This is a genomic window from Pseudomonas sp. H2_D02, assembly GCF_054677635.1.
Genome location: NZ_CP162816.1, coordinates 3,394,080 through 3,451,750, shown reverse-complemented (window position 1 = coordinate 3,451,750; position 57,671 = coordinate 3,394,080). Strand labels below are relative to the sequence as shown.

48 protein-coding genes and 4 pseudogenes (2 of these 52 cut by a window edge) are annotated in these 57,671 nt (G+C 63.0%); 22 read left to right on the top strand and 30 right to left on the bottom strand.

What is annotated here, in order from left to right; all coding sequences use genetic code 11:
* The 4 genes from AB4N42_RS16055 to AB4N42_RS16040 all read left to right on the top strand — a co-directional run.
* Positions 1 to 834, top strand: partial view of a carbohydrate ABC transporter permease gene (locus AB4N42_RS16055; RefSeq protein WP_217859676.1) — the 3' portion only. It extends 9 nt beyond the left edge of the window; 834 of the gene's 843 nt are visible here — the last part of the coding sequence; the start codon falls outside the window, past its left edge; it ends in the stop codon at positions 832 to 834.
* Between the two features lie 31 nt (positions 835 to 865).
* On the top strand, positions 866 to 2,005 hold the full coding sequence (locus AB4N42_RS16050) for an ABC transporter ATP-binding protein (RefSeq protein ID WP_460114959.1): 1,140 nt from the start codon (positions 866 to 868) through the stop codon (positions 2,003 to 2,005).
* Positions 2,002 to 3,504: a glycoside hydrolase family 32 protein gene (locus tag AB4N42_RS16045; RefSeq protein WP_258647469.1), complete on the top strand. Its 1,503-nt coding sequence runs from the start codon at positions 2,002 to 2,004 to the stop codon at positions 3,502 to 3,504. Before AB4N42_RS16050 ends, AB4N42_RS16045 begins: the two co-directional genes overlap by 4 nt.
* A gap of 75 nt (positions 3,505 to 3,579) precedes the next feature.
* Entirely contained in the window at positions 3,580 to 4,572 is a 993-nt protein-coding gene (locus tag AB4N42_RS16040) for a LacI family DNA-binding transcriptional regulator (protein ID WP_198795900.1), read from the top strand.
* A 70-nt stretch (positions 4,573 to 4,642) separates the two neighbouring features.
* Here the strand turns inward: AB4N42_RS16040 and AB4N42_RS16035 are convergent, their stop codons facing one another.
* Positions 4,643 to 5,068, bottom strand: coding sequence for a VOC family protein (locus tag AB4N42_RS16035; RefSeq protein ID WP_217859678.1), 426 nt, complete (start codon positions 5,066 to 5,068; stop codon positions 4,643 to 4,645).
* Positions 5,069 to 5,190: 122 nt separating this feature from the next.
* Between AB4N42_RS16035 and AB4N42_RS16030 the strand changes: the two genes are divergently transcribed.
* Entirely contained in the window at positions 5,191 to 6,066 is an 876-nt protein-coding gene (locus tag AB4N42_RS16030) for a LysR family transcriptional regulator (protein WP_431145355.1), read from the top strand.
* 99 nt (positions 6,067 to 6,165) lie between these two features.
* On the opposite strand, the gene AB4N42_RS16025 is transcribed toward AB4N42_RS16030, so the two are convergent.
* From AB4N42_RS16025 to AB4N42_RS15980, 10 genes and pseudogenes are all read right to left on the bottom strand, one after another.
* Positions 6,166 to 7,107: a helix-turn-helix domain-containing protein gene (locus AB4N42_RS16025; protein ID WP_460114958.1), complete on the bottom strand. Its 942-nt coding sequence runs from the start codon at positions 7,105 to 7,107 to the stop codon at positions 6,166 to 6,168.
* 187 nt (positions 7,108 to 7,294) lie between these two features.
* Positions 7,295 to 8,059 carry a 2-keto-4-pentenoate hydratase gene (locus tag AB4N42_RS16020; RefSeq protein WP_258647474.1) on the bottom strand — a complete coding sequence of 255 codons (765 nt, stop codon included), beginning with the start codon at positions 8,057 to 8,059 and terminating at the stop codon, positions 7,295 to 7,297.
* Complete coding sequence (locus tag AB4N42_RS16015) at positions 8,056 to 9,663, bottom strand: bifunctional 3-(3-hydroxy-phenyl)propionate/3-hydroxycinnamic acid hydroxylase (RefSeq protein WP_431145352.1); 1,608 nt, start codon at positions 9,661 to 9,663, stop codon at positions 8,056 to 8,058. Before AB4N42_RS16015 ends, AB4N42_RS16020 begins: the two co-directional genes overlap by 4 nt.
* 14 nt (positions 9,664 to 9,677) lie before the next feature.
* Positions 9,678 to 10,529 carry an alpha/beta fold hydrolase gene (locus tag AB4N42_RS16010; protein WP_030141604.1) on the bottom strand — a complete coding sequence of 284 codons (852 nt, stop codon included), beginning with the start codon at positions 10,527 to 10,529 and terminating at the stop codon, positions 9,678 to 9,680.
* 26 nt (positions 10,530 to 10,555) lie between these two features.
* Positions 10,556 to 11,158 (bottom strand): amino acid synthesis family protein, encoded by a 603-nt coding sequence (locus AB4N42_RS16005; RefSeq protein WP_198795894.1) that lies wholly within the window; start codon positions 11,156 to 11,158, stop codon positions 10,556 to 10,558.
* A gap of 14 nt (positions 11,159 to 11,172) precedes the next feature.
* Entirely contained in the window at positions 11,173 to 11,622 is a 450-nt protein-coding gene (locus AB4N42_RS16000; protein WP_030141606.1) for a VOC family protein, read from the bottom strand.
* A gap of 11 nt (positions 11,623 to 11,633) precedes the next feature.
* A pseudogene (locus AB4N42_RS15995) lies at positions 11,634 to 12,675 on the bottom strand (VPS10 domain-containing protein).
* 13 nt (positions 12,676 to 12,688) lie between these two features.
* Positions 12,689 to 13,484: pseudogene (locus AB4N42_RS15990) on the bottom strand (SDR family NAD(P)-dependent oxidoreductase).
* A 26-nt stretch (positions 13,485 to 13,510) separates the two neighbouring features.
* On the bottom strand, positions 13,511 to 15,001 hold the full coding sequence (locus tag AB4N42_RS15985; protein ID WP_030141609.1) for an aldehyde dehydrogenase family protein: 1,491 nt from the start codon (positions 14,999 to 15,001) through the stop codon (positions 13,511 to 13,513).
* Between the two features lie 10 nt (positions 15,002 to 15,011).
* On the bottom strand, positions 15,012 to 16,553 hold the full coding sequence (locus tag AB4N42_RS15980; RefSeq protein ID WP_198795891.1) for an acetolactate synthase large subunit: 1,542 nt from the start codon (positions 16,551 to 16,553) through the stop codon (positions 15,012 to 15,014).
* Between the two features lie 275 nt (positions 16,554 to 16,828).
* Here AB4N42_RS15980 and AB4N42_RS15975 point away from each other — a divergent pair, with 275 nt between their 5' ends.
* Positions 16,829 to 17,581 carry an IclR family transcriptional regulator gene (locus AB4N42_RS15975; protein WP_460114957.1) on the top strand — a complete coding sequence of 251 codons (753 nt, stop codon included), beginning with the start codon at positions 16,829 to 16,831 and terminating at the stop codon, positions 17,579 to 17,581.
* Between the two features lie 196 nt (positions 17,582 to 17,777).
* Here the strand turns inward: AB4N42_RS15975 and AB4N42_RS15970 are convergent, their stop codons facing one another.
* From AB4N42_RS15970 to AB4N42_RS15955, 4 genes are all read right to left on the bottom strand, one after another.
* Positions 17,778 to 19,103, bottom strand: coding sequence for an alginate export family protein (locus AB4N42_RS15970; protein ID WP_460114956.1), 1,326 nt, complete (start codon positions 19,101 to 19,103; stop codon positions 17,778 to 17,780).
* 82 nt (positions 19,104 to 19,185) lie between these two features.
* Entirely contained in the window at positions 19,186 to 20,535 is a 1,350-nt protein-coding gene (locus AB4N42_RS15965) for an aminotransferase class III-fold pyridoxal phosphate-dependent enzyme (RefSeq protein WP_431145348.1), read from the bottom strand.
* Positions 20,536 to 20,546: 11 nt separating this feature from the next.
* Complete coding sequence (locus AB4N42_RS15960) at positions 20,547 to 21,968, bottom strand: aldehyde dehydrogenase family protein (RefSeq protein WP_460114955.1); 1,422 nt, start codon at positions 21,966 to 21,968, stop codon at positions 20,547 to 20,549.
* A gap of 83 nt (positions 21,969 to 22,051) precedes the next feature.
* A complete protein-coding gene (locus tag AB4N42_RS15955; protein WP_030141615.1) occupies positions 22,052 to 23,500 on the bottom strand; it encodes an APC family permease in 1,449 nt (482 codons plus the stop codon).
* A gap of 493 nt (positions 23,501 to 23,993) precedes the next feature.
* On the opposite strand from AB4N42_RS15955, the pseudogene AB4N42_RS15950 reads away from it, so the two are divergent.
* The 4 genes and pseudogenes from AB4N42_RS15950 to AB4N42_RS15935 all read left to right on the top strand — a co-directional run.
* Positions 23,994 to 25,187 (top strand): annotated as a pseudogene (locus AB4N42_RS15950) (PDC sensor domain-containing protein); the annotation flags it as partial.
* A gap of 102 nt (positions 25,188 to 25,289) precedes the next feature.
* A complete protein-coding gene (locus AB4N42_RS15945; RefSeq protein ID WP_460116398.1) occupies positions 25,290 to 26,045 on the top strand; it encodes a methyl-accepting chemotaxis protein in 756 nt (251 codons plus the stop codon).
* 100 nt (positions 26,046 to 26,145) lie between these two features.
* Positions 26,146 to 27,315, top strand: a complete 1,170-nt coding sequence (locus AB4N42_RS15940) for an efflux RND transporter periplasmic adaptor subunit (RefSeq protein ID WP_460114954.1) — start codon at positions 26,146 to 26,148, stop codon at positions 27,313 to 27,315.
* A gap of 3 nt (positions 27,316 to 27,318) precedes the next feature.
* Positions 27,319 to 30,414: an efflux RND transporter permease subunit gene (locus AB4N42_RS15935; protein WP_030141618.1), complete on the top strand. Its 3,096-nt coding sequence runs from the start codon at positions 27,319 to 27,321 to the stop codon at positions 30,412 to 30,414.
* Between the two features lie 12 nt (positions 30,415 to 30,426).
* On the opposite strand, the gene AB4N42_RS15930 is transcribed toward AB4N42_RS15935, so the two are convergent.
* Positions 30,427 to 30,918: a winged helix-turn-helix transcriptional regulator gene (locus tag AB4N42_RS15930; RefSeq protein WP_460114953.1), complete on the bottom strand. Its 492-nt coding sequence runs from the start codon at positions 30,916 to 30,918 to the stop codon at positions 30,427 to 30,429.
* A gap of 144 nt (positions 30,919 to 31,062) precedes the next feature.
* Here AB4N42_RS15930 and AB4N42_RS15925 point away from each other — a divergent pair, with 144 nt between their 5' ends.
* Both AB4N42_RS15925 and AB4N42_RS15920 read left to right on the top strand, forming a co-directional pair.
* Positions 31,063 to 31,689, top strand: a complete 627-nt coding sequence (locus tag AB4N42_RS15925) for a cysteine hydrolase family protein (protein ID WP_258647498.1) — start codon at positions 31,063 to 31,065, stop codon at positions 31,687 to 31,689.
* Between the two features lie 11 nt (positions 31,690 to 31,700).
* Positions 31,701 to 32,981: an MFS transporter gene (locus tag AB4N42_RS15920; RefSeq protein WP_460114952.1), complete on the top strand. Its 1,281-nt coding sequence runs from the start codon at positions 31,701 to 31,703 to the stop codon at positions 32,979 to 32,981.
* On the opposite strand, the gene AB4N42_RS15915 is transcribed toward AB4N42_RS15920, so the two are convergent.
* From AB4N42_RS15915 to AB4N42_RS15890, 6 genes are all read right to left on the bottom strand, one after another.
* Positions 32,872 to 33,795 carry a hypothetical protein gene (locus tag AB4N42_RS15915; protein WP_460114951.1) on the bottom strand — a complete coding sequence of 308 codons (924 nt, stop codon included), beginning with the start codon at positions 33,793 to 33,795 and terminating at the stop codon, positions 32,872 to 32,874. The genes AB4N42_RS15920 and AB4N42_RS15915 overlap by 110 nt on opposite strands.
* Positions 33,788 to 34,678, bottom strand: coding sequence for a hypothetical protein (locus AB4N42_RS15910; protein WP_460114950.1), 891 nt, complete (start codon positions 34,676 to 34,678; stop codon positions 33,788 to 33,790). Before AB4N42_RS15910 ends, AB4N42_RS15915 begins: the two co-directional genes overlap by 8 nt.
* 186 nt (positions 34,679 to 34,864) lie before the next feature.
* The gene (locus tag AB4N42_RS15905; RefSeq protein WP_460114949.1) at positions 34,865 to 35,713 is read right to left on the bottom strand and encodes an ureidoglycolate lyase; all 849 of its coding nucleotides are present in this window, start codon (positions 35,711 to 35,713) and stop codon (positions 34,865 to 34,867) included.
* A 25-nt stretch (positions 35,714 to 35,738) separates the two neighbouring features.
* Positions 35,739 to 36,479: an SDR family oxidoreductase gene (locus tag AB4N42_RS15900; protein ID WP_460114948.1), complete on the bottom strand. Its 741-nt coding sequence runs from the start codon at positions 36,477 to 36,479 to the stop codon at positions 35,739 to 35,741.
* On the bottom strand, positions 36,476 to 37,858 hold the full coding sequence (locus AB4N42_RS15895) for an MFS transporter (protein ID WP_030141626.1): 1,383 nt from the start codon (positions 37,856 to 37,858) through the stop codon (positions 36,476 to 36,478). The genes AB4N42_RS15900 and AB4N42_RS15895 overlap by 4 nt, the downstream gene beginning before the upstream one ends.
* Positions 37,859 to 38,156: 298 nt before the next feature.
* A complete protein-coding gene (locus AB4N42_RS15890; protein ID WP_258647508.1) occupies positions 38,157 to 39,095 on the bottom strand; it encodes a LysR family transcriptional regulator in 939 nt (312 codons plus the stop codon).
* Between the two features lie 114 nt (positions 39,096 to 39,209).
* Between AB4N42_RS15890 and AB4N42_RS15885 the strand changes: the two genes are divergently transcribed.
* From AB4N42_RS15885 to AB4N42_RS15870, 4 genes are all read left to right on the top strand, one after another.
* Complete coding sequence (locus AB4N42_RS15885; RefSeq protein ID WP_460114947.1) at positions 39,210 to 40,391, top strand: fumarylacetoacetate hydrolase family protein; 1,182 nt, start codon at positions 39,210 to 39,212, stop codon at positions 40,389 to 40,391.
* Between the two features lie 46 nt (positions 40,392 to 40,437).
* A complete protein-coding gene (locus tag AB4N42_RS15880; RefSeq protein ID WP_198795874.1) occupies positions 40,438 to 42,222 on the top strand; it encodes an IlvD/Edd family dehydratase in 1,785 nt (594 codons plus the stop codon).
* 143 nt (positions 42,223 to 42,365) lie between these two features.
* Positions 42,366 to 42,866, top strand: coding sequence for a type VI secretion system amidase effector protein Tae4 (locus AB4N42_RS15875; RefSeq protein ID WP_030141629.1), 501 nt, complete (start codon positions 42,366 to 42,368; stop codon positions 42,864 to 42,866).
* Positions 42,866 to 43,321 (top strand): type VI secretion system amidase immunity protein Tai4, encoded by a 456-nt coding sequence (locus tag AB4N42_RS15870; RefSeq protein ID WP_030141630.1) that lies wholly within the window; start codon positions 42,866 to 42,868, stop codon positions 43,319 to 43,321. The genes AB4N42_RS15875 and AB4N42_RS15870 overlap by 1 nt, the downstream gene beginning before the upstream one ends.
* A 10-nt stretch (positions 43,322 to 43,331) precedes the next feature.
* Here the strand turns inward: AB4N42_RS15870 and mug are convergent, their stop codons facing one another.
* The 5 genes from mug to AB4N42_RS15845 form a co-directional block, all read right to left on the bottom strand.
* On the bottom strand, positions 43,332 to 43,850 hold the full coding sequence (gene mug / locus AB4N42_RS15865; protein WP_030141631.1) for a G/U mismatch-specific DNA glycosylase: 519 nt from the start codon (positions 43,848 to 43,850) through the stop codon (positions 43,332 to 43,334).
* A gap of 229 nt (positions 43,851 to 44,079) precedes the next feature.
* Positions 44,080 to 45,816 (bottom strand): OPT family oligopeptide transporter, encoded by a 1,737-nt coding sequence (locus AB4N42_RS15860; protein WP_407683165.1) that lies wholly within the window; start codon positions 45,814 to 45,816, stop codon positions 44,080 to 44,082.
* A gap of 248 nt (positions 45,817 to 46,064) precedes the next feature.
* Positions 46,065 to 46,550, bottom strand: a complete 486-nt coding sequence (locus AB4N42_RS15855; RefSeq protein ID WP_033864606.1) for an ester cyclase — start codon at positions 46,548 to 46,550, stop codon at positions 46,065 to 46,067.
* A 62-nt stretch (positions 46,551 to 46,612) separates the two neighbouring features.
* Positions 46,613 to 48,091, bottom strand: coding sequence for an APC family permease (locus tag AB4N42_RS15850; protein ID WP_030141634.1), 1,479 nt, complete (start codon positions 48,089 to 48,091; stop codon positions 46,613 to 46,615).
* 61 nt (positions 48,092 to 48,152) lie between these two features.
* The gene (locus AB4N42_RS15845) at positions 48,153 to 49,646 is read right to left on the bottom strand and encodes an aldehyde dehydrogenase (RefSeq protein WP_198795872.1); all 1,494 of its coding nucleotides are present in this window, start codon (positions 49,644 to 49,646) and stop codon (positions 48,153 to 48,155) included.
* Positions 49,647 to 49,923: 277 nt separating this feature from the next.
* On the opposite strand from AB4N42_RS15845, the gene AB4N42_RS15840 reads away from it, so the two are divergent.
* The 6 genes from AB4N42_RS15840 to AB4N42_RS15815 all read left to right on the top strand — a co-directional run bounded on the left by AB4N42_RS15840 (position 49,924) and on the right by AB4N42_RS15815 (position 55,199).
* Positions 49,924 to 50,658, top strand: a complete 735-nt coding sequence (locus AB4N42_RS15840; RefSeq protein WP_198795871.1) for a FadR/GntR family transcriptional regulator — start codon at positions 49,924 to 49,926, stop codon at positions 50,656 to 50,658.
* A gap of 102 nt (positions 50,659 to 50,760) precedes the next feature.
* The gene (locus AB4N42_RS15835) at positions 50,761 to 51,504 is read left to right on the top strand and encodes a PDC sensor domain-containing protein (protein ID WP_030141637.1); all 744 of its coding nucleotides are present in this window, start codon (positions 50,761 to 50,763) and stop codon (positions 51,502 to 51,504) included.
* Positions 51,505 to 51,601: 97 nt separating this feature from the next.
* Positions 51,602 to 52,372: a substrate-binding periplasmic protein gene (locus tag AB4N42_RS15830; protein ID WP_217859701.1), complete on the top strand. Its 771-nt coding sequence runs from the start codon at positions 51,602 to 51,604 to the stop codon at positions 52,370 to 52,372.
* Position 52,373: 1 nt separating this feature from the next.
* Entirely contained in the window at positions 52,374 to 53,720 is a 1,347-nt protein-coding gene (locus tag AB4N42_RS15825; protein WP_258647526.1) for a diguanylate cyclase, read from the top strand.
* Between the two features lie 25 nt (positions 53,721 to 53,745).
* Entirely contained in the window at positions 53,746 to 54,480 is a 735-nt protein-coding gene (locus tag AB4N42_RS15820; protein ID WP_198795869.1) for a substrate-binding periplasmic protein, read from the top strand.
* Between the two features lie 188 nt (positions 54,481 to 54,668).
* Positions 54,669 to 55,199, top strand: coding sequence for a cupin (locus AB4N42_RS15815; RefSeq protein WP_460114946.1), 531 nt, complete (start codon positions 54,669 to 54,671; stop codon positions 55,197 to 55,199).
* A gap of 3 nt (positions 55,200 to 55,202) precedes the next feature.
* Here the strand turns inward: AB4N42_RS15815 and AB4N42_RS15810 are convergent, their stop codons facing one another.
* The 3 genes and pseudogenes from AB4N42_RS15810 to treS all read right to left on the bottom strand — a co-directional run.
* Positions 55,203 to 56,111: a hypothetical protein gene (locus AB4N42_RS15810; RefSeq protein WP_460114945.1), complete on the bottom strand. Its 909-nt coding sequence runs from the start codon at positions 56,109 to 56,111 to the stop codon at positions 55,203 to 55,205.
* Positions 56,108 to 56,803 carry a hypothetical protein gene (locus tag AB4N42_RS15805; RefSeq protein ID WP_460114944.1) on the bottom strand — a complete coding sequence of 232 codons (696 nt, stop codon included), beginning with the start codon at positions 56,801 to 56,803 and terminating at the stop codon, positions 56,108 to 56,110. Before AB4N42_RS15805 ends, AB4N42_RS15810 begins: the two co-directional genes overlap by 4 nt.
* Positions 56,804 to 56,927: 124 nt before the next feature.
* Positions 56,928 to 57,671, bottom strand: a pseudogene (treS, locus tag AB4N42_RS15800) (maltose alpha-D-glucosyltransferase); it runs 1,324 nt beyond the window's last position.

The following is a 57,671-nucleotide window of genomic DNA, read 5'->3' as shown; positions in this document are numbered from 1 at the left end:
CGCCTGCTGAAAAAAGCCCTGTTGCGCGCCGGCTTCTGGTGCCTGATCGGGATCCTGCTGGTGTATGCGGTCTTTCCGTTCTACTACGCCATCGTGACGTCGCTGAAGCCGTCCAGTGCCCTGTTCCAGGTGAGCTACTGGATCGATAACCCGGACTTCTCCAACTATGTCGCCGTGCTCAACCAGGCCTCGTTCCTGCGGGCCATCGGCAACTCGCTGGTGGTTTCGCTGTGCGTGGTCGCCCTGGCCTTGTTCCTCAGCCTGACCGCCGCCTATGCCTTGGGCCGGGTGAAGTTTCGCGGGCGCGGCCCGGTGTTGATGATGGTCCTCGGTGTCTCGATGTTTCCCCAAGTCGCGGTGCTGTCGGGATTGTTCGAAGTGATCCGTGCCCTGGGCCTGTACAACACGTCCTGGGCATTGATCCTGAGCTATACGATTTTCACCCTGCCCTTCACCGTCTGGGTGCTGACCACCTTCATGGGGCAACTGCCCCATGAGTTGGAAGAGGCCGCGATCATGGACGGTGCGTCACCCTGGGTCACGCTGACCCGCGTGCTGCTGCCGCTGCTCTGGCCGGCACTGGTCACCACGGGGCTCTTGGCCTTCATCGCCGCATGGAACGAGTTCCTCTTCGCCCTGACCTTCACCCTCACCGACTCGCAACGCACGGTCCCGGTCGCCATCGCGCTGATTTCCGGCGGCAGCCCCCATGAGCTGCCTTGGGGCTTGCTGATGGCGGCGTCGGTGCTGGTCACGGTGCCCTTGGTGATTCTGGTGCTGATCTTCCAGCGCCGCATCGTTTCCGGCCTCACTGCCGGGGCGTTAAAGGGTTGAGGCCCAACACAGACAAGAAAGGAACAGCATCGTGATCAAGTTGAAGCTGGATAAAGTGAACAAACAATTGGGCGGCGCACGCATTCTTCGTGACGTCAGCCTGGAAATCCCGGCAGGCGAGTTCGTGGTTTTCGTCGGCCCTTCGGGCTGCGGAAAGTCCACCCTGCTGCGGCTGATCGCCGGGCTGGACTCGATCTGTGGCGGCGACCTGCTGATCGACGGACGCCGGGTCAACGACCTGGAGCCCCGCGAGCGTGGCGTCGGCATGGTGTTCCAGTCCTATGCGCTGTACCCGCACATGAGCGTCTACGACAACATCAGTTTTGGCCTCAAGCTGGCCAAGACCGAAAAGACCAGCCTGCGCGAGCGCGTGCTGAAAACCGCGCAGATCCTGCAATTGGACAAACTGCTGCAACGCAAGCCAAGGGAACTGTCGGGCGGCCAGCGTCAGCGCGTGGCGATGGGCCGGGCCATGGCGCGGGAGCCGGACATCCTGTTGTTCGACGAACCACTCTCCAACCTCGACGCCTCCCTGCGCGTGCAGATGCGCAACGAAATCGCCCGCCTGCATGGGCGACTGGGCTCGACCATGATCTACGTGACCCACGATCAAGTCGAAGCGATGACCCTGGCCGACAAGATTGTCGTGCTCAACGGTGGACGCATCGAGCAGGTCGGCTCGCCGCGGGAACTCTACGAGCGTCCGGCCAGCCGTTTTGTCGCCGGTTTCCTCGGCTCGCCCAAGATGAATTTCCTGCCGGCAAGCCTGCATCACCCAGGCGAAACCAGCCTGATCGACAGCCCCTTGTTGGGGATGACGCGCCTCCCCATCGACAGCACCCACCTGGCGACGAACAGCCCGCTGAGCCTGGGGATTCGTCCGGAGCACGTCTCGCTCAAATCGACCCAGGGAAACGCCGGAATCGTCGTGGCCGGGGTCGAATACCTGGGCAGCGAAACCTACGTCCACCTGGAAACAGGCGACGACGAACCGCTGATCTGTCGCTGCGAAGTCAACGCTGGATGGCGGGTGGGTGATCGGGTCGAGCTGCAACTGGATATCGACCACCTCCACGTATTCGACGCGCACGGCACGGCGTTGAAGCGCCGCACCATTGAAAACCTGCCCGACGGCCTCGCCTCGCGCTCGGCCCATGCGGGCGCCCTATGACCTTGTCGTTGAATACCATGAGCAATCCAACACCCGCTTCTCTCGAAATGGCCCAGCAGGCTCTGGAAGATGGCCTGCCGCGCCTGATCCACGACTATCGACCCGACTATCACCTGGCCCCGCCAACCGGTTGGATGAACGACCCGAACGGGGTGGTGTTCTTTCGTGGCGAGTACCACGTGTTCTACCAGCACCATCCCTTCGACGCCCAATGGGGCCCGATGTATTGGGGCCACGCCAAGAGCGCCGACCTGGTTCATTGGCAGCACCTGCCCATTGCCCTGGCGCCGGGCGATGACTTCGACCGCGACGGTTGTTTTTCAGGGAGTGCGGTGGTGTGTGGCGACACCCTGGCGCTGATCTACACCGGGCATACCTGGTTGGGCGACATCGGTGACGAACGCTTCATCCGCCAGGTCCAGTGCCTGGCCACCAGTGTCGACGGCGAGCGGTTCGTCAAGCATGGCGCCGTCATCGAGCACGCGCCGCAAGCGGGAATCATGCACTTTCGCGACCCCAAGGCCTGGCACGCGGATGGCTACTGGTACCTGATCGTCGGGGCGCGCCTGGCCGATACACCACTGCTGCCGCTGTACCGCTCCACCGACCTGCGCGCCTGGGAATTCCTCGACTACGCGTCCAGGGGCACTGACGGCGATGGCTACATGTGGGAATGTCCTGACCTGTTTCGCCTGGACGGACGCGACGTATTGTTGTACTCGCCGCAAGGCATGCAACCGGCGGGATACGAACGGCTCAACAAGTACCAGACCGGTTATCGCATTGGCCGCCTCGACAGCGACTGGCACTTCACCGGCGGGCCGTTCATCGAACTGGATAACGGTCACGATTTCTATGCTGCGCAAACATTGGCAACCGTCGATGGCCGGCGCCTGGTGTGGGCCTGGCTGGACATGTGGGAAAGCCCGATGCCGAGCCAGGCCCATCACTGGTGCGGCATGCTCGGCTTGCCGCGCGAGCTGGAACTGCAAGGCGATCGCCTTGGCACGTTCCCGGCACGGGAACTGGTCGCGCTGCGCCAGGCGCCATTGCCGAGCGTCGCGCCGTGGGGCGAATCTGGCTACTGTTCGGTGCCGCAAGTGACGGGCGACAGGCTCGAAATCCATGTGCACCTGGACCTGCTCGGCTGCACCGAAGGCCAATTGGGCGTCGCCTTGCGCTGCAGTGCCGATGGGCAGGAACAGACCTTGCTCTATTACGATGCGGCACTGCGACGCCTGGTGCTAGACCGCGGCCGCTCGGGTGCGCAAGTGAGTGGCCAGCGCAGCGTCTCGATAGCGCCCGAGGAAACGCAACTGCACCTGCGGGTGTTCCTCGATCGTTCGTCCATCGAGGTGTTTGAGGACAACGGCCGCTTCAGCCTCAGCAGCCGCATCTACCCACGGCCCGACAGCCTCGGGGTGACGCTATTGGCAAACGGGACGGGTGGGCGTGTCGCCATTCCCAAGGCGTGGCCGCTGGGGTCGGGATGGCTGTGAGTCGGGTCATTCGAGTCGCGAGAAACCAGGGGCCTGTGTCATGATTCCACGTCAACCTGACTGGCCACACTTCGCATGACTTCCGTGAAAGACGTTGCACAGCTGGCCGGCGTATCCCTGATGACGGTTTCGCGCGCGCTCAACACGCCGGAAAAACTGAGCCCCGAAACCCTTCAACGGGTACGTCGCGCCATCGATGAATTGCAGTTCGTACCGAGCCTGTCGGCGCGCCGGATGCGCGGCGACAACTTGCAGGCGCGCACCATCGGTGTGTTCGCACTGGACACCGCGACTACGCCGTTCGCCGTCGAGTTGCTGCTGTCCATCGAACAGACCGCGCAGCAGGCTGGCTGGAATGTCTTCATCCTCAACCTGCTGAGCAGCCCGCCCACCGACCAGAACATCGACTTGATGCTGTCGCACCGCCCCGACGGCTTGATCTTCAGCGCCATGGGGTTGCGCCAGGTGAGCATTCCCGAGCGACTCAAGAGCAAGCCCCTGGTGCTCGCCAATTGCCTGGCCGATGACAGCCAACTGGTCAGCTATGTGCCGGACGATGAAGCTGGACAGTATCGCGCCGTGCATCACGCGCTGAGCCAAGGCTACCGGCGTCCGCTGTGCATCAATCTGCCCAGGAAGAGCGTCGCCTGGAGCCTGCGTCAACAGGGCTTGCAACGCGCCTGCCAGGCATTCGGGCTGGCGCCTGGCGCACTGTTGCAATACGACCTTTCCGACCACGATGCCTATGGTGAAACCGCCGCCATTCTCGAACGGCATATCGTGGATGGTCGTCCGCAATTTGACATCCTGGTCTGCGGCAACGACCGCATTGCCTTTTGCGCCTATCAATGGTTGTTGGGCCGTGGCCTGAAAATTCCCGATGATGTGGCTGTGCTCGGCTATGACAACATGATCGGCATCGCCGAATTGTTCATGCCGCCACTGACCACAGTCCAACTGCCGTACTACGAGATTGGTCGCCAGGCGGCCACGCACCTGATCGAGACCCTCGACGTCTCGGGCACCCGGCCCGTGGATTGTCCACTGGTGCTCAGGGCATCGTTGTAATCCCACAGGGATAGTGAGTGTTCATGAGCTTTGCATTCAGCCTGCTCCCACAGTCTTGAACGCCCAATCGTTATTTCGCGAATAACTGGCTCATGTCCTTGAACGCCTTGAACTCCAGCGCATTGCCGCACGGATCGAACAGGAACATCGTCGCCTGCTCGCCGACCTGGCCCTTGAAGCGCACGTAGGGTTCGATCACGAATTGCGTGCCGAAGGACTTCAACCGCTCGGCCAGCGCTTCCCATTCAGCCCACGCCAACACCACGCCAAAATGCGGCACCGGCACATCGTGGCCATCCACCGCGTTGCTGTGCACGCTTTCCTGGGACGCGGTCTTGGGATGTTCATGAATCACCAGTTGATGCCCGTAGAAGTTGAAGTCGACCCACTGCTCGCTGGAGCGGCCCTCCTCCAGTCCAAAGACTTGGCCATAAAAAGTGCGGGCTGCCGCCAGGTCATAAACCGGAATCGCAAGGTGGAAAGGTGAGAGGCTCATCGGGACTCCAGGAACGTTTTTTGTTTATCGGGTACGCAACGGCGCGTGCATTCCATCGTAGGCGAGCAGGCACAACAAAAAAATCAATATAAATTTCTTAGAAACACAACTAATGTTGATCAATGATCAAAGAACTCAAGACCCTCATCGCCGTGGCGCGCGAAGGCACCTTCGCCGCCGCCGGGCACAAGATCGGCCTCACCCAGGCGGCGGTCAGTGCGCAGATCCAGCGCCTGGAAACCGAGCTGGGCTTCGACCTGTTCGACCGCAAAGGCCGCTCGGCCCACCTCAACAAGCGGGGCCAGCAGATACTCCTGCAAGCCCAGGAGCTGCTTCGCCTTTACGAGAATCTCGGTTCCACGACGCCCGGGCTTCCACCCAGCGTATTGGTGAATATCGGTGCGATCGCCTCAGTCCAGCGCGCCTACCTGCCGGACGCCCTCGCCAGGTTTCACCAGCAATGTCCCCAATGCCGCACGCGTGTCGTGCCCGGCCTCTCGGTCGAGTTGATCAACCTGGTGGACGCCGGCGAGATCGACATGGCGGTGATGATCCGTCCGCCGTTTTCGCTGCAAAGCGATCTGCGCTGGACGACGCTGGCGCTTGAGCCTTATCGGCTGATCGTTCCCCGTGGGATGCCGGGCGAGGATTGGTCGGCGCTGCTGTCCAGCCAACCCTTCATCCGCTACGACCGCTCTTCCTTCGGCGGCAGGCAAGTCGATCGCTTCCTGCGGCAGATGCATTTCACACTGCGTGAGGTGTGCGAGCTGGATGAACTGGACGCGATCATCAAGCTCGTCGAGAAAGGCGTCGGTGTCGCCCTGGTGCCGCAGACCTCAGCCCATCAACCATGGCCCAAGGGCGTGCGGGCACTCGACCTCGGGGCGCACACGTTTCATCGTGATATCGGCCTGATCCACCGGTCGCGACAGAGCCTGGCCGACCCCGTCGCGATCCTGGCCGAACTGGTCATCGAGCAGGCCGGCGGCGGGATCTAATAACCCACGGCGAAGCTGACCAACCCCTTGCCCGGCAAATCCGCCACCGCCACACGCAGATGCCGGGGCCAACGGGAGGGTTCGTAACACCGCGCCCCATCAAGCTGGTGCCCGAGGCGTATCGGACGGCGACTCACCAAACAGTGCCCGGTAATGGGCGGCGAAGTGACTCAGGTGGAAAAAACCCATCGCCACGGCGATCTCGCTGACATTCAGTGCGGCCGCACGGGTGCTGATCAACCGTCGACGCACGGCGTTGAGCCGCAGGTTGCGCAGGTACTCCACCGGACGCATACCGGTGACGGCCTGGAAGCTGTTCTGCAGGGTCCGGCGGCTCACGCGCAGTTGCTCGCACAGGTCCAGGATGCTCAACGGTACTTCGGTGCTGGCCATGACCATTTCCTGGCAGCGCTTGACCAGGTAGGCATTGACGGCAACGTTGCCGCGACGTCCACGCGCCTCGTCCGAGGCGTGGCAGAACAGATCGAGGAACGCATTGAGCAGCACGTCTTCGAGGATTTTTTCCATGACCGGATTGACCGCGTCCGCTTGTTCCAAAAGGTGACGAAACAGTGGTTGGATCTGTTGCTGGACCCTCGACAGCACGGCTTCATCCACGCTGATTTGCGAAACGTTCTTCAAGCGCTTGAGCTGCTGATCCGGCAACTCATAGGCCGCCAGCTTGGCAAAACGCACCGTGTCGACGTTGGCCGCGAAGAAGTGCGTGCCTTCCGGGGCGTGCAAGACAAAATCCTCACCATCGCGCAACAGCACGACGCTGTGGGCGCCGACCTGGTGCCCCTGGACCACCGGCGCGTTGCCCAGCGACAGGGCAATGCACAAGCGCCCTTTCGGCGCGCTGCCGCGTTGCACCACGCGCTTGTCCAGCACCTCCTGGAAGATCTGGAAGCGCTCGGCGCACACCTGCCGCAATTCGCTGGACAGGCAGCCACGGCCCAGTTGGTCGTAGACCTGCTGCCAGCCCAGGATCGAACCGGCGTGCTGCTGGGGATCATGGAAAGTACGGACTTCGGCAAACATGATCGTTGTTCCTCGGTGGAGCTGTGCTTATTGTCCGATGCTGATATCCAAAGAAATCGATTAACCCGTGGCGAGGGAGCTTGCTCCCGCTGGGCTGCGAAACAGATCCCTTTCTGTGAGCGCTTCGCACTCAAGCGGGAGCGAGCTCCCTCGCCACGGGCTCATCGCGTCCTTGAGAGAATTGTTCTTATCGCTGGAAAAACAAAGCCAGTTCCATGCCAAGCATGTGCAAGCGGTATTCAGCGGTCTTGATGTCCAACGGTGCCAATAACGACCCGGAAAGCACCACCTGCCCCGCCTCAACGCATTGCCCGTCCGCCAGCAATCGCCGGACCAACCAACACAGGTTCGCCACCGGCGTGTCCTCGCGCGCCAGGACGTTTCCTTCGCCGCACGCCGCCCCGTCGCATTCCAACCGATAATTCACCTGGGACAATTGATCAGGAGTGAACCTCACCCGTGGCCCCAGGCAATAAAGCCCCGCGGCGGCATTGTCGGCGAGAAACGCCCCGACGCCGAAACGCCAGCCCTGCCACCGGCAATCGGCAATTTCGAATGCCGGCGCGATCTCGGAGATGGCGGCGAGAATATCCTCATCGCTATAGAAACCCGGCACCAGCGCGCGCCCCAGGACAAACGCCAGTTCGATTTCCAGCTTCGGCTGGATCAACCGTGCAAGCGGCACCGTACCGCCGGGCTGCAAGGCCATGGCGTCGGTCAACGCGCCCAACACTGGTTCGTCAATGCCAAAACGCTCCTGCGCCGCGCGGCCGGCAAAGGCGACTTTCCACCCCGTCAACCGGTCGCCAACGGCCTGGCGTCGGCGCAATGCCTCGCGCTGCAAGGCATAACCCGCCGACACGTCGTAAGCCTCTGGCGCCAACGACGGTAACGGGTGTGCGGTCCGCCCGGCGTCATGAAGCCGCACCAATAGATCGTCTTCGCGCCTCATGACAATTGCTCCGCCAACTTGCGCAAGACACCGTCGAGCCTCTCCGGCGTGGTGATCGCCGCGACAAACCGATCCGGCCGCACTACCACGATGCAATCACGCACCTTGGTAAACCACTCGCCCAGGCGATTGTCGACGTCTTCGATGCAGATGGCGCCGCTGGCCGACAAGGGTTGGTTGCGCCCCACACCGCTGCGCGAGCGATTGATCTGGATGAAGCGCGTACCCCAGCGCGCCCAGTAGGCGGCGGTGTCTTCACCCAGGTGCGCCGCGGGATTGACCCGATAACCGAGCACCGCGTACGAGTGTCCCAGCACGTCGTCCAGATGCCGGCGCTGTCCCTGGGCGTCTTCCACGGCCGGCTGGATGAACAGTTGCCCGACCAGATCATCCTCGTGCAGCTCGGCACGCTCGTGATAGACCAGACCCTTGGTGATGGTCGCCTTGGGTTTGAATTTGAATTCGAGCAAGTGCGAGCGAAGGTTGTCGACGCTGTTCACGGCCTGGAACAGCCAGTCCCGCACGCCGGCCATCAGCGGGTTGGTCAGCCCCAACACCGCGCCCATGTTGTCGGCCAGCGCAATGAGATCCGTGGCATGGCCGCGACGCTCCTGGTCGTAGCTGCCGAGGATCGACGGCGACGCCCGGCGCTGGAGAATCGCCGCCAGCTTCCACGCCACGTTGACCACGTCCCGCAGCCCCGAATTGAGCCCCTGCCCGGCCCACGGCGGGGAGATGTGCGCCGCGTCGCCCACCAAGGCCACGCGACCTTCGACGAAACGCGCCGCCACCCGGGAATTGTGGGTGTAGGCGCGGATCCGAATGATTTCCAATTGATCGACCGCATCGCCGATGTGGCCCCGGATCAACGTGCGGATCGTCGTCTCTTCGCACATGAGGGCCTCGTCCTCGCCTTCCAGCAGCATGAACTCCCAGCGCCGCTGCTGGTACGGCAAATAGATGCAGACGAAAGGCCGCTGGGGATCGGCGTGCAAGGCCGTATAAGGCGCATCCAGGGTGTCGTTGGCGGTGTCGACCACCACCCATTTGCGCGGATGGGTCAGCCCCAGCAGCTCGATGCCGAGTTTCTTGCGCACGCTGGAACGCCCGCCGTCGGCGCCGATCACATACTGCGCCTGCAGCTGATACAGCTCACCCTGGGCATCGCGCACCTGCAAGGTCACGCCCTGCTCGTCCTGTTCCAGCTCAAGCATTTCATGGCCTTGGCGCAACTCGACACCCGAATGCCTGCCCAACTGCTCGCGCAAAGTCCCTTCAAGCAACTGCTGCATGAAGATGTTGCGCATCGGCCAGCCGTAGTGGGCCGTGCTCGGCTTGACCTCGGCAAAGCACACACCGCGTGCGTTGTAGTAACGCAGCGGCACGTTGCAGATCATGTCCCGCGCAGCCAGCTCCGCGATGCCGATGCCTTGCAGCACGCGCAGCGCTTCGTCGTCCATGCCCACCGCCCGGGGATACGGCAGGATGCCCTCGGCCAATTCGAGGACGATGCAGTCGATGCCGTACAGCCCCATGTAATGCGCCGCCGTGATCCCGTTCGGGCCGCCGCCCACGATGACGACCTGGGTTTTGTCCTGCTTCATCGCTATCCACCGCTTTATTGTTGTAATTGCAAGAGTTGGCCGCGCAGGTAATCCGCGACGACCTGGTTGAACACTTCGCTCTGGTCGTCATGAACATAATGGCTGGCGTCGGCGATTTCCGCTGTCTGCACCTGCGCATTGGCCTCCCGCATCGCCTCCAGGGTTGCCGATGGGAGAAAATCCGAACGCGTGCCACGAATGAACAGCGTCGGGCAATCCAGCGCCCGCACCGCTGGCCACAAGTCAGTCGGCGTAATGCTCAGGCGCGCCTCGGCGATGCCTTTCTGGTCGTGACGCCATACGATGCCTTCCGGCGTTTGCTTCATGGAATAGGTCAACCGCGACGCCAGGCCGTCGTCCGACAAGCCCGGTCGCGATTGCCGCCAGAATTGCGCGGCGCTGTTCCAGTCTGGAAAGACCAGCGGCGTCTGGCGCATCTCCCGGCGGATGCGCTCGGCGCCCTCGCCGCGGATCGACGAGCCGGGGCCGATGTCCTCGATCACCAACGCATGCAGCCGTCCGGGATTGAGTCGGGCGTATTCCAGGGCGTTGGTGCCGCCGAGGGAATGCCCCACCAGGACAAAACGCTCCAGCCCCAGGTGCGCGACCCAGTCTTCCAGATCGCTCACATAGGCGTCGGTGCGATAGCTGGAAGCCTCGGCCCAATCGCTCTGGCCACGGCCGCGCTGGTCCAGGGCATGGCAGCAATAGTGCTCGCCCAGCGCATCGGCCAGGGGCGCCCAGGTCTGGGCATAGGAACGCAGCCCGTGCAGCAGCAAGACCGGAACGCCGGATGGGTTGCCCCAGCGCAGGTAATGCAGGCGCATCCCCGATCGGTTGGTGAAAAACTGGCTGTTTTCGGACATTGGTCATTCCCCTCGATCAGCGCGCCTCAGTACAGGCCGTCATTGCCCTTGACGTCCGCCGCCTGCAAGCCGCCCAGGCGCGCGTGCAATCGCCCACGCGTGGCGAAGGCCCAGATGATGACCAATTCGTCCGCCGCCGGACCGTCGCCGAACGACAACGAAATGCTGTCGTAGTGGGAACGGACATACAGCGCGTCCTTGTGGGCCAGCGGCACGTCGATGGTCACGCCAGGCCCGCCACGCTTGCCGGTGGACGGCACCCAGGACTTGCCGCCGCCCAGCGCAACCCGGATCGGATCCGCCGCCGGGTTGGTCAGCAACGCATTGCCATGCTCGTATTCGCCCTGGCTACCCACCAGGCACGCTTTGCCGTAGCTGACGATCTCGCGCTGCCCAGCCATTACCCGAATGCGTCGGCCAAACTCCTGGCCCAACAACGGCGAAGGCTCGACCAGCTCCGCCAGGCTTTCGCTGAAGCGTCCGGCATACGGGTTGGCGATCACCGCACCAATGGCGTACTTGAACAGCGGCTCGCCATCGGCCAACTGGCCGGTTTCGTTGGCCAGGGTTTCCTCGACGAAGCTGTACCATTTGCGGATGTGATAGCTGGCGAAATTCGCGGTTTTCATAACAGAAGCCTCATTCAAAGTGGATCGAGATCGAAATGCCGGCTGGGGGCGCCAGCGGCCTTGAAGCGAGCCTTGCCGCGCGCGTCGTCGTGTTCGGACTCGAGGAAGAATTCCATGCGGTTGCCATCGGGGTCGTTGAAATACACCCCGTTGCCGATCTCGTGATCGGTGATCTTCACCACCTCGACGCCCTTGCTCAGCAACATGCCGTAGAGCTTGCGCAAGGTGGTCATATCCCCGGCGATCTCCAGCCCGTAGTGCTGCAACCCCAGGCCGCCCTGATGCGCGCCGGGCGCTGCCTGGATCAGCGCGATGTCGTGGTGCTTGGCACCGAACGCCATCATGATCCAGCTTTCACCCCGGGCGCTTTCATGCATGCCCAGCACGTCGGCGTACCAACGTGCCGACACTTCAGGGTCGCTGACGAACAGCGACAGATGAGTACGAACGACTTCGACTTTCATCGCGCGGTACCTCAGTTCTTCTTGACGATGGATTGATGCCCGGACTTGATCTGCGCCACGGCGGGCGTCCAGAGCACATCAGCGATTTCGCTGAACTCACGCCACTGCTTCTGCCAGCCGTCGCCACCGTTCTCGGAAGTGAACAGGTGGCCGTACTTGGTGCCAGCGACAATCTGCCGAGGATTGGCCGGGTTCAAGGCAATCGCCCAGACGCAGGAATTGGGCTGCTGCGGCAGCGGCAGCACTTCCCAACTGACGGCAGCGTCCCTTGAAACGAGGACTTTGCTGGTGGTGCCCGGGGTGCCGTCGGAGATGCTCAGGTAGAGGGTGTCTTCGCTGCCCAACGGCGCGTTCATGGCCCGTACGTAATACAGGCCGAAGGTTTCCCGGGCGATGATGCCGGTCCAGGTCTGCCCTTCGTCGAGGCTGCGGTAGACGGCGTTGACGCAGACCACCACGATGACTTTTTGCCCGTGGTTGGGCAGCACCAGGATGTTGTGCACGTCCGAATTGAAATCCCACAGCAGGCGGTCATCGACACGGGTCCAGCTATCGCCTCCGTCGCGACTGTGGAACAACCCACCCTCTTCCAGGCCGAACCAGAGCTGGTTGCGATCCGTCGGGTCGTAGGCGAAGGCCAGCAAGCGCGGCCGGCTGACGCCGTCGCAGAATTCCGGGATCTCCACCGGGGCACGGTCCCAGCTTTCGCCGCCGTCGAGGGTGCGCCACAGCACGGCGCGGGAAGGCGCGCCGGTGCCGACAAAAATGCGCTGGGCATCCTGGGGATCCACCGCGACTTTCCAGACGGTCTGCCCGTTGAATGGCGCATCCACCTGCTGCCAATGGCCGCCGGTATCGCGGCTGACGCACAGGCCGATATCGGTGCCGAGCATAGATCACTTCAGGCGTATCGGGATGGACACTCAGGGACCGGGTGATCGCATCGAATTCCAGGTCCTGGCCCAGACCCAGGCGATGCCAGGTGCGGCCATCGTCGGCACTGCGGATGATCGCCTGCCCCACGGTGGCGACCAAAAGGGTTCCGTTACTCATCACGGGTTGCTCCTCAAATGAAGATGCCGCGGGTCAATCCGCCATCGATGCCAATGGACTCCCCGGTCACGGCGCCGGCCTTGGGGGATGCGAGGAAGCCGATCAGCCAACCCATTTCGATGGGCGCCAGGGTGCGCCGGATCGGCGTCGCGTCGATGTAGCCCTGCTCCACCTGCGCGGGCGTCTTGCCCTGCTTGACGCCTTCGCGTTCATACAACTCCTGGATGTGCGGGGTGTCGACCACGCCGGGGTGGATCAGGTTGACGGTGATGCTCGGCGGGGCCGAGTTGATCGGAGAGGGTCTTGGTCATGTGGGCGATGGCCAGGTTGCGCATGCCCGAGAGGACCTTGCTGCCGCGCCCGGTCAGGCCACCGATGTTGATGATCCGTCCGAAGCCACCAGCCTTCATGTGCGGGGTCACGGCCTTGGCGCAGCGGAAATAGCCGATCACTTTGGTGTTGAGGTCCGAGAGCAATTCATCATCGCCGGCATGTTCGATGTCGTTGCGCACCACACCGGACGGGGCGGCGGCGCCGTTGACCAGGATGTCGATGCGACCGAAGTGCTGGTGAGCGGCCTCGACCATGTCGGACACCGCCGTCATCTGGTTGGTGTCACAGAACAGCGGCAATACCTCGTTGCCGGTTTGCGCAGTGATTTCCTCGGCGGCCTGCTGGAGGTATTCCATGCGCCGCGCGCAGATCACCACCTTGCAGCCTTCCTGGGACAGGAAGCGCGCGACTTCCTTGCCGATGCCCATGCCACCGCCGGTGACGATCGCGACGCGGCCCTTCAATTCCAGATCCATAGCAGTTCCTCTTGTGATTATTCGGTTCAGGCCAGATCGACGAAGACACTTTTGGTTTCGGTGTAGGCATCGATCACGTTCTTGCTCATTTCCCGCCCCCAGCCGGATTGCTTGTAGCCACCGAAGGGCGAAGCCGGGTCGACGACGTTCCAGCAGTTGATCCACACCGAGCCGGCCTTCAACTGCGCGGCCACGCGATGGGCGGAACGCAAGTCACGGGTCCACAGGCCGGCGGCCAGGCCGTAAGGCGAGTCGTTGGCGCGCAGCACCAGTTCGTCGATGTCGGTCCAGCTCATGACGGTCAGCACCGGGCCGAAGATTTCTTCCCGGGCGACACAGGCGCGCTCGGCGCGGTCGAGAAATACGCTGGGGCGAATGAAGTGGCCGCGTTCAAGGTGGGCCGGTCGGTCGCCGCCGCAAATCAGCTCCGCGCCTTCCTCCTGGCCCCGCTGCAAGTAGCCACGCACCGTGCCCAGTTGCCGGGCCGAGACCAGCGGGCCCATGCTGCTGGCTTGATCCAGGCCGGGCCCGAGCACATGGGCGGCCGCATGGCGCTGGAGTTCTTCAAGTACCTGGTCGAGAACGCTGGCATGCACATACAGGCGCGATCCGGCGGTGCAGACCTGGCCCTGGTTGTAGAAGATGCCATCGGCGGCACCCTTGGCGGCGCGGACGATGTCGGCGTCCGGCAGGATGATGTTGGGGGACTTGCCGCCCAACTCCAGCGAGACCTTCTTCATGTTGCCAGTGGCCGCCTGGGCGATCAGCCGGCCCACCTGGGTCGAACCGGTGAAGGCGATCTTGTCCACGTCCGGATGCTGGGCCAGCGGTGCGCCGGTCTGGGCGCCGAGGCCGGTGAGCAGGTTGACTACCCCGGCCGGGTAACCGGCAGCCTCGATCAATTGCACCAGGCGAATCGCGACGAGCGGCGTCTGTTCGGCGGGCTTGAGCACCGCGACACAACCGGTCGCCAGCGCCGGGCCGAGCTTCCACACGCACATGGTCAGCGGGAAGTTCCACGGCACGATCAACGCGCAGACACCCACCGGCTCGCGCAAGGTGTAGTTGAGCATCGGTGCGCCGCTGGCGGGCGATACGGGCAACGTGCTGCCTTCGATCTTGGTCGGCCAACCGGCGAAGTAGCGAATGATGTTGGCGGCGCTGGCGGCTTCGCCCCGGGCTGTCGCGATCGGCTTGCCGTTTTCCAGGGTGATCAGTTGCGCCAGTTCTTCGCGATGCTGGTCGAGCAGTTCCGCCAGGCGAAACAACAGCACCCCACGCTGGGCCGGCGAATGCTGCGCCCAGGCACCGGTGAAGGCCACACGGGCGGCGGCGACAGCGGCATCCACGTCACGCTCGCCGCCGGCGGCCACCTCGGTCAGGGTGTCTTCAGTGGCCGGGTTTTCCACGGCAAACCGGCGACCATCTGCCGCGTCCTGCCACGTGCCGCCGATAAACAGGCGTCCGGGTTGCGACAGGAACTGCTCGACCGCAGGCAACAGTTGAATCTGACTCATATCCTCTTCCTCACAGCGCCATTTCAATCAGGCAAGGACCACCGTCGGCCTTGGCGTTGGCCAGGGCGCGCTGCAACTCGCCGTTGGTGTGCACGGTGCTGGCCGGCAAGCCGTAGCCTCTCGCCAGGGCCTTCCAATCGATGCGTGGGCGATCCAGCACCGTCAGGCTCAGGGCTTCGGGGCCCAACTCGGTCATGCCGAAGCGGCGCAGTTCGTTCTGCAAGATGGCGTAGCGGTGGTTGGCCGCGATCAGGATCACCACCGGCAATTGCTCCCGGGCGATGCTCCACAAAGTCTGGATGGTGTATTGCGCACTGCCGTCCGATTGCAGGCAGAACACCTTGTTGCCGCGCTCGGCCATCGCGGCGCCAAAGCCCACCGGGATGCCCTGGCCGATGGCCCCGCCGGTGTTGGTCAAGACCCGATGGCGCGCGGCATGGGCCGAGGCGGTGAAGAATGGATAGCCGCACGTCCCGCCTTCCACCGAAACGATGCTGTCGTCCGGCAACGAGGCGGCCAGTACCTGCCCTACCGACTGCGGCGTCAGTTCAGCCTCGGCGGCAGGCAATTCAATGCCCATCGACGTGGGCACATGGGCCGGCGCCTCAAGCGCATCGGCCAACGCGGTGAGCGCCCCGGCCACGTCGTCTCCCACCTCGGCCAAACACAGCAGGCGATCACGCTCGGCCAGCCGGGAGGCAATGCCTTCGTAGCCGAAATAGCTGATGGGTTCGGGGACGCCGGCGCACACCACCGCGTCGTATTGGTCGAGGATCTCGATGGCCACTTCGGGGAAGTACGGCAGGCGATCCAGGTCCGGCAGGCCGCCACCGCGATAACTCATGCGCGGGAAGGTCTCGGCGAACATCCGCACGCCCGCCAACTGGGCCAGGCGCCCCGCCGCTTCCAGGCCTGCGACGGACAAGCCTTGGTCGCCGACGATAAATACCAGGCGCCGGCCATCACGCAGGGCCTGGGCGACCGCCTCGATCCGGTCACCGGCAAAGCGCCGGATCGGCGCCTGCAACGCTGTGAACGCGCTTTCGTTTTGCACGGCATTGGCTTGCAGGTCCATGGGCAGGATCAGGCTGGCGATCTGGCCCTTGGCTTGCCAGGCCGCACGCACCGCCTCTTGCAAATCCTCCCCGACGCCAGAGGCCGTGCGCGACGTGCGCACCCACCCGGATACGCTCCCGGCCAACGCCTGGATGTCACTGGCCAGCGGCGGATCGTAGTTGACGTGCCAGGACGCGTGGTCGCCGATGACGTTGACGATCGGCGTGTTGGCGCGGCGGGCGTTGTGCAGGTTGGCAATGCCATTGGCAAAGCCTGGCCCCAGGTGCGTCAGGGTCATCGCCGGCTTGCCGGCAATGCGCCCGTAGCCGTCGGCGGCGCCGGTGCAGACCCCCTCGAACAACGACAACACCGGCTTGAGGGCTGGCGCGCTGGCCATGGCCGCCACCAGGGGAATTTCGGTCGTCCCGGGGTTGGCGAAGCAGTATTCGATACCGCTCGCCACCGCCGCCTTCACTATCAGTTGCGCACCATTCATTTCCAGCCCTCTTCATCGAGCGTTTGCAATGGCTGAGATTTATCACACAGCGAAATCGACAAAACAAGCTATTTTTTACACATAAACTCGTATTTTGAGATTTATGCGTATTTCAGATGGATTTATTCCAGCCGATCAACTTGCATTTCTCAGATCTTCAGTTACCGTGACAGCGCGCTACAGACCGACCCTGCGGGCTTTTCATCATCGATGGGTCTACCTATAGTGCTCACCCAAACGGCCACCCACGCGCCACTCCACCCTTTAGGAGCGAAATGAGCAGCCTGAGCAAGATGCTGAGCGTCCTGGACCTCTTCGGCCCGGATCGACTGAAGATCGACCCCGACACCATTGCCGAGCGCATGGGTCTGTCGCGGGCGACCGTGTACCGCTACGTGAAGGACTTGTGTGACGCTGGCCTGCTGGTGCGAGTGGATGCCGGCAGCTATGGCCTGGGGCCGCGGATCATCGAGCTCGACTGGATGATGCGGCAGTACGATCCGATCCTCGTCGCCGGTCGCGAGCTGATACACGAGCTGTCCGAACGAACCGGCCTGGCGGTGTTCGCCAGCGTTTTTTATGACGGCCACATCATCAACACCTACATCGCCGAGCCCGACGACACCTACCAGTTCTCGTTCGGCCGCGGCCATCCGTTGCCATTCTTTCGCGGCGCGCAGTCCAAGGTGTTGATCGCGTTCCAGAAAGGTCGGCGCTTGCAGCGCCTGTTCGAAGAGCACCTGGCCAACGAGCCCGACAATCCCTATGACTGGCCGAGTTTTTCCAAGGCGACAAAAAAGATCCGCAAGGACGGTTATTGCCTGACCCACGACGAACTCAACCAAGGGCTGACCGGTATCGCGGCACCGATCATCAACCCCGAACTCGACGAAGTGGTGGGCAGCCTTTCCGCCGTGGGCAGCACTGACAGCTTCAAATTGCTGCGTCAGGAGACCGTGATTGAAATGGTCGTTGAGACTACTCGGCGGATAGCGGAGCGGATGCAGCATCCGCCTGCCATGAGCTAGAAAGCAGGGACGCAGCTCATTCAAGAGAAACGATCCCCCTGTGGCGAGGGGATTTATCCCCGTTGGGCTGCGCAGCAGCCCCATACAGGCAACTCAATCTACCTGACACACCGAGTTGTTTGGCTTTTAGGGCCGCTTCGCAGCCCAGCGGGGATAAATCCCCTCGCCACAGGAGTTTGCCGTCCAGCCCTCTGCCTCAAAACGGCACGGCCACCGTCACCTGGCTGTACACGTTGGTGCCATTGCCCGCCACTTGATTACCCCCTGTCGTTGCATCCCGGTCCGGCTTGTAGAGGCCGATCAGCGGCGTGACGATCAAGTGCTGGTTCACGGCCCACTCGGCATAGAAATCCAGCTCACGGGCATCCAGGTTCAAGGCATTGTCCTTGCGCACCGTGTTGAAATCGAAGTACAGCGCACCGAGGGTCAGGTTCTCCAATGGCGTGGCCTTCAAGCCGACATGGTGAATGCCGGTGTTGCTGTTGAAGGGCCCGGCATAGTTGCCCGCGACCTCGCCCTGGAACCAGGTGCCGTAACCGGTGCTCTGGCCGGTGAACAGCGAGTCCCACTTCTGCGAATAACGGGTGTAGCGATAGGTCAGTTTCGGCGCCCAGGCGATGTCCGCGAAGGTGTAGCCAGCCTCGGCGTACCAGGCGTTCTGCGGGCCGGCGTCCTTGTCCTGCCAGGCGTATTCGAAGGCCAGGCTGGCGTTCTCGATACCGGCGTCGCCTTCACCGCGAATGCTATAGACGTCCATGCCCTTGCGTTGCCGCTGGAAATCGCTAGCCCAGCGGTCGTTCACGTCAAGGCCATGGATCCAGGTCAACCCCAGTGTCCCGGCCTTGGCGGTGTAGTCCAGCGTGCCGGCAGCGAGTTCGGTTTCGGCCTGGGCGCGGTTGTCCGATTTAAGCCACACCACGCTGCCATGCAGGCCATCCTGCCCACCCAGGCGCAACACGGCGGTTTGATCGAACGCGTGCCGTGCAGCGAGGTAATAGGCGCCGCCACGATTCAAGCGCCCGTCGGCCGGGCCTTTGCCCAGGTTCGGCCCATCATCGTTGATCAAGAACCCCCTGCCCAACTTGACGATTTGGCGTCCGCCGGAAATATCGACACCATCCTGCCCCAGCAGCGGGAACAGATCGGCGGAGCGCCAGCCCAGGTAGGCGTCCTCGATTTTTGTCGTGCGCTCGCTGCCCAGCGTGTTGCCGGCCGCGTCGCCATCGCCCCAGGTGGCGGAGCTGACCAGGCTGAAGGCGCCATAGGCGGTGCCCTGGCCGGCGAGGCCCTGGTCGCCGCTCACACCATATTTGATGAAGCCTTCGCGCCAGGTCGAACCGCCCGTCCTGCCGTCGTAGTTCTTGCGGCTGTTGAAATGGCCGAACACCGCCAGCAGGTCGGCGTTGAGGTGAGTGTCGTCATCGGCATACAACTCGTAAGCCTGGACCTGATTGGCGGCATAGAACGCCAACGTGCAGGCCAGGCCACTGCCGAAAAATCCCATACGCGATAGAGACCGCATGGCTTGAACTCCTTGAGGTGCGCCTTGACAGGCTGTTTTTATATTTGGAAGCCGGCACCGCAAACGGCGCCGGCTGGCCGGGCTAGCGGCAGTTGGCGAGCGCGTCGTCCAGCGCGCCGACCATCACGCCGGCCTCGTCGGATGTGAGGGTCAACGGTGGCGACAGGACGATCTTGTTGCCGATCGGGCGCACCAATACCCCGGCGCGGCGCGCATGCTCGGCAATCCGCGACGCCAGGCCGTTGGCGGGATCCAGCGGTTCGCGGGTGACCTTGTTCGCCACCAGATCGAGGGCAATCATCAGGCCCTTGCCACGCGCTTCGCCGACCAGCGCATGGCGTTCGGCCAACGGCTGCAGTTGCTCCAGCAACTGGGCGCCAACCTTGCCGGCGTTGCCTGGCAAATCCTCGGCCTCGACGATGTCCAGCACCGCCAGCGCTGCGGCGCACGCCGTCGGGTGTCCGCTGTAGGTGTAGCCATGCATGATCACACTGGTGAAACCCGGGCCGTTCTCGATGGCATCGACCATGCGCTGGTTGAACACCGTGGCGCCCATGGGGATGTAACCGGCGGTGATGCCCTTGGCCAGGCACAACACGTCCGGCGCGACGCCCCAGCCGCGACTGCCGAGCATGCAACCGGTGCGGCCGAAGCCGGTGACGACTTCATCGGCGATCAGCAGGATGCCGTGGCGATCGCAGACTTCGCGCAGTTTTTTCCAATAATCGGCGGGGGGCACGATCACGCCGCCGGCGCCCTGCACGGGCTCGGCGATCAGCGCCGCGATGGTCTGGGCGCCGAGCAAGGCGATCTGGTCTTCCAACTGGCGAATGCAGTGGGCGGTCAGTTCCTGCGGGTCACGGCAGTCCCAGGGATTGCGGTACAGCCACGGCGTGTCGAGCAAATGGCAGCCGGCCAACAGCGGCCCATGGTTGTAGTGATAGACGCCGTTGCCGCCCACGGAGGTGCCGCCCATGTGCACACCATGGTAGCCATTGCGCAATGACAGGAACCGCGTGCGCCCTGGCTCACCACTGGCGATCCAGTATTGCCGAGCCATTTTCAGGGCCGTCTCGACCGCGTCCGAACCGCCGGAACTGAACAACACCCGCGCCATGTCTTCCTGGGCGAACATCGACATGAGTCGTTCGGCCAGATCGAACACCCGAGGGTGGGCGATACCGTCGAAAGTCTGGTAATACGCCAACTCGTCCATTTGCGCGGCAATGGCCGCCTTCACTGAAGCGCGGTTGTGCCCCACGTTCACGTTCCACAAGCCGCCTACTCCATCGAGCATGCGGTGGCCGTCGATATCGGTGATGTAGTTGCCGTCGCCACGGGCGATGACCAAGGTCTTGGAGCGGTTGGCCGGCGCCGACGAACTCATCGGGTGCCAGAATTTCTTTTGCGCTGTCTTGTAGTGCTCGTACATGGTTGCAGTCCTCACTGTGTTTCACGCTTGCGTACGTACAGCAATTGCTGGCCGGTGAATTCCAGCAACCCTTCAAGGCCGAACTCGACGCCGAACCCGGACATCTTGCTGCCACCAAATGGCGTGTTCGGTTGGATCTGCGCATGGCAGTTGACCCAGGCCACGCCGCTTTCAAGGCGACTTGCCAACGCCTGGGCCTGGTCCACATCGCTGCCCCAGACCGAACCGCCCAGGCCCATGTCGCCAGCGTTGGCGCGGCGCAGGACATCCTCGACGTCCTGGTAGGCAATCAACGGCAACACCGGGCCGAACTGCTCTTCGTCCACCAGGCGCTGGCCGTCGCTGACGTCGGCGACGAGGGTCGGCGGATAAAAGAAACCCGCTCGGTCCAGGCGTGCGCCGCCACACAGCACCCGCGCGCCCTGGTCCCGGGCATCCGCCACCAGTGCTTCCACCAGCGCCAATTGTTCAGCGTTTTGTACCGGACCGAAGGTGACCTCCGGCTCCAGGCCGTCGCCAACGACCTGGCGCGCGGCGATGAGTGTCAGTGCGTCGGCGAACGCCTCGTATTGGGATTGGTGCACGTACAAGCGCTTGAGGGCGGCGCAGGTCTGCCCCATGTTGAGAAAGGCCGCCTGGAAAATCTCTTCGGCCACCACCTCGACCGACGTGCCGGGCAGGACGATGGCAGCATCGTTGCCGCCCAGCTCCAGCGTCAGGCGCTTGAGATTCGCCGCAGCACCGCGCATCACGCTCTGGCCGGTGGCTGTCGAGCCGGTGAAGACAATTTTCTGGATACCGGCGTGGGCCGTGATCGCGCTGCCGAAACCCTGTTCACCCGTCACGACATTGATCACGCCCCGGGGCACGTGACTGGCGATGATTTCCACCAGGCGCAGAGTGCTCAAGGGCGTCAGGCTCGACGGCTTGCTGATCACGCAATTACCGGCTCGCAGCGCCGGCATGATGTGCCAGACGGCAATCATGAACGGCCAGTTCCAGGGTGTGATCGAGGCGACGACGCCCAAGGGCTTGCGGTGCAGCTCGATGCGCTGGGTCGGGGTTTCTTCCACCAGCTCCACCGGGATCTGTTGTTCGGCGGCATAACGCGTCCAGGCCACCGCGCCCATGACTTCAGAAAACGCCAGCGCCAGCGGCTTGCCTTGTTCGAGGACGATGAGCCGGGCCAGCGCGTCGGCGTCCTGCTCGATGTCCGCCGCAATATTCAGCAGACGCTGGCGGCGATCTTCATGGGTGCTGTGCCGCCACTCGACAAAGGCCGATTGCGCCGCCTCGACCGCGCGGTCCAGTTGGCCCAGGGAACCGGCCGGGCATCGGGCGAACGCAGCGCCCGTCGCCGGGTTGACCACATCGAAATGGCCGTTTTCCCCGTCGACCCGCACCCCGTTGATGAGCATTTGATAATCGTGCATGGAACCTTCCTTTCACGCGCCGCCGGACCGTCCCGAACGACAGCGCAGTTGTTTTTGTTTGGTGTGAAGGGCTCGCGTGGCGGCTAGAGCTTGTGGCTACCCAGCGCCGCGAATCGCTCCGGCGAGACCTTGCGCAGGCGCACGGCGAGGAACACGCCGACCACCAGCGCGACAGGAATGACGGCGCAGAGACCGTAGGACAGGCGCTGGCTGGCGCCCGTGAGCACATCGAAATGAATCACCGCAAGGGCCAGCACCGCGAGCAAGGCCAGGCACGCAAAGCCTGGAAGAATCCGACCGCGCCAAAGCCCCAGCTTCAATTCCGGGTGGCGCCGGAAGTAGACGAACACCGCCGCCGACGTCAGCGCCATCAGCAGGATCACGCAGAGGGTGGCCAGGTTGGAAAACCAGGCGAACAATTGCAGGATCGGGTCGGCGTCCAGCGCGGCGAAGATCAGCACCACCACGGCGGCGATCAGGCTTTGCAGGACCGAGCCCATGTGCGGGCTCTGGTGCACGCGGTGGGTGGTGCCCAAGCGGCTATGCAGCAAGCCGTCCCGGCCGATGGCATAGAAATAACGCGCCGCGGCATTGTGGAACGCCAGCAGTCCGGCGTAGATGCTGACCATGAACAGCAGCCGGATGATCTGGGTCAGGTGCGGGCCGACAAAGTGATCGGACAGGCCGTAGATGAACGTGGTCGGATCCTGCAGGGCTTGCAGCGTCGGTACGATCTTGTCGGCCCCGACACCCACGATCATCGACCAGACCGACAGCGCATAAAAACCACCGATCAACAGCACGGAGCTGTAGGTGGCGATGGGAATCGTGCGGTGCGGATTCCTCGCCTCTTCTCCATAGATCGTCGTGGCTTCGAAGCCGATGAACGCCGCGAAACAGAACAGCAGGCCGATGGATGGCGTGCCGCTGAAGACGTGGCTGCGGTCGAACGAATCGAGATTGATGCCGCTGTCGCCACCGGTCTTGAGGATGGCGAAATCCAGCGTCAGGATCGCCAGGTACTCGGCGATCACCACCACAGAGAGCACACGAGCCGATAAGTCGATCTTGCGATAACCGAGGATCGCAACGCTCGCCATCGCCAGCAGCGAGTACGTCCACCACGGCAATTCCAGGCCGAAGACACTGGCCATCGTGCCGCTGACCACGCCGCCGAACATGCCGTACAGGCCGACCTGGAGAATGTTGTAGGCAAACATCGCCAACACCCCTGCCGCGCCACCGGCCAAGCCACCCAGGCCGCGAGAGGTGAAGGCGTAGAAGCCACCGGCGTTGGTCATGTGCCGGGACATGGCGGTGTAACCCGCCGAAAAGGCCAGCAACACCAACAGCGCCAGCAGCAACAGCGCAGGTGTGCCGGCGCCATTGCCAAGCATGATGCCGATGGGAAAGCCGCCGGCGATGACACTCAAGGGACTCGCCGCCGATATCACGAAGAAGATGATGAAGCCGACACCCAGTGCGCCGCGCTTCAGCTCCGTCGAGCTGCTGATCGGGAAAGATACGCTCATTGTTCTTGACCTTATTGTATGAGGCAGTGGCTGCTGGATCGGAGTCGGCCAGCTTCACCGGCTTCCAGAATCTTGTTGTTCTGCTTGCACGCTGGTTTCGATGCTATGCCCTTGCCAAAACCCTTCGCTATCCCAAAACGGCAGCATCAAAAACAGTGCCCCAAAACAGGCCAGCCCCATCAGGGAAGGACATTCCTGTGGCGAGGGGATTTATCCCCGCTGGGGCGCGAAGCGGCCCTAAATGCAGGCAACGCGGAGTATCAGAATACTGAGTTGACTGTTAGGGGGCTGCTGCGCAGCCCAGCGGGGATAAATCCCCTCGCCACAAGGACGTCGGCGCCTTAAGTGAACCGCATGCGCTCAATCTCGGCGCACAACCGCTGCCGATTCGGGATAACGGGGAGGCGCTTCCTGCCGCAAGATAACCTTGCCCACCGTTCAGACAGTGCTGGGCTCAAAACAATAAAAACCCCTAAGCCCAGGAAACCTCAGCATGTTTTTCGCTCGTCTCTCTATCCAATGGCGGATCACCCTTCTGAGCGGCCTGAGCCTGCTGGCGGTCGTCGGGGCACTGACCGGTGCCTCGCTGTATCAGAACCAGCAAGGCGCCACGCTGCTGAAACGGCAAAGCAGCCAGCTACTTGGACAATCGGCGTTGGAGGGCCTGCAAGCACAGGCCTTGGCCCACGGTCAGCGGGTTGAGCGCTTTTTCAGCGAAACGGCGATTTATGGCGAAGGTTTTGCCCAGCAGGTGCTGCAACTGCGCGCCCAGGCGCAGAACGGACGATTGACGGCCGCGCAACTGCGCCACGACCTGATTGGCCTGACTCGCGAGGCGCTGCTCAAGCGTGAGAAAGTCCTCGGTTTCTATGTCGTGCTGGTGCCCGACGCCCTGGCGACCGAGGATGCCAGCTTTGCCGGACAGCGCGACCTCGCCAGCAACGAAAAAGGCCGCTTTGCCCTGTACTGGTCGCAAAGCCAGCCCGGGCACCTGGTGCAGGAAGTGCTCAGCGAAGCCCAGATCAGCGCCAACACCGCGCCACCGGGCAGCGAGCCGGAAAACGCCTGGTACGTCTGCCCGCAAAACCAGGGGCATACCTGCGTGACGGAGCCCTACGCGATTGAAGTCGAAGGCAAGCAGACCTTGATGAGCAGCATCTCCATACCACTGCTGGACCAAGGCAAAGTCATCGGCGTGGTAGGCATGGACATCAGCCTCGATACCCTCCAGCAACTCGCTGCCAGCCTGGCGAACGAGCTGTATCCCGGCCACAGCGAGGTCAGCATCCTCTCCCCGTCGGGGCAAGTGGCCGGCCACAGCGGCGCCGTGACGGAGGCCTCCATCGACGTGCGCCAAGCCGTGCAGACCGCCGTGGCAAGCCCCCCCTGGCAACTGCAGATCCGCGTGCCGGAAGCGCTCGTGCAAGCGCCCGCCTTGCACATGCAGGCGCAGCTCGACGACAAGCATCGCCAGTCGAACTGGTTCAACCTCAGCCTGGGATTGCTGGCAGCCGGCCTCGGGCTGCTGCTCATCTGGCTCACCGCCTACGGCGTGACACGGCCATTGTTGCGGGTGGCTCATATGCTCGACGCCATTGTCGAAGGTGACGGCGACCTCACCCAGCGCCTGCCCGACGAACGCCACGATGAACTCGGTCAGTTGGCGCACGGCTTCAACCGTTTCCTCGACAAGCTCCAGCCAATCATCCGGGATATCCAGCAAGCGTCCCGGGACACTCGGGACACCGCCGACACGTCTGCGCGGGTCGCCGGAGAAGTCAGCGCAGGCATGCAACAGCAGTACCGGGAAGTCGAATTGGCGGCGACCGCCTTGCACGAGATGAGCGCCAGCGCCCAGGAAGTGGCGCGCCACTCCCACCAGGCTGCCGATGCCGCAACGGTGGCGGAAAATGCCAGCCGATCGGGACAGGAAATGTTCGCCAACGCCGTCAGCAGCATCGACGCCCTCGACCGGCGCCTGGAGGCAACGCTTGGTCAGGTCAAGGCACTGGCGGACAACAGCCAGCAGATCAGCCAGGTGCTGGACGTGATTTGCGCCATTGCCCAGCAGACCAACCTCCTGGCCCTGAACGCCGCCATCGAAGCAGCCCGGGCCGGCGAACAGGGACGTGGCTTCGCGGTGGTGGCCGATGAAGTCCGGCATTTGGCTAGCAACACCCAGAATTCCGTCGAGCAGATCCGCACGGTGATCGAAGCCTTGCAGCAGTTGAGCCAGGACGTGGTACTCAGCACCCAGTCGAGCCGGGAGCTGGCCAGGGGCAGCGTCGTTCACGTCGAACACACTCATGGCGCGCTGCAGCACATCACCCAGGCCGTGGAAGTGATCGAACAGATGAACCAACAGATCGCCAGCGCAGCCCTGGAGCAAAGCTCAGTGGTGGAAGACATCAGCCTCCGCGTCAGCGGCATTCGTGGCATCAGCGAAACCCTGGCCGGCCGGATGCAGGAAGCTTCCCAGGCGAGTCACACGCTGCACGCCATGGCCAACCACCAGCAGGAGTTGGTGGGGCATTTTCAGATTTGATTCCACGGGCGTTACACAATTTCACAGAGCCGCTACAAAGCTTAACTCCTGTCATCGGCCCGGTTCCCTACCATGGGCGGTTCAATAGTGGGGAAGCACCATGTCCAAGAAACCTGCCGTCACGCTGGGCCTGTTGATCGGTGCGCTGTTGCTCAGCGGCTGTGATGACACTTCGACCTCGGAAGAATCTGCGCCGCCGGCCAGCGTGCGTATCGAGACCGTCCAGGCTCGACCGCTGTCCATCAGCAACGAGCTGAGCGGCCGGATTGCCGCACCGCGAGTGGCCGAAGTCCGCGCCCGGGTCGCCGGCGTGGTTCTGCAGCGGGTCTACCGCGAAGGCAGCGACGTCAAGCAGGGGCAGGTGCTGTTTCGCATCGATCCGGCACCGTTCAAGGCCGACCTGGACAGTGCCGAGGCAGCGTTGCGCAAGGCCGAGGCCAATGCGTTCCAGGCCCGGTTGCAGGCGCAGCGCTATGCCCAACTGATCGATGACCAGGCCATCAGCGGCCAGGACTACGACAATGCCCGGGCCTACGTGCGCCAGACCGCAGCCGATGTCGCCGCCAACAAGGCCGCCGTGGAACGGGCCAAGCTGAACCTCGGCTACGCCACGGTGACCGCGCCGATTTCCGGGCGCATCGGGCGCGCCCTGGTGACCGAAGGCGCACTGGTGGGGCAGAACGAAACCACGCCATTGGCACTCATCCAGCAACTGGACCCGATCCACGCCGACCTTACCCAATCGACTCGTGAACTCAATGACCTGCGCCGCGCCTTTCGCGCCGGCCAGTTGCAAGCGGTCGGCCGGGGCCAGGCCAAGGCCACCCTGATCCAGGACGACGGCAGCCCCTATCCGCTGCCCGGCAAGTTGCTCTTCACCGACCTCAGCGTCGACCCTGGCACTGGCCAGATCAGCCTGCGCAGCGAGTTCCCCAACCCGGACCTGGACTTGCTGCCGGGCAGTTTCATCCGGGTGCGCCTGGAGCAGGCAGTGAACAGCCAAGGCATCACCGTGTCGCAACGGGCGATCCTGCGCGACAGCGCCGGCATCGCCCAGGTTTTGCTGCTGGACGCCGAGCAGAAGGTCAGCCAGCAACCGGTGCAATTGGGCGCCGCTCAGAATGATCGCTGGATCGTCACCGAAGGCTTGAAGCCGGGCGATCGCATCGTCGTCGAAGGTGTCCAGCACGCACGCCCCGGTGAAAAAGTCCGGATCGATGATTCCCCTCTTCCTCTCGCCCAGGCTTCCGGGCCACAGGCAGGACACTAAGCCATGCCGCAATTCTTCATCGACCGCCCGGTGTTTGCCTGGGTCGTCGCGCTGTTCATCCTCCTGGCCGGGATCCTGGCCATTCCACAACTGCCGGTGGCGCAATACCCGGTCGTGGCGCCGCCGCAAATCGAGATCTACGCGGTGTACCCGGGCGCGTCGGCGCAGACCATCGACGAGAGCGTGGTCAGCCTGATCGAGGAAGAACTCAACGGCGCCGACAACCTGCTGTATTTCGAATCCCAGAGCAGCCTCGGCAGCGCCACAATCACCGCGACCTTCCAACCCGGGACCAACCCCGAACTGGCCCAGGTCGACGTGCAGAACCGCCTCAAGGCGGTGGAGTCGCGCCTGCCGCAAGCGGTAACCCAGCAGGGCTTGCAGGTGGACAAGGTTTCCGCCGGTTTCCTGTTGCTGATCACCCTCACCTCCAGCGACGGCAAGCTCGATGACGTGGCGCTCAGCGATTATCTGGCGCGCAACGTGATGAACGAGATCAAGCGCCTGGACGGCGTCGGCAAGGCCCAGTTGTACGGCGCCGAGCGGGCCATGCGGATCTGGATCGATCCGCGCAAGCTGGTGGGTTTCAACCTGACCCCGGCGGACGTCAATGCCGCCATCGTCGCGCAGAACGCCCAGGTCTCGGCCGGCAGCCTCGGCGACCTGCCGAGCCGCAGCACCCAGGAAATCACCGCGACCATCGTCGTCAAGGGCCAGCTCTCGACGCCGCAGGAATTCGCCGACATTGTGCTCAAGGCCAACCCCGACGGTTCGACGGTGCGCATCGCCGATGTCGCGCGGGTGGAAATCGGCAGCCAGGAATACCAGTTCTCCACGCGCCTGAACGGCAAGCCGTCGACTGCCGTGGCGGTGCAGTTGTCGCCGGGCGCCAACGCGTTGAACACCGCCACCCTCGTACGGGCGAAGATGGATGAGCTGGCGCGCTACTTCCCGGCCGGCGTGGAATACAAGATTCCCTACGACACGTCGCCGTTCGTCAAAGTCTCGATCACCAAGGTGGTCTATACCCTCGGCGAGGCGATGTTGCTGGTGTTCGCGGTGATGTACCTGTTCCTGCAGAACATCCGCTACACGCTGATCCCGACGCTGGTAGTGCCGGTGGCGCTGATGGGCACCTTCGCGACGATGCTCGCCCTGGGTTTCTCGATCAACGTATTGACCATGTTCGGCATGGTGCTGGCCATCGGCATCCTGGTGGACGATGCCATCGTGGTGGTGGAGAACGTCGAGCGGATCATGGCCCAGGAAAGCCTCTCTCCCAAGGACGCGACGCGCAAGGCCATGGGCCAGATCACCGGGGCGATCATCGGCATCACCCTGGTGCTGGTGGCGGTGTTCATTCCGATGGCGTTCATGCAGGGTTCTGTGGGGGTGATCTACCAGCAGTTCTCGCTATCGATGGCGACGTCGATCCTGTTTTCGGCGTTTCTCGCCCTGACCTTGACCCCAGCCCTGTGCGCGACCCTGCTCAAGCCGATCGCGCCAGGCGATCACCACGCCAAACGCGGGTTCTTCGGTGCGTTCAACCGCGGCTTCGATCGATTCGGCGACCGCTACCACGGTTGGGTGGCCTACGCAGTGAGACGCAGCGGCCGTTATCTGTTGATCTACGGCGTGCTGCTGGTGGGCATGGGCCTGCTGTTCAGTCGCCTGCCCTCCTCGTTCCTGCCGGTGGAAGACCAGGGCTACACCATCACCGACATCCAGTTGCCGCCGGGCGCGAGCAAGAACCGCACGGTACAGGTCGTCGAACAGATCGAGGCGCACAATGCCGGCGAGCCTGGCGTTGGCGACAGCACGGTGATCCTCGGTTTCAGCTTCTCCGGCAGCGGGCAGAACGCCGCCCTGGCGTTCACCACGCTGAAGGATTGGTCGCAGCGCGGCGGCGATGATTCGGCGGCGTCCATCGCCGATCGCGCCAACCAGGCCTTCGGCGCGATCAAGGACGCCATGGTGTTCTCGGTGCTGCCGCCGCCGGTGGACGGCCTCGGTACTTCCAGCGGTTTCGAGTTTCGCTTGCAGGACCGCGGCGGCCTCGGCCATGCCACGCTGATGCAGGCCCGCAGCGAACTGCTCGCCGCCGCCGAAAAAAGCCCGGTGCTGATGAACGTGCGCGAAAGTGCCCTGGCGGAAGCGCCGCAGGTGCAACTGGAGGTCGATCGCAAGCAGGCGAATGCGTTGGGGATTTCCTTTGCCGATGTCGGCGGCGTGCTGTCCACGGCGGTGGGCTCGGCCTACATCAACGACTTCCCGAACCAGGGGCGCATGCAGCGCGTGGTGGTCCAGGCCGAAGGCGACCAGCGCAGCCAGGTCGAGGACCTGCTGAAGATCCACGTGCGCAACAGCAATGGACAAATGGTGCCGCTGTCGGCGTTCGTCCAGGCCCGCTGGACCCAGGGGCCGGCGCAACTGACCCGCTACAACGGCTACCCGGCGGTGAGCATTTCCGGCGAACCGGCACCGGGCTACAGCACCGGGCAAGCCATGGCCGAAATCGAACGGTTGGTCGCCCAGGGTCCCAAGGGCATGGGCCAGGAATGGACCGGCCTGTCGTTGCAGGAACGCTTGTCCGGCAGCCAGGCGCCCATCCTGCTGGGCCTGTCGCTGCTGGTGGTGTTCCTGTGCCTGGCGGCGCTGTACGAGAGTTGGTCGATCCCGACCTCGGTGTTGCTGGTGGTTCCGCTGGGCGTGCTTGGTGCGGTATTGGCGGTGTCGTTGCGCGGCATGCCCAACGACGTGTTCTTCAAGATCGGGCTGATCACCATCATCGGCCTGTCGGCAAAAAACGCGATCCTGATCATCGAGTTCGCCAAAAGCCTGTACGACGAAGGCCACGACCTGGTCGACGCCACGCTCCAGGCCGCGCGCCTGCGCTTGCGGCCGATCATCATGACCTCGTTGGCGTTCATCCTCGGCGTGGTCCCGCTGGCGATCGCCACGGGGGCCAGCTCGGCGAGCCAGCAGGCCATTGGCACCGGCGTGATCGGCGGGATGATCAGCGCCACCCTGGCGGTGGTGTTTGTCCCGGTGTTCTTCGTGGTGGTGATGAAGCGCGTCACACGCCGCAAAGCCGATTGAGGGTTGGCGGCGCTATTTACCCTTGAACGCCTCCCGACGGGCCGTGCGCTCGGCGAGGAAGCGTTCGCTGATCGACGGCTGCAAGTCCTTGCGTTCCACCGGTACTCCGCAATTGGGGCAAACACTCGCTACCCCCACGTCGTGTCCACAGGCGCGATGCACAAAGTGCATCGCCAACCCTTCATCCTCGCCCTTGCACCACGTTTCGCCCCAGGCGCGCAACGCGTAGATCACCGGATAGAAATCCCATCCCTTGGCGGTCAGCTGGTACTCGTAGCGCAGGGGTTTTTCGTTGTAGGGACGACGCTCCACCAGGCCGTCGGCTTCCAATGCCTTGAGGCGCGAGGTGAGCATTTGCGGCGTGGCGCCGGTCTGGATCTGGATCTCCTCGAAGCGTGTCGTGCCCATGTACAACTCACGCAACACCAGGATCGTCCACTTATCACCGACCACCCCCACCGAACGCGCCACCGGGCACACCGTTTCGCTCGTTTCATCTTGCATATGTGTTTTTCTCAAAATCACTATTTTTTTCATAGTAACACGACAGCCCAACACTTAAATCGGCTCGAAAACGGCGTAACCATTGACTATATGATTTTCATAGTTAGTATTGAGGACACCCATCCCTGAACTGGAGCCTCAAAAATGACCCAGCCTGTGTACTCCCCGTCGCGAACCGGCCTGTTGCTGGTCGACCCCTATAACGACTTCCTGTCCGAGGGCGGCAAGCTCTTTCCCTTGCTGGAAAAGGTTGCCCAGGACGTTCACCTCCTCGACAACCTGCGCGCCGCTGTGGCGACCGCTCGGCAACAAGGCATCCAGGTGTTCTACGTGCCCCATCGCCGCTGGCAACCCGGCGACTACGACAACTGGAACCACCCCAATCCGACCCAACGCCTGATCCAGCAACGCCATACGTTCGCAAAAGGCACCTGGGGCGGCGAATGGCACCCGGACTTCGTGCCACAGGACGGCGACATCATCGTCCAGGAGCATTGGGGCCAGAGCGGTTTTGCCAATACCGACCTCGATTTCCAGCTCAAGCAACAAGGCATCACCCATGTGATTGTGATGGGTTTGCTGGCGAACACCTGCATCGAGTCCACCGCACGTTTCGCCATGGAGCTCGGTTACCACGTGACGCTGGTGCGCGACGCAACCGCCGCGTTCAGCCCGGAAATGATGCACGCGGCGCACGAGTTGAACGGTCCGACATTCGCCCACAGCATCGTCGATACCGGCACGCTGATCTCGACCTTGCAACCGCGCTGAAGGACCGCGCCATGCCCGTGTCGAACGTGATCCCCGCTCGCCTGGTCGGCGTGATGGCCGTGTGTTGCGCCCTGGCCGTGTCGACCCTTTACTACCATCAACCGTTGCTGCCGATGATGGCCGCGTCGTTCGGCCTGACCTCGACCCAAGCCGGGCTGATCGCCACGCTGACGCAACTCGGTTATGGGACGGGCCTGCTGCTCATCGTGCCCCTCGCCGATTGCCGACAACCCCGCCGCGTGGCATTGCGGGCCATCGGGGCAAATGCCGTCGCGCTGCTCGCCTGCGCCGCGGCGCCGAGTTTCGCGCTGCTGTGCGTCGGCAGTTTCCTGGTTGGGGTGACGGCGGTTACCGCACAGCTGATCATCCCCGCCCTGTCGGGTCTGGCCGCGCCCGCGGAACGCGGCCGGGTGGTCGGGACGTTGCTGAGCGGACTGTCCGCCGGATTACTGTTGGCGCGGACCTTCGGTGGCCTGCTCGGCGAGCACTGCGGTTGGCGATCGGTGTTCTGGGTGGCCTCCCTCATCGATGGAATGCTGTTGTTGATCGTTGCTGGAAATCTACCCGCTCTGACGAGCCTTTCTCCCATGCGCTATGGCGCGCTGATGCGTTCCCTCGGCAGCCTGTTGCGCGAGGAGCCGGTACTGCGCTTCTGCGCCGCGAGCGGCTTCCTGATTTTCGCCGCCTTCAGTGCCTTATGGGCCACGCTGGCCGCGCTGCTGACCCAGCCGCCGTACACGTTCGGCTCGACCACCATTGGCCTGTTCGGCCTGGTGACAGTGTTGGGCATCGTCGCATCGCCCCGCATCGGCACGTTAGTCGATCGCCTGGGCGCCCGGACGCTGACCGTCGCGGGTACGACGGTGCTGGTCGTCGGTTTCGTCTTCATCGGGGCCGGCGGACAGCACCTGGGCTGGCTGATTGTCGGCATGGTGCTGTTGGACTTCGGCAACCGGGTCGGGCTGGTGGCCAATCAGGCACGCGTCCAGACCCTGCGCGCCGAGGCCCGCAGCCGATTGAACACGGTGTTCATGGGTTCGTATTTCCTGGGCGGTGCACTCGGCGCGGCCTTGGGTAACTACGGGGTCCACCGGAGCGGCTGGATCGGGCTCGCCACCGTCGGTGCACTGCTCGCCCTCGCGGCGACCGCCACCAGCGCCCTCGCGCCCCGAGATACCCGCGTCACGTTGGCGGACGCTCAGCCGCGACAGCCGTTCGCTGGGGCTGTGGACCAGTGTTGCCGCGCGCCTTGTCCACCAGTCGCTGCACCCAACCGGCGTCCCGGTCGTTGACCACGGCGTAACGGTCCGGCGGGAAAAAGCCCCAGCGATGGGATGCTTCGGCGAGGCGGCTGAACTCATCGGCGGACAGCCAGTACGAGGATTCCGTCAGCGGCAAAGGCGCACCGTCAAAGCGCTGGCCCAGCATCAACTGGGTCCCAGGGGCAAAGGCAATCGCCAATTGCTGCTGGGGCTTCATCCGCAGGTCGGACGCAGGCATTCGCCTGGCCTGTCCATGGCGGAAGACGCCGGGAATTTCCTCCGTGAGCACCAGCCAGTGCCCGGCCGAGGTCATGGCCAGGATCCATTGCGACACGCCGCAGCTTTGCACGCGCACCAGCTTGTCGTCTTGCCAGAGCGTGAGGCTGAGGGCCTCGGGATTATCATCGCAGGACCACAGGCTGATGCCCGAGACCAGCGTATGACGCTCAAGCTCGACCACCCCTTCATCCGGCATCGAGCGCCAGTAGCGCTTGGTCGGGTCGCGTGAATCGCGCCGGTAATTGGACGAGGCCCAACCGGCGATGAAAAGCACAGTCGCCAGCACCTGCCAGCCCCAGGATCCATCGATGATCCGGTCGACATCCAGGCCGGGGACGAACCATTTCTCGACGAGGCCCAGGCCAATCACGAACGCCAGGCTTGGCAGCATCAGGCCAACGCTCACCGGCGCCGCCAGCACCATGACCCAGCTGAAGCGGTGCATGGATGCACGCTCGCGCGCCCTGGCTGACTCCTCTGGGAGCATGGGTGATTGCTCGCGAGGGCCGATGGTTGGATCAGGCGTCTCGAAGCTGATCATTTGCTTGTAGAGTTCGTCACTCATGCTGAGGCCCGACACTGGCTTGTGCCCTGTCCACCAATCGTTGCACCCAGCGGGCGTCCTCGGTATTGACCACGGCGTAACGGTCCGGCGGGAAGAAAATCCAGTGATGGGCGGCTTCAGTGAGGCGCTTGATCTCATCGGCGGACATCCAGTAGGGCGTTTCCACCAAGGGCACAGGCGCACCCTCAAAGCGCTGGCCCAGCATCAGCTGGGTTCCGGGTGCGAAGGCAATCGCCAAGTGCTGGCGGGGTTGCAGCTGCTTGCCCTTCTCGGGCATCCGCCCTTCTCGCCCATAGCAGAAGTCACCGGGGAACTCGTCCTTGAGCACCAGCCAGTGGCCGGCCGCGGTCATGGCGAGGATCCACTGCGACACGCCGGAGCTTTGCACGCTCACCAGCTTGTCGTTCTTCCACAGGGTAAGGCTGTTGCAGTCCGGGTCAAAGTCGTTGACCCAAAGGCTGATGCCCCTGATCAGCGTATGACGCTCAAGCTCGACCAATCCTTGGTCCGGCAACGATTGCCAGTAGCGCTTGGTCGGGTCCCGTGAGTCGCGCAGGTAATTGGACACTGCCCAAGCGGCAACGAAAAGCACGGTCGCCAGCGCCAGCCAGCCCAGGGAATCACCGACGATCCGGTCGACATCCAGCTCCGGGGCGAATAGCTTCTGGGTCAGGCCCAGGATCGTCAAGTACGCCAAGCCTGGCAGCACGAGGCCCATGCTCAACGGCGGAAGCAGCACCACGAACCAACTGAAGCGGTGCATGAAGGCACGCTCGCGCGCCCAGGCCAACTCCTGCGGGAGCATCGGTGATTGCTCGCGCGGAGGGATGCTGGGATCCGGGGTTTGAAAACGGGAAAACCGTGCGTGGGAGTCGTCGCTCATGGGTCGAATCGTTCTCTCGAATCAGGCGCGCATCTTCGAGGATTTTTCGTGGCGAGGACAGTGCCTATATCTTCGGCAACAGGACTACCGCCTTCGCGAGCAGGCTCGCTCCCACAAGGGATCTTTGGTGTGCAAAGGACCGTGTGGGAGCGAGCCTGCTCGCGAAGGCAGTAGCGAAACCGGTGATCAATCCGCCTGCACGGTCACCTGACGCTGCTCACCCAAGCCTGCAATCCCGAGGCGGATGGTTTGCCCCGGGCGCAGGAACACCGGGTTGGGGTTGATGCCCAGGCCGACGCCGGGTGGCGTGCCAGTGGAAATGACGTCGCCGGGTTGCAGGCTCATGCATCGGCTCAGGTAGGCGATCAGTTGTGGCACGCTGAAGATCAGCGTCCGGGTGTTACCGTCCTGATAGCGGTGCCCGTCGACTTCCAGCCACAGGTCCAGCGCATGCGGGTCGGGGATTTCATCCTTGGTCACCAGCCAGGGTCCAAGGGGGCCGAAGGTGTCGAAGCCCTTGCCTTTATCCCAAGTGCCGCCGCGTTCGAGCTGCCACTCGCGCTCCGACACATCGTTGATCACGCAATAACCGGCGACATGTTCCAGGGCGTTCGCTTCGTCAATGTAGCGCCCGCCCTTGCCGATGACCACGCCCAGCTCGACTTCCCAATCGGTCTTGAGCGAGCCGCGGGGAATCTGGATATCGTCATTCGGCCCGCAGATGGCACTGGTCCATTTATTGAAAATGATCGGTTCCTTCGGCACCTCCATGTTCGACTCGGCGGCATGGTCGGCGTAGTTCAGGCCGATGCAGATGAACTTGCCGACCTGCCCGACGCACGGACCGATCCGCGGCTGGCCGGCCACGACCGGCAGGCTGCGCGGGTCGATGGCGGCGAGTTTTGCCAGGCCTTCCGGCCCAATGACATTTCCGGCGATGTCCGGCACATGGCCCGACAGGTCGCGGATCTGATGGTCGTCATCCAGCAGCCCGGGTTTTTCCGAGCCTTTTTCGCCGTAACGCAACAGTTTCATGAAGTGCTCCTGTTCAAGTGAAAACTCAAAGGCTCATGCCGCCATCGATCACGTGCACGGCGCCCGTGGTATAGCCGGACGCGTCACTGCCCAGGTAGAGCGCCAGTTGCGCGATTTCTTCGGTATTGCCAATTCGTCCCATGGGCTGGCGGTCGAGAAACTGCCGGTAGACCTGTTGCTCCTCGACACCCTGCTGCGCGGCCTGGTCGGCAATGCGCTGGTGCAGCGATGGAGAATCCACGGTGCCGGGACAGATCGCGTTGCAACGGATGCCCTGGCTGACGAAGTCGATGGCGACGGATTTGGTCAGCCCCACCACCGCGGCCTTGCTGGCAGCATAGGCGAAACGATTGGGCACGCCTTTGACGCTGGACGCCACCGACGACATGTTGATGATCGAGCCGCCGCCACGGGCCAGCATGCCCGGCAGGAAGGCGCGGATCATCCGGTACATGGCCGTGACGTTCAGATCCATCGAGCGCGCCCAGGCCGCTTCGTCACAGTCGAGGATGGTGCCGCTGTGCACGACGCCTGCGCAGTTGAACAACACGTCCAATCCGCCGATTCGCTCGCGGGCCGCGTCGATGGCGCTGGCCGAGGTGACGTCTAGCGTAATGGCAGTCACCCCATCGATACCTGCCAGCGCGCGAATATCAATGTCACTGGCGAACACCTCGGCGCCGGCCTGGGCGAAGGCAACCGCGCTGGCCAGGCCGATGCCCTGTCCGGCCGCCGTCACCAGCACCCGTTTGTTCTGCAGGCTCATGCTGTCTCCAATTGCGCCGCCGGGGCCGCGCTTTTCGGTGTCCGGCCGAGCATCGAGGCCGGGATGGCCAGGATCAACCCGCCACTGACCAACAGGCACAGCGCCAGGACATAGGTACCGTTGTTGATATTGCCCGTGAGCGTCTCGGCCACGGCGGTGATCATCGATCCGGTGAACCCCGACAGGTTGCCGATGGCGTTGATCATGCCAATCCCCGCTGCGGCAGCGACGCCTGACAGTACGGTGCCGGGCAAGGTCCAGAAGATCGGCATCAGGCTGAGGATCCCCGAGGCGGAGACGCTGAGGAACAGCACTGACAGCACCAGGTTATCGGCGAAGTAAGCACTGAGGATCAGCCCCGCGCCACCGATGAAGGCGGGAATCGCCGCGTGCAGTCGGCGCTCGCCGGTGCGGTTGGAGTGCCGGGCGTTGAGCAGCATCGCCACCACGGCCACCGAGTACGGAATGGCGGTGAGCAAGCCGATGTGCAGGCTGTTGGTGATGCCGGTGCTCTTGATGATCGACGGCATCCAGAACGCCAGGCCGTAGAAGCCGGTGTTGAACGTCAGCAGGATCAGCACCAGCAACCACACCCTAGGGTTGAAGAACACCTCGCTCAAGCGTGTGGCCTTGCCGTGGTTATCGGTTTGAAGATTGGCCTTGAGCATGGCTTTTTCCGCCGCCGAAAGCCACTTGGCCTTGTCGATGTTGTCCGCCAGGCAGACCACCACCACGACCGCCATGATGATCGAAGGAACCCCCTCGATCAGCAACATCCACTGCCAGCCGGACAGGCCGTGCACACCCTGCATGCTGTTCATCAGCCAGCCGGACAGGATTCCACCCAGCGTCAGGCTGACCGGCAATGCCAGCAGGAACCCGGACATCACCCGGCTCTGCCGATGGGTCGGGAACCAGTAGTTGAGGTAGAGGATCACGCCAGGAAAAAAGCCCGCTTCGCAGATCCCCAGCAGGAAACGCAGCACGTAGAACATCGTGCTCGATTCGATGTGGAAGAACGCTGCCAGCGGCACGGTGTAGGCCACCGCCATGGAAATCACCGCCCAACTGAGCATGATCCGGGCGATCCAGAACCGCGCGCCAAAGCGATGCAGCAACAGGTTGCTGGGCACTTCGAACAGGAAATAGCCCCAGAAAAACATACTGGCGCCCAGCGCGTACACGGTGTTGCTGAATTGCAGCTCGTTGAGCATGTCGAGCTTGGCAAAACCGATGTTCACCCGGTCGAGGTAGGCCGCCATGTAGCACAACAGCAGGACCGGCAGGATTCGCCAGATCACCTTGCGGTAGGTCCGGTCCTCGAAATCGAGTTCGCCGGCTTGCGCCTGGGCGGGCAAATGCTCGGAGATGGTTTGCATGAGGTAACCCCTGATTGTTTTTATTGGGTCACGTCGAATGAGCGAGTCATCCGGCGATTGAACGAGGACTCTACTGTCGGGAAGCGATTCTTTCCCAATGGCATTTTTGGATTAGTTGATAACGGGGTGTTATCACAGTTCTGAAAATCCGAACGAGACCTGTGGCGAGGGGATTTATCCCCGCTGGGCTGCGCAGCAGCCCTAAGAAACTCACCGCAATCAACCTGACGGAACGCAGAGGCTGGGTTTAGGACTGCTTCGCAGCCCAGCGGGGATAAATCCCCTCGCCACAGGATATTCAGCTATCCAATCGGGCGTTGTCCTTGAGGATCTCGGCAAACTCCAGCGCCGCGCCCACCAGCGGCTCGTCCTTGCGGGTGAGGATGCCGTAGTCCTGCGGCACCAGGTGCAGCGGTGTGTCGAGGGTCTTGAGCTGGCCGCTTTCGAGCAGTGGGTCGACCATCGCATTGGGCAACATGCCGATCATGGGCCCGCGTTGCAGCACCTGGAGGAAGGTCTGCATGGAAATCGTGTCGATGGTGTTGCGCGGCATGCCCACCCCGGCTTCGGCGAAGGCCAGTTCCATGCGCGCGCGAATCGGCGTGCCGACCGGGTAGAGAATCCACGGCAGATCCACCAGTTGCTGCAACGACGTCGGCCCGGCATCGGCGAGCGGATGGCGATCATTGACCACGATGCAGAACGGTTCGGGGGCCAGGGGTTGGAAGTCATAGCGCTGCTGCTGGCTCTGATCGGTAAACCGCGCAACGGCAAGGTCGAGCTTCTTTTCTTCAAGCATCTTCATCAGGTGATTGCTGGTCTGCTCCACCACCTCGATGGACAGCAGGGGCCAGCGCTGCTTGATCTGCAGGATCGCCTCGGGCAGCGCCACCGCCGTCGCGGCGAAAATACCGCCGACCTTGAGGTAACCGTGGCCGCCCTCGCGCAGGCTGCTGATCTGTTCGACGAACGAACGGGCGTCATTCAGGGCGATTTGCGCATAGCGCAGCACGTGCTCACCCAGGGCGGTGGGCGGCATGCTGCGCGGTCGGCGCTCGAACAGGGCGAAGCCGAGCAGGTTTTCGATTTCCTTGAGCATCTTGCTCACGGCCGGCTGGCTGAGGTTCATCTGCTCGGCCGCCAGATGCATGTTGCAGGTACGTCCGAGGGTGTCGATGAGCAGCAGATGGCGGAATTTGAGCCAGCCGCAAAAGCTGGAGAAGGACAGATCGGACATGGGCATTCCTCGGCGGCGCAATAACCAGGCGTTATCGGATACTGAATATATCTCATTGGAGTTCATCGACAACGCGCCCTAGCGTGAAGGCTTTACGAACCAGGAAGCCTGTCCATGTCGCTATTGCTTACTCCCGAGAACACTCTGCCGGTCGATGGCGTGGCCGGTACCCTGATCGGTCGCGCCTGGGTCCCGGGGCGGATCGCCGGGCCTTCGCCGATCATGCTGCGCAGTGACGGCGCGTTCGACCTCTCGGAGCATTTCGCGACCTTGAGCGATCTGCTGGAAACGCCCTCGCCCCTCACAGCGGCGCGACAGACGCCGGGCACCTTCCTCGCCAGCGTCGAAGACCTGTTGGCCAACACCGGCCCACACGCCGATCCGGCCAAGCCGTTCCTGTTGCCGCCGCTGGATCTGCAAGTGATCAAGGCCGCCGGCGTGACCTTCGCGGCGAGCATGATCGAACGGGTGATCGAGGAACAGGCCGGCGGCGACTCGGCCCGGGCCGAAGCCGTGCGCGCCACGGTCCACGGCGTGATCGGCGACAACCTGCGCTCGATCGTGCCGGGTTCCGAGCAAGCCATGCGCCTCAAGGCGTACCTCATCGAGCAAGGCATGTGGTCGCAATACCTGGAAGTCGGCATCGGCCCGGACGCGGAAATCTTCACCAAGGCGCCGGTCCTCGCCGCCGTGGGCAGCGGCAGCCAGATCGGCATTCATCCGGCCTCGCAATGGAACAACCCGGAGCCCGAAGTGGTGCTGGCGGTGGACAGCCGGGGCCGGATCCACGGCGCGACCCTGGGCAACGACGTCAACCTGAGGGACATCGAGGGCCGCAGTGCGCTGTTGCTGAGCAAGGCCAAGGACAACAACGCCTCGTGCGCCATCGGGCCGTTCATTCGCCTGTTCGACGAGCAGTTCAGCCTGGACGACGTGCGCGCTTGCGAAGTCGACCTGCAAGTACACGGCGAAGACGGCTACCGCCTGCACGGCTGCAGCTCCATGAGCCAGATAAGCCGCGATCCGCAGGACTTGGCCGGCCAGACACTCAACGCCAACCATCAATACCCGGATGGCTTCCTGCTGTTTCTCGGTACCCTTTTCGCCCCCACCGAGGACCGTGATCATGCCGGCAGCGGGTTCACCCATAAACTCGGTGACCGGGTCAGCATCAGCAGTCCGTTGCTGGGCGGCCTGCATAACCAGGTGACCCACAGCTGCAACGCCGCGCCGTGGACCTTCGGTGTCGGCGCGCTGTTGCGTAATCTTGCCGCACGGGGACTGCTCGACCGCTGAGCCCGACCGATCGTCGATTCATCCAATTACAAGAGAGAAATGAATCATGAGTGACACGCCAAAACGCCGCCTGCGCAGCGAGCAATGGTTCAACGACCCGGCCCACGCGGACATGACCGCGCTGTATGTCGAACGCTACATGAACTATGGGATGACCCGCGAGGAGCTGCAATCGGGACGGCCAATCATCGGCATCGCCCAGACCGGCAGCGACCTGACGCCCTGTAACCGCCATCACCTGGAACTGGCGCAACGGGTCAAGGCCGGTATCCGCGACGCCGGCGGCATTCCGATGGAATTCCCGGTTCACCCCATCGCCGAACAGTCGCGTCGCCCCACGGCGGCGCTGGACCGTAACCTGGCTTATCTGGGCCTGGTGGAAATCCTCCACGGTTATCCGCTGGACGGCGTGGTGCTCACCACCGGTTGCGACAAGACCACCCCCGCCTGCCTGATGGCGGCGGCGACCACCGACCTGCCGTCGATCGTGCTGTCCGGCGGGCCGATGCTCGACGGCCGCCACAAGGGCGAGCTGATCGGCTCCGGCACAGTGCTCTGGCACGCACGCAACCTGATGGCCGCTGGCGAGATCAACTACGAAGGCTTCATGGAAATGACCACGGCGGCCTCACCCTCCGTTGGCCACTGCAACACCATGGGCACCGCCCTGTCGATGAACGCACTGGCCGAAGCCCTGGGCATGTCGTTGCCAGGTTGCGCAAGCATCCCGGCGCCTTACCGCGAGCGCGGACAGATGGCCTACGCCACCGGCAAGCGCATCTGTGAACTGGTGCGCCAGGACGTGCGCCCCTCGCAGATCATGACCCGCGAAGCGTTCGAGAACGCCATCGCTGTCGCTTCGGCATTGGGCGCATCGAGCAACTGCCCGCCGCACCTGATCGCCATCGCCCGGCACATGGGCGTCGAATTGAGCCTGGACGACTGGCAACAAATCGGCGAGGACGTGCCGCTGTTGGTCAACTGCATGCCCGCCGGCAAATACCTGGGCGAAGGTTTCCACCGTGCCGGCGGCGTCCCGGCGGTCATGCATGAACTGCAAAAGGCCGGACGCCTGCACGAACACTGCGCCACCGTCAGCGGCAAGACCATCGGTGAGATCGTCACCGGCAGCCTGACCTGCGACGCCGATGTCATCCACCCCTTCGAGACCCCGCTCAAACACCGCGCCGGCTTCATCGTGCTCAGCGGCAATTTCTTCGACAGCGCGATCATGAAAATGTCGGTGGTGGGCGAAGCGTTCCGCAAGACCTACCTGTCCGAACCCGGCGCCGAGAACAGCTTCGAAGCGCGGGCCATCGTCTTCGAAGGGCCGGAGGACTACCACGCGCGCATCGACGACCCGGCACTGGACATCGACGAGCGCTGCATCCTGGTGATTCGTGGCGCCGGCACCGTGGGCTATCCCGGCAGCGCCGAAGTGGTGAACATGGCCCCGCCAGCGGCGCTGATCAAGCGCGGCATCGACTCCCTGCCCTGCCTGGGCGATGGCCGCCAGAGCGGCACCTCGGCGAGCCCGTCGATCCTCAACATGTCCCCGGAAGCCGCCGTCGGCGGTGGCCTGGCGCTGCTACAGACCAACGACCGGCTGAGAGTCGACCTGAATACCCGCACCGTGAACCTGCTGGTGGACGAGGCCGAAATGGAGCGACGGCGCCTCGCATGGACGCCGAACATCCCGCCTTCGCAAACGCCTTGGCAGGAGCTGTACCGGCAACTGGTCGGGCAGCTGTCCACCGGGGGCTGCCTGGAGCCGGCCACGTTGCACCTGAGGGTGATCGCTCGCAGCGGGGAGCCGCGGCATTCTCATTGATCTTGGTGAACAGGCACGCTGTCCTTCCGCAACCAGATGAAGTCATGGACAGCGGCCTTTGATGATCCGGCTATTTGAAGCTATCTTTCGTTTCAGCAAAGAACCAACCGCAGCCGTATGCTGCCTGAAATCAAGGATGAATCATGATTCGACCCTCCTTTTCCAGCGCGTGGGCGGCCTCGCAACGGATCTACGACCCCATCAATCCATCTGAAAAAGTTGCGACAATTATCGGGGGCAACGTGGCCCTGAACATCAACAGCAGTCACCCGACCGCCAGGTGGGTCAACACTTGTGCGGTTCGCATGAGCTACATCCTCAATTACTCCGGCTCACTTATCCCACATATACGGGGAAAAACCGTGTCGGGTGCCGACAAGCGTTGGTATTTCCACCTCGTCAAGGATTTGATTTCATACCTGGAACAGCAGTGGGGACGTGCCGAGACGGTCAAGTATCCGGCTGCGGATGGCGGCACCCTCGCAGGGAAGAAGGGGCTTATCCTGTTCGAGATCTCCGGTTGGGAGGACGCCAAGGGCCACGCCACGTTGTTTGACGGCAGGATGTGTTATGACCACTGCTATTTCAATGAACCGGGCGTGAACTATAAAACCGACCAGGCGAACTTCTGGAGCTTGCCGTGATGAAAGCCTTCACCGCACTCCTGTTATCGGCCTGGGCAATCGCGCCTGGCGTGAATTGGGCCAAGGATGGACCGAGCGATTCCCCCCAGGCAGGCGGACGCACCTACGCGCAAAACTACAAGGACATGGTACTGGCGGACTGCATCGCGACAGCCTACAAAGGTGAACCTGACGCGGCCCAGGATGCCGGTAGCAGCGCCAGTGCGCTGATGGACTGGACGTATTTCGACCTTGAGCAAGCGCCCCAGGTCGGCAAACCGTTGATCGATCAATTCCTGGCCCGTGATTATCGCAATCCTGTGGTGGAATCGGAACGTCCGGGGGTCCGCTTCGAGCTGCTCAAATGCCTCGATCTTTATCACAGCAAAGAACTCGACAATCAGGTCAAGCAACTGGTTATCGATCCTGATCACACTTACCGCCAAGACAATCCGCCACGGCAGAAAAGCAACTGACGCGATCTAATCATGACGGAGTCTGGTATTGCATCGCCTGGTACAGCACCCGATACGCCGCCACCAACTGCCCCAGCGTGAACGCCCGGTTGCGTCCGCTGGGGTTGGGCAAGACCCAGACCTCGGCGCCGCCGAACGCTTGCGCCTGGCGCCCCCATGCCACGTCCTTTTTTCGCACCAACCCGGCGTAGGCAGACTTACCGAGGAACGCCAGGCAGCGGGGTGCATGGCGGATGATCTTCTGTTCGAAGCTCGCCGCCACCGAGGTGAACTCAGTGAAGGACAGTTGATCCGCCCGCGCCGTCGGTCGCTCGACCACGATGGTCAAGCCACAACGGTATTGCAGGATTGACCGATCGTCCTCCGGCAGTAAGCGTTGCGGGGTGAACCCGGCGAGGTGAAGCGTGGGCCAGAACCGATTGCCTCGACCGGCAAAATGATGCCCCTGGGCCGCCGCCATCAGGCCAGGGTTGATACCGCAAAACACCACCGCCAGATTTTCCGCGAGGATGTCTTCGAGGCCTGGCATCAGGCTGCCCGGCCGCACATGAGGCTGATCGCGGCGCGCGCAAGGCCGTCAAGTTGAGTGGACCGCTTCAGCCTGATTGCTGGCGGCCTGGAGACGATGATAAGAACTGCGGCACGGGCTAAAAATGGAGCGCCGGGACAAACACTGTTGCCAGAATTCATATGAATAGGCGTCGCGCCCGACTGCACGTTGCCGGGCCTTCGGTGGACATGAGCGGCGCTTGCCGTGCTCAGAGGTTCCCGAGCATTTCCCACAACGACGCACCCACCCCTGTGATGCTCTCCCCGGCGATCAACCCCGCCGCCGCGGTAATCGCGAAGCGTTCGGTGAGGCTCGGCCAGCGGCAGCTCACCAGCCAGGTGAGCACGGCGCCGAGGGCCATCATCAGCGAGACCGAGGCCGGCAGCACAAATGCCAGGCCCAAGGCTGCGGTGCTGGGCAGGTAGCGGGCGCGATGGGCCGGCAGCAGGCTGTCGAGAATGCCCAGCAGCAAACCGGCGAAACCACCGATGAAGATCGCCCAGCGAATGCTCGCCGACAACGAGTCCAGGCCATGGGTCAACGTTTGCGCCACGGCCTTCCAGGTGGCGACTGCCGGGGCTGGCCATTCTTCGGTGAGTAGCATGGCTTGCGGGTCGGGGATCAACGCCAGGTAGGCCAGCACGCCGACGATACTGCCGATGAAAATCCCCAGCGTCTGGGCCAGCAGTTGCTTGCGCGGCGTCGCGCCGATTGCCCGGCCGACCTTGAAGTCGTTCATCAAGTCCGTGCATTGCCCGGCCGAACCGCCGGCCGTGTTGGCGCTCATCAGGTTGATCGGCACCTGCCCCGGCGCGACGATGCCGAAGCTCAATTGGGACAACTGCCCGATGGCGCCGATGGGCGGGATACCCGTGGCGCCCACCACCCGGGCCGCCACCGCCGCCAGGCAGATGGCCAGGGGAATGGTCAGCAACGCCATCCACGGATTGATGCCAAACAACACCGCTTGCAGGCTGACCACCAGAACGATCGCCAGCAAAAACCCAATCGCGGGCCCGGCCTTGGGGATCGCCCAGGTTGTCCCGCCGCTGGCCTTGGTGGACGCGTGCAGCGTCCACAGGCGGATCGCCAGGGAAGCCAGGGTCGAGCAGACCATCAGGCTCACGCCCGGCCACAGCAACCATTCCACCAGCACCGCGAATTGTGGGCCGCTGCTGCCGGGCGGCATTTGCACCAGGCCATTTTCCAACAACCACGGCGCCAACCCGCCCCACGCCAGCAGTGCGCCGAGCAATAGGGTCAGGCCGACACGGATGCCGATGATGCCGCCGAATCCCACCAGCAACAGCGAAGGGTCGGCGGTGAATGTGAGCCGTTCCAGCTGGGCGCTCGGCGACCAGCGTGGGATAGCCCAAACGAACGTGTCGACCCACTTCGCCAGCCCGGACAGCAGCGTCGCGCCCAGCAACACCTTGAGGCGCGTCGCCGCTTCATGGCCATGGTTGTAGATATGCAGCAGGGTTTCCAGGGTCGCCATGCCCTCGGGAAACCTCAGCGCCTTGTCGTTGAGCAGCGAGGGCCGCAGGTACCAGGCGATCCAGATGCCCAGGAAACTCACTGAAAACACCCAGGCGACCATTGGCAAAGCGTCGAGTTGCTGGCCGGTCAGCAAGGTATACGCCGGGATCGGCGCCACCAGCCCGCCGGAGATGATCGATGCCGCGGCGGACGCCACGGTCTGGTTGATGTTGCTTTCATGCAGCGTCCAGGGCAACCCGGCAGCCGAGCGCTTGGCCAGGCCTTGCCAGACACCGTAGCCGACCAGCAAGGCAATGATCGACATGTTGAACGACCAGCCGATCTTCAATCCCGCGTAGACATTGGAGGGCGTGAGGAGGATACCGAGCACGATCCCGGTGATCACCGCGCGCGGGCTGAATTCACGCTCTACAGCGTGGACGTGCGGGGTCGAGGTTTGATCCATGCGAATTCCTTATCGGCAAAAACAGCACGGTCACCTGAGGTGACGACCTAGGCTCTGTACGAAATGTGTTCGCGCGAAGGCCAGACAAGGCGAAACGGGGCGAGGAAGCGGAGTGTACTGGAGTACATGAGCATTCCGAGCCTCGTTTCAACGCAGTATGGGCGAGTGCGGATACATTTCGTACAGAGCCTAACAAGTGAGCGCTGTATTGCCGTAAGGTTCATCCAGAGGGCAACCCCGGCATCGCGTTACCAACCCAGCTGCTTGTTGAAACCAAGGGCGTCGTAGTAGTCGTGCTGGGTGAGGATCTTGCCGTCCCTGAGCCGTATGAAACTGACGCCCTTGAAGCTCAAGGGGCGTCCCGTGGCCGGGGTTTCAGTGCTCCATGGCCCGGTATTGTTGCCCTTGAACTCCCATTCGAAGGCAATCCCTTCGCCTTTGAGAATCGGGTCGCCAAGCATTTTCCATTGCAGGTCGGGCACCGCCCGCATGAACACCTCGACCACCTGGCTCTTGGCATTTTCACGCCCCACCTGAGGCACGCCCACCGAGGCGTCGAGGAACTCGACATCCGGGGCGAAGAACTGGGCCGCCGCTTGGGCGTCGTGGGCATTCCAGGCCTTCATGTAGCCGTGGATGATATCCAGCGTCTGTTCCTGGCCAGCCGCCAGGACACCATGGCTGGCGAGGATCAGGAGCAGGCCAAGCAGCATTGATTGGATTCGAGAGGTCATAGCGTCCAGCCTTTTCCAAGAGGTGTCGCCTGCCGTCGGAAACGACAGGCGTTCGAGTGCGTCTAGCGTTGCTTCCAGGCATCTGAAGCGGGGGCCGTGCCCTTCTCGTAGGGACGGAACAGCGCCATGTAGACGAGGCCGGCAAGAATCACGATGGCGCCCACCAGCACGATGCCGTAGTTCACGTACCAGGGCGCATCGGGTGTGCGTGGCCACGACATGTTGACGATGGCGAACACGCCGTAGCAGAGCGCGGCAATGTTCACGATCCAGCCCCAACGTCCGAGGGTGAATTGGCCCTGGGGTTTCCAGCCACGCAGGCGGGCATACAGCACACCGCTGACAATCATCTGGAAGGCCAGGTAGATGCCGATGGCGGCAAAACTCACCACCATCGCGACGGCGTTCTGCAAGTAGAAGCCAACGCACACGATGATCGCCGGCAGCACACCGCAGACCAGCAACGCCGCTGTCGGCACGTGGGTCTTGGGCGAGAGTTTTTTCAGCGTCGCGCTGCCCATGAGCATTTCATCCCGGGCGTAGGCGTAGAGCAGACGACTGGCCGAGGCCTGCAGGCTCAGCACGCAGGAAACGAACGAGACGGTAATCACGCCCATGACCACCCGGGACATCACCGGGCCGAACGCCGCGCCGAAAATCGTCGACATCGGGTCCTTGTCCTGTCCGGAAATCACCGCGGCGATATCAGGCACGGCGAGGATCAAGGCGAGCGCCGCGAAGATCGAAGCGGCGCCGCCGATCCAGATGGTCATGCGCATCGCCTTGGGCACCTGGCGGCTGGGATTCGGCGTTTCTTCGGCAACGTCGCCACAGGCTTCGAAACCGTAGTAGAGGAACATCCCCGCCAAGGAAGCCGCGAGGAACGCCGGCCAGTAGGCACCGTCGATGGAAATATCAAACGTATCGAACAGCACGCTCAAGGGCTGGTGACGCTCGAAAATCAGCAGGTAGCCGCCGATCACCAGGGCACCGACCAACTCACAGAGAAAACCGAACATTGCCACCCGTGCCAGCAGCTTGGTGCCGCTGAGGTTCAAGACCGTCGCGGCGGCGGTCAGCACCAGGGCCACCAGGGTGTTGGTGACCGGCGAAGGTTCGAAACCCAGCAGGCTGGCGATATAGGGACCGGCCCCCAGCGCCACCGCCGCAATGGTGACGCACAGCGAAATGGCGTAGATCCATCCGACCATCCACGCCCACTTCTTGCCCACCAGGCGCCGGGCCCACGGGTAGACGCCACCGGAAATCGGATACTGGGACACGACTTCGCAAAAAATCAGGCACACCAGCATCTGGCCGAACCCCACCAACAGGTAGGACCAGAACATCGGCGGCCCGCCGGCCGCCAGGCACAAACCAAACAAGGTGTAGACGCCGACCACCGGCGACAGATAAGTGAAGCCGAGGGCAAAGTTCTGCCACAGGCTCATGCTGCGTTCAAAATTCGAGGTGTATCCCAGCGCACGGAGTTGCTCCGCATCCTGGTCCACCGCCACCGAGGCATTCATCGAGCTGTTCATTTCACCATCCTTCAGCAGGAAAATTGTTGTTGTAAGCGTCGAACAGGCCGCATCCCAGCGCTTAGAGCTGTATCCAGGTGGCCTTGATCTCGGTGTATTTGTCGAAGGCATGCAAGGACTTGTCGCGGCCGTTGCCGGACTGCTTGTAGCCACCGAACGGCGCCATCATGTCGCCGCCGTCGTACAGGTTGACCCAGACACTTCCGGCCCTGAGCGCACGGGCGACGTTGTGGGCACGGGACAGGTCAGCCGTCCAGACCGCAGCCGCCAGCCCATAGGGCGTGTCATTGGCGATACGCACCGCCTCCTCGGCATCGTCGAATTCGATCACCGAGAGAACAGGCCCGAAGATCTCCTCCCGAGCGATCTTCATCCCATTGCTGACATTGTCGAACAGCGTCGGCTCGACGTAGCTGCCACCGCTCTCCTCCAACGCCACGCGCCCGCCCAGCAATAACCGCGCGCCCTCCTCCTGCCCGCCCTGGATACGTTGCAACACCCCTTCCAGGTGACGGCTGTCCACCAGCGCGCCGACATTGGTATCGGGATCGAGTGGATGGCCCGGCTTCCACGCCTTCAGCGCCTCGATGACCATCGGCACGAACCGTGCCTTGATGGACGCCTGGACCAGCAAACGTGAACCGGCGGTGCAGACTTCGCCCTGATTGAAGGCGATGGCGGCGGCCGCCGCTTCGGCAGCGACCTGCAGGTCGGGCGCGTCGGCGAACACGATGTTCGGGCTTTTACCGCCGGCCTCGAGCCAGACCCGCTTCATGTTCGATTCGCCGGCGTACACCAAGAGCTGCTTGGCCACTTGGGTCGAACCGGTGAACGCCAGGGTGTCGACGTCACGGTGCAGGGCCAGCGCCTTGCCGACGGTGCCGCCGTAACCCGGAAGAACATTGAGCACACCCGCCGGCAAACCCGCCTCCAGGGCCAACTGGGCGATACGGATGGCGGTCAGCGGCGAACGCTCCGAGGGCTTCAGGATGACCGAGTTGCCGGTCGCCAGCGCCGGTCCCAGTTTCCACGACGCCATCATCAGCGGGAAATTCCACGGCACGATGACCGCCACCACGCCAACCGGTTCGCGGGTCACGAGGCCGAGTTGGTCAGGCGCCGTGGCGGCGACCTCATCGTAGATCTTGTCGATGGCCTCGCCACACCAGCGAATACTGTCGATGGAACCGGGCAGGTCCACCGCCAGCGCATCGCTGATCGGCTTGCCCATGTCCAGGGTTTCCAGCAACGCCAATTCCTCGGAATGGGCCTCCAACAGATCGGCAAAACGCAGCATGACCGCCTTGCGCTTCGCCGGTGCCAGGCGCGACCAGACGCCCGAATCGAAGGCCGACCGGGCATTGGCGACCGCCAGGTCGGCATCTGCCCCATCGCAACTGGCAACCGCGCCCAACAAACGCCCATCGATTGGGCTTATGCAATCGAAGGTCGCCCCTGAACAGGCCGGCACATAGCGTCCGTCGACAAAGGCACGTCCTTCGATGTCCAGCGCGTTGGCTCGGGTTTCCCACTCTGCTCGGCTCATGTGACTCATGGTGAAGGGTGCTCCTGGGTTCGATGATGCGATCTGGGCTCGCTTAAACATATGGAACCATATCTTTTAGACCCTGAGAACCCCCGCCGATACGAATAAAGGTACGATTCTTTGACTTGCAGTGCCCAGGATCCCTAGAATCCCCAGGCGTCCGAGAGACGAAAGCGGATTAAAAACTGAAATAGAATTTTTAAGCACACGCGGAACCGTTCGCGCTTGACGCCACATCGGACGCTTGCCACAGGTGTCAATGACCCCGTTTATGAATGAATCGACCATGAGCCCCACATCGAGCCTCATACGCGTCAACCAGGAAGGGAAAACGGAATCCGTCACCCGTCGCCTGATTGAAATGATCGACCTCGGGCTGCTCGTCGAGGGCGAACAGCTGCCCAGCGAAAACAGCCTGTCCACCCAGCTCGGCGTTGCTACGGTCACGCTGCGCGATGCCCTGGCGGCGTTGCGCGAGCGCGGGGTGATCGAAACCCGGCGCGGTCGCAACGGCGGGAGTTTCATCTGCGCCGCGCCCGTGACTTCGGAGGAGGCGCTGTTCGACCAGTTGCGGGAAATCAGCACTTTGCAGTTGCGCGACCTGGCCGATGAACACTGTGCAATTTCAGGTGCTGCCGCTCGGTTGGCGGCCCAGCGTGCCGGCCCGGAGCAGCATGCGCGGCTGGACGGCTTCATCGAGGCCTTGGCAAACGCCAAGGAGCGTCGAGAGCGGCGACGCGCCGATGCCCGGTTTCATATCGAGATTGCGGTGGCGGCGCAGTCCGTGCGCCTGACCCACAGCGAGGCGCGCTTGCAAGCCGAACTGGGCGAACTGCTGTGGCTGCCGTTCGCCGGCCAGCCGGATCCCCAAGCCATTGAACGCGAACACCGGGCCATCCTCGAAGCCATCATTGCCAACGACAGCAACCTGGCCGGCGCCCTTGCCGAAGCCCATGTGGCCCGCGGCATCCGCCGCTTGAGCAGCGTGCGGTTGCAACAGATGGCGCAGGACGCCGGATGACTGGAACAGAACTTGCTGAACGAATGACTCGCCCTGCAGCTCGACGTCCAGCCCGCGTCGCCTGCCTCCCGCAGCATACCCTCCGAGTCATGAGGTAGAGCCATGGCCAATGAAATGTCGGCACACGAACTGACCCAATGCGCAGCGCTGATCAACGCTTCGATTAGTAACGTCTTCAAAGGCCTCGAGGCACTGGGTGCCCAGGTATCGAGCATTTGGGAACAGCAACGGTGCAAGGCGAAGCAACCCGACCAAGGCGATCTCAAGCCGCTGCTGGCGGTCGTCCGGCGGATCCTCGACTCCGAAAGCCTCAAGTTCCACGGCGCCGGCGTGGTCTTTGCGCCGGGGGAACTGAAGGATTGCGAGATGCACCTGCAATGGTGGTGTCGCACCCAGCAGGAAGCGATACAGCCGCTGAAGCTGAACCTCAACAGCCGCAGCGATCGCTTCTACGACTACCTGCACATGCCGTGGTACACCCGTCCCCAGCAAACCCGCCGGCCGTCCATCGAAGGGCCTTTTGTCGATTTGTATGGCACCGAGCAGTACATCGTGGCGTTTTCGCTGCCAATCTTCTTCGATGATCGTTTCATCGGCGTCGCCGCTGCCGATATCTCTCTGCATTCCCTGGAGCCCTTGCTGGTGCGCAGCCTCATGCGGATCAGCAATGAAGCGCTGCTGCTCAACGCCGAGGGCCGGGTGCTTGCCGCCAACACGTCGAGCTGGCTGGCCGGCGATCTGATCCGCGACACCTTGAACCAGGACATGGAACACAGCCGGGTGTTGAGCCTGATCGATACGTCGTCCTATTGGAGCGTGGTGGAACGGCCCGCCCCACGAATTTGACCACGGCCCTCAAGCAGCCCCTGGCCCAGCCGATAACCTCAGTGACGAAGGCCCTCAGGCCTCGCCCGGCTCTGCTGGTTGCATAGGGTAATGATCAATGGCTTGGCAGCTTAATCGCTTACTGATGTTCGGCGTCCTGATGCTCCTGGTTGCAGGGGGATCGGCGTTGGCCATCGCGGCAGAGCCGCCGCTGCGCATCGTCACCGAGGAATTGCCGCCCTACAACATGACGCAGGACGGGCGCGTGACTGGCATGAGCACCGAGGTGGTCGAGGCCGTGCTCAAGGAAGTCGGCATGACAGCATCGATCCAGCCTATGCCCTGGGCGCGGGCCTACGAACTGGCGCTCAATGAAAGCAACGTCCTGATTTATTCGATCGTGCGCACGCCTGAGCGTGAATCGCTGTTCCAGTGGATCGGCGCCATCGCTCCGACCAAGTGGTACATCTACTCGCTGGCCGACCGGCCGGTGAAACTCAACTCCCTGGCCGACGCCCACGGGCACCAGATTGCGACCGTCAATCAGGACGTGGGCGAACAATACCTGGTCTCGAAGGGCTTTCGCATCGGCGAGGAACTGCAGTCCAGCACCAAGTACGAACACAACTACCGCAAGCTCAAGGTCGATCACGTAGAGCTGTGGATTTCCAACGAACTCAACGCGCTGTACCTGACCCGCCAGAATGGCGAAGATCCGGACAAAGTCCTGATCCAGTCGCTGCCCCTGCCCGAACTCAGCAGCGCCGACGGCCTGAACATGGCGTTCAGCCGCAAGACGCCGCCGCAGACCGTGGAAAAATTCCGCGCCGGCCTGGAGGCCATTCGTCGCAACGGTGTCTACGATGCCATCGCGCGCAAGTGGTTGTGAAATGGACGGTAGATTCCGCCCGTCTCCGTCCGTGCAACCACAGGCCAAGGCACTCAGCTCGCTCGGGCGGAGGCTGGTGCTCGCGACCTTGTTGTTCTGCCTGCTGTTCACCCTGGCAATGGTGACATGGCGAACCTGGCTGGCGTGGGAGAACAACCTGGCGGAGATGAACTCCGAGCTGGGACTGATCGACCAGGTGTTCCGGGACACCTTGGCCCATGCGATCTGGGAAATGGATCGCGAATCCCTGGACAAGCAACTCACCAGTGTCGCGAGCGCCGCGCCCGTCGGACGCGTGGTGCTGAACATCCTGCGGCCCGGTCGATCACCGGAGATCATCGAGCTCAATCGCTACGCTTCCGGTGCCGCATCGGGTGCGGCGCCGGTGCTGCGTCGCGAGCTTGTCGCCGAACCCTACCTGGGCGCCCATGAAAAAGTCGGCGAGCTGACCATCGAAGGCGACAACCGACTCCTGTGGGAGCGTCTTTGGGGTGAAGCACGCAGCATCGTCATCACCCAGATCATCCAATCCATGCTGCTGGCCGGGTTGGTGATGACCATGTTCAATCGCCTGGTGACCATTCATGTGGTGCACATCGCCCGGCATCTGGGCGCGCTCGCGCCGCAGACGCTCCAGCGTCACCTCAAGCTGCAGCGCTCGGTCAATCGCCAGGATGAACTGAGCTTGCTGGAATCCCAGGTCAACGAACTGCAGGACAACCTCCGCGCACACCTGGAGCGCCAGCGCACGGACGAACTGGCGATTGCCGCCAGCCGCGACCAATTGGTGGAGCTGGTCGAGGCGCGTACCGCAGAGCTCAAGGCCGCCAACGACGCCCTTGAAACGTTGTCGCGCCACGATGCCTTGACGGGTTTGGCCAACCGTCGTCATTTCGACGAGTTGAAGGAAGTTGAATTCAACCGCGCCATCCGCCATCGGACGCCCCTGGCCCTGCTCATGTGCGACGTGGATTTCTTCAAGATCTACAACGACACCTATGGCCACGTGAACGGCGACCAATGCCTGCAACAGATCGCCGACACCCTGCGTGAGGTGTATGGGCGCTCCGGCGAATTGACCGCGCGGATCGGTGGCGAGGAGTTCGTCGTGGTGCTGCCCAACGTGGACACGCAGCAGGCCTGCGATGCGGCCCAACGGCTGCGCGCCGCACTGGCGGAACGCCAATTGCCCCACAGCGGCTCATCGGTCTCCCCTTTCGTCACCTTGAGCATCGGCGTCGCCCAACTGGACCCCGAAGCCATGGACCATTTCGATCAACTGATGCAACGCGCCGACCAGGCGCTGTACCGGGCCAAGCACCAGGGGCGCAACCGCGTTTCCCTCTGAACACAACGCCAGCCACGAGGTTTGTATGCGCCACCACCTGATGCTCTACGCGTTCGTATTGCTGGCCCTGGTCACCGTCAAAAGCCAGGCCGATACCATCGAAGTCGTCACCGAAGACTCGCTGTACGCCTACCTGCTCGACGACAAACTGGTCGGCCCCGGCATTCACATTACCTCCGACACCTTGAAAAACGCCGACCTCGGCGACTACCACATGGCTTTGTATCCCTGGGCACGGGCCTACGAAATGGCCCTGCGCGAGCCCAACGTGCTGATTTTCCCCCTCGACCGCACGCCGGCCCGGGAGCAACTGTTCAAATGGGTCGGTGAAATCCATCGTTCCACCAGCCGGCTCTACAAACTGCGAGACGCCGAACCCATCAGGATCGGTAATCTCGAAGAGGCCAAGCAGTACAGCATCGGCGTGGTGCGCAACGACGCCAAGCAGATCTACCTGCAGGATCGCGGCTTCAAGAGATTGGTCGTGTCGGCGGACAACCACGATAACTTTCAGAAGCTGCTCAATCATCAGGTGCAACTGGTGCCGATGCCCGAGAACACCGCACGCCTGATGAGCCAGGATGCCCAGATGGATTTCAACCTGCTGGAGGAAGTCTACGCATTGGATGAACAACCCCACCGGGTCTACCTGGCGTTCAGCCTGAACACGCCGGACGAAACCGTCGCCAAGGCCCAACGCGCGTTCGAGCAACTCAAGGCTTCGGGCGAGGTGGAGCGCATCATGAAGGAAAAACGCTGACGGGCGACAGCGGTCAGCGGCGTTGAACTCTGCTATCGAAAACCCGTCCAGACCTTCACATGCCAGTGGGAGTGAGCCTGCTCGCGAAGACGTCGGCCCATTCGACATCGACGGCGGCTGACACACCGATTTCGCGAGCAGGCTCGCTCCCACAGGCCGGGTTTTGCTACCTGCGGTGGAGACTTTCGATGAGCGCGCTGAACACGATGCCGAATGCCATACAGACGCTGATGCTGGAGCGCAACGACTGGGTGCCCAACAACCCGCGCCTGCCCGTGATCATTTATCGGAATGCGATGATCAACCAGGCAGGCGACCTGGCCACCCGCATCGAAGAGGTCTTTCGCGCCAACGGCTGGCCGCCGCAATGGCGCTACGGGATCTACGACTTCCATCACTACCACACCCAGGGCCACGAAGCCCTGGGCGTCGCCAGCGGCCAGGCGCGCCTGATGCTCGGCGGGCCCGATGGGCAGGTCGTCGAGGTCAAGGCTGGCGATGTATTGCTGCTGCCCGTCGGCACCGGGCATTGCAACCTGGGCGCCAGCGACGACTTCCTGGTGGTCGGGGCGTACCCACCCGGCCAGGAGGCCGACATCCGCCGCGAAGCGCCGAACGAGGCGCAGCTCGCGGCCATCGACACGCTGCCGTTTCCTGATCGGGATCCGGTGCTAGGCCGCGAGGGTGGCGTCACTCGGTACTGGATGAACCAAGGCTGACGGTCAGCGACCGTAGACTTTGCGCAACTGCTCTGGGCTCAACGCGTCTTCGAACGGCACCGGCACCGATTTCACCGCACCGTAGAGGTTGCGATAGCGCCAGTAATTGCCATTATTCGCCAGTTGGTAACCGCGCTCTACCACGCGTTGCCCATCCAGCACATAGCGCAGGGTTTCCTGGGCCGCTTCCGGAGGCGCCGGCAGCATCAGGTCAGCGGCCAGCACGCGCATCGATTCGTCGATGCATTCGTCGAGTGCCGTCGTCACCTGCGCCAGGTCCAGCGAGCCATCGTCGATGCAGCGTTTGCCACAGCGCCTGATCGGCTGGCTGGAGACTTCGATGCGCATGCGATACAACGCGGAGCCGGCGATGTCCTGGACTTGTACCTGACTGATCAACACGAAGCTGCCACGATCAGGCGTGAGCATCAGTTTGGGCTCGACCACCAGTCGGGCGCTTATATCCCCCGCGCCTTGCTTGAGGCCGGCCGCCAACGATGCCTGTTGGAAACGCTGCTGCAGGCGCTCCTGCAACGGCACGCCCGCAAGCAGGTCCGCCAGCGGTCGCGACTCTTTGGCGGCGGTGTTCTGCGCGTCGCGTTGCAAGCTGCCGCTGCCCATCTGGGTATTGATCAGGCTGGCAACCAGCAAGCCGGCAAGCCCCGCGCTGTTGCCGGAGCTGGCGACCAAGTTGTGACTCGACGACGCCGCCTTCTGCGCGGCCTCGGCATCCACGACCGTGCTGGCGCCGACAAACGCCTGCGGCAATTGCAGATCCACCCTGACGCCATGGGCCTGGACGTAAGACACCGCATCCGGCGTCTTGAAACCAGCCGGTGGGGACGGCTTCTGCGCGCATCCCACCAGCATCAGCACCGCCAGCGAACCGGCCACCTCCCATCCGCGGTTCATTGTTCGAACGGCGTGATCATTTGCTGACGGCTCGTGTCCATCGCCTGGTAAAAAGCGTTGGTCAGGTTGGGGTAGTTCGGTTCGTCCCACTCGCCCTGGGCAGCCTGCACGACGGCGAAAGGCTTGAACCACAGGAGTTTGTTGTCGGCCAAGTCGACCACCATGCCCTGCCCGCCCACCTGTGCCATGGGCACGCTGGTTGGCACGACGCTGTAATAGCTGCGGGTGGCCCCGGTGCCCATCACGTTGACCAACAGCAAGCGATCGACCCCGTAGGTGGCCTTGATCGGTGTCAGGTCGCGGGTGGTGTAGCCTTCGCGGAAGCTGACCTCCTTGTATTTATTCAGGTCTACCGGCTCGTCGATGCGCTTGGCCTTGTAACCCTTGGCTTGCAGCTTGGCGACAATGGCATCGGGCAACGTGTTGAGGTCACGTACCTGCCACTTCTCAACGCTATCGCTGAGCTTGCTGTTGACGCCTTTATTGATGGCGAGGTCCAGGAGCCCCTGGTTGCCGGTCAGCGCCAGCACGGGCTCCGGCACCACGTTGATCGCCACGCCGATAGTCGGCTCCTTGGCGTCCCAGAATTGATGGTCCAGCGGTACCGGAGGCTGAACGTGGGCACAGCCGGTGAGCGTCAGGCAGGCAAGCACGGTCAATGCAGCCAAGGTGCGAAGCGAATGAAAAAGCATCTATCAAGTCCCTATGATTAAAAAGCGACGCTGAGTATGTCGGCAGCCGCGAGAATAACAATAGTGGCACATTGATATTTATTTGTTCAATCTCCCTGGCAAATCAGGTACTTCGGCCCTGCTCCTAGATCATCGGCGAACTGCTCACCACCCGCAGCGCCAGCCCTTCGAACGCATCCAAGGTAATGGTGAACTCACCCTCTGCCGTGAGATCCCCTTCGACCCGCTCATTGATGATGTCCACCACCGGCCCCGGTGCGATACCGGGCAGGTGCAGGGTTTCGGTGATCGGCGTCGAGCCGAAGTTCAGCGCGGTGATCTGCGTGCCTTTGCCGGCCGGCAGTTCGTGGACCATGATCAGCAGCGCCGGATGCTCGACGTCCGGAATCAGTATCTGCCGGCTCGCCGCGATGTCGTAGGCCCGGCGTGCGGCCAGGATCCTGCGCAGTTGCGAGGCGAACGAATCCGGATCCTTCAATTGACTTGGCAGGCTGCCGTACAACGTCCTGGCCCGGGGCATCTGCCCAGCTGACAACGGCGCCTCCGGATTGAGGTCCACCAAGTCATAGGCACCGCGATGAATCCAGCGCGTGTCGCCGTCGCGCATCAGGTGTTTGACCTGCTCCGTGCGGCAACGGCAACGCTCCCACCAGATCCCAGCCCGACAAGGCGAACACGCCCGGCTGCATGGCGTTGAACATCACCAGTAACAGATGGACTTGGCGAATCTGCTGGATATCGGCGGTGGTGATCGCATCGAGATCGCGAATGCCCAACGCGGCGGTGATGATACTGGCCGTGGTGCAGGACACGCCGTTGGTCACAAACCTCAGGTTGTAAGGTGCGTGTTCCCCTGACAGGCGCTCGT

Coding starts and splice junctions, on each gene's coding strand:
- AB4N42_RS16045 (WP_258647469.1), top strand. CDS start 2,002: ATGACCTTGTCGTTGAATACCATGAGCAATCCAACACCCGCTTCTCTC.
- AB4N42_RS16040 (WP_198795900.1), top strand. CDS start 3,580: ATGACTTCCGTGAAAGACGTTGCACAGCTGGCCGGCGTATCCCTGATG.
- AB4N42_RS16035 (WP_217859678.1), bottom strand. CDS start 5,068: ATGAGCCTCTCACCTTTCCACCTTGCGATTCCGGTTTATGACCTGGCG.
- AB4N42_RS16030 (WP_431145355.1), top strand. CDS start 5,191: ATGATCAAAGAACTCAAGACCCTCATCGCCGTGGCGCGCGAAGGCACC.
- AB4N42_RS16025 (WP_460114958.1), bottom strand. CDS start 7,107: ATGTTTGCCGAAGTCCGTACTTTCCATGATCCCCAGCAGCACGCCGGT.
- AB4N42_RS16020 (WP_258647474.1), bottom strand. CDS start 8,059: ATGAGGCGCGAAGACGATCTATTGGTGCGGCTTCATGACGCCGGGCGG.
- AB4N42_RS16015 (WP_431145352.1), bottom strand. CDS start 9,663: ATGAAGCAGGACAAAACCCAGGTCGTCATCGTGGGCGGCGGCCCGAAC.
- AB4N42_RS16010 (WP_030141604.1), bottom strand. CDS start 10,529: ATGTCCGAAAACAGCCAGTTTTTCACCAACCGATCGGGGATGCGCCTG.
- AB4N42_RS16005 (WP_198795894.1), bottom strand. CDS start 11,158: ATGAAAACCGCGAATTTCGCCAGCTATCACATCCGCAAATGGTACAGC.
- AB4N42_RS16000 (WP_030141606.1), bottom strand. CDS start 11,622: ATGAAAGTCGAAGTCGTTCGTACTCATCTGTCGCTGTTCGTCAGCGAC.
- AB4N42_RS15985 (WP_030141609.1), bottom strand. CDS start 15,001: ATGAGTCAGATTCAACTGTTGCCTGCGGTCGAGCAGTTCCTGTCGCAA.
- AB4N42_RS15980 (WP_198795891.1), bottom strand. CDS start 16,553: ATGAATGGTGCGCAACTGATAGTGAAGGCGGCGGTGGCGAGCGGTATC.
- AB4N42_RS15975 (WP_460114957.1), top strand. CDS start 16,829: ATGAGCAGCCTGAGCAAGATGCTGAGCGTCCTGGACCTCTTCGGCCCG.
- AB4N42_RS15970 (WP_460114956.1), bottom strand. CDS start 19,103: ATGCGGTCTCTATCGCGTATGGGATTTTTCGGCAGTGGCCTGGCCTGC.
- AB4N42_RS15965 (WP_431145348.1), bottom strand. CDS start 20,535: ATGTACGAGCACTACAAGACAGCGCAAAAGAAATTCTGGCACCCGATG.
- AB4N42_RS15960 (WP_460114955.1), bottom strand. CDS start 21,968: ATGCACGATTATCAAATGCTCATCAACGGGGTGCGGGTCGACGGGGAA.
- AB4N42_RS15955 (WP_030141615.1), bottom strand. CDS start 23,500: ATGAGCGTATCTTTCCCGATCAGCAGCTCGACGGAGCTGAAGCGCGGC.
- AB4N42_RS15945 (WP_460116398.1), top strand. CDS start 25,290: ATGCAACAGCAGTACCGGGAAGTCGAATTGGCGGCGACCGCCTTGCAC.
- AB4N42_RS15940 (WP_460114954.1), top strand. CDS start 26,146: ATGTCCAAGAAACCTGCCGTCACGCTGGGCCTGTTGATCGGTGCGCTG.
- AB4N42_RS15935 (WP_030141618.1), top strand. CDS start 27,319: ATGCCGCAATTCTTCATCGACCGCCCGGTGTTTGCCTGGGTCGTCGCG.
- AB4N42_RS15930 (WP_460114953.1), bottom strand. CDS start 30,918: ATGCAAGATGAAACGAGCGAAACGGTGTGCCCGGTGGCGCGTTCGGTG.
- AB4N42_RS15925 (WP_258647498.1), top strand. CDS start 31,063: ATGACCCAGCCTGTGTACTCCCCGTCGCGAACCGGCCTGTTGCTGGTC.
- AB4N42_RS15920 (WP_460114952.1), top strand. CDS start 31,701: ATGCCCGTGTCGAACGTGATCCCCGCTCGCCTGGTCGGCGTGATGGCC.
- AB4N42_RS15915 (WP_460114951.1), bottom strand. CDS start 33,795: ATGAGTGACGAACTCTACAAGCAAATGATCAGCTTCGAGACGCCTGAT.
- AB4N42_RS15910 (WP_460114950.1), bottom strand. CDS start 34,678: ATGAGCGACGACTCCCACGCACGGTTTTCCCGTTTTCAAACCCCGGAT.
- AB4N42_RS15905 (WP_460114949.1), bottom strand. CDS start 35,713: ATGAAACTGTTGCGTTACGGCGAAAAAGGCTCGGAAAAACCCGGGCTG.
- AB4N42_RS15900 (WP_460114948.1), bottom strand. CDS start 36,479: ATGAGCCTGCAGAACAAACGGGTGCTGGTGACGGCGGCCGGACAGGGC.
- AB4N42_RS15895 (WP_030141626.1), bottom strand. CDS start 37,858: ATGCAAACCATCTCCGAGCATTTGCCCGCCCAGGCGCAAGCCGGCGAA.
- AB4N42_RS15890 (WP_258647508.1), bottom strand. CDS start 39,095: ATGTCCGATCTGTCCTTCTCCAGCTTTTGCGGCTGGCTCAAATTCCGC.
- AB4N42_RS15885 (WP_460114947.1), top strand. CDS start 39,210: ATGTCGCTATTGCTTACTCCCGAGAACACTCTGCCGGTCGATGGCGTG.
- AB4N42_RS15880 (WP_198795874.1), top strand. CDS start 40,438: ATGAGTGACACGCCAAAACGCCGCCTGCGCAGCGAGCAATGGTTCAAC.
- AB4N42_RS15875 (WP_030141629.1), top strand. CDS start 42,366: ATGATTCGACCCTCCTTTTCCAGCGCGTGGGCGGCCTCGCAACGGATC.
- AB4N42_RS15870 (WP_030141630.1), top strand. CDS start 42,866: ATGAAAGCCTTCACCGCACTCCTGTTATCGGCCTGGGCAATCGCGCCT.
- mug (WP_030141631.1), bottom strand. CDS start 43,850: ATGCCAGGCCTCGAAGACATCCTCGCGGAAAATCTGGCGGTGGTGTTT.
- AB4N42_RS15860 (WP_407683165.1), bottom strand. CDS start 45,816: ATGGATCAAACCTCGACCCCGCACGTCCACGCTGTAGAGCGTGAATTC.
- AB4N42_RS15855 (WP_033864606.1), bottom strand. CDS start 46,550: ATGACCTCTCGAATCCAATCAATGCTGCTTGGCCTGCTCCTGATCCTC.
- AB4N42_RS15850 (WP_030141634.1), bottom strand. CDS start 48,091: ATGAACAGCTCGATGAATGCCTCGGTGGCGGTGGACCAGGATGCGGAG.
- AB4N42_RS15845 (WP_198795872.1), bottom strand. CDS start 49,646: ATGAGTCACATGAGCCGAGCAGAGTGGGAAACCCGAGCCAACGCGCTG.
- AB4N42_RS15840 (WP_198795871.1), top strand. CDS start 49,924: ATGAGCCCCACATCGAGCCTCATACGCGTCAACCAGGAAGGGAAAACG.
- AB4N42_RS15835 (WP_030141637.1), top strand. CDS start 50,761: ATGGCCAATGAAATGTCGGCACACGAACTGACCCAATGCGCAGCGCTG.
- AB4N42_RS15830 (WP_217859701.1), top strand. CDS start 51,602: ATGGCTTGGCAGCTTAATCGCTTACTGATGTTCGGCGTCCTGATGCTC.
- AB4N42_RS15825 (WP_258647526.1), top strand. CDS start 52,374: ATGGACGGTAGATTCCGCCCGTCTCCGTCCGTGCAACCACAGGCCAAG.
- AB4N42_RS15820 (WP_198795869.1), top strand. CDS start 53,746: ATGCGCCACCACCTGATGCTCTACGCGTTCGTATTGCTGGCCCTGGTC.
- AB4N42_RS15815 (WP_460114946.1), top strand. CDS start 54,669: ATGAGCGCGCTGAACACGATGCCGAATGCCATACAGACGCTGATGCTG.
- AB4N42_RS15810 (WP_460114945.1), bottom strand. CDS start 56,111: ATGAACCGCGGATGGGAGGTGGCCGGTTCGCTGGCGGTGCTGATGCTG.
- AB4N42_RS15805 (WP_460114944.1), bottom strand. CDS start 56,803: ATGCTTTTTCATTCGCTTCGCACCTTGGCTGCATTGACCGTGCTTGCC.